General features: G+C 67.6%; 55 protein-coding genes (2 of these 55 cut by a window edge). 35 read left to right on the top strand and 20 right to left on the bottom strand.

Annotated features, from left to right (window positions below):
- On the top strand, positions 1-296 hold the final stretch of the coding sequence (locus tag AB0M14_RS08720; protein WP_364990653.1) for a response regulator transcription factor. Its footprint begins 355 nt before the window's first position; 296 of the gene's 651 nt are visible here — the last part of the coding sequence; the start codon falls outside the window, past its left edge; the stop codon is at positions 294-296.
- 86 nt (positions 297-382) lie between these two features.
- Positions 383-1,216, top strand: coding sequence for an SGNH/GDSL hydrolase family protein (locus AB0M14_RS08715; RefSeq protein ID WP_364990649.1), 834 nt, complete (start codon positions 383-385; stop codon positions 1,214-1,216).
- Between the two features lie 153 nt (positions 1,217-1,369).
- On the opposite strand, the gene AB0M14_RS08710 is transcribed toward AB0M14_RS08715, so the two are convergent.
- Complete coding sequence (locus AB0M14_RS08710) at positions 1,370-1,912, bottom strand: TetR/AcrR family transcriptional regulator (protein WP_364990645.1); 543 nt, start codon at positions 1,910-1,912, stop codon at positions 1,370-1,372.
- A 107-nt stretch (positions 1,913-2,019) separates the two neighbouring features.
- On the opposite strand from AB0M14_RS08710, the gene AB0M14_RS08705 reads away from it, so the two are divergent.
- Positions 2,020-2,940, top strand: coding sequence for an alpha/beta fold hydrolase (locus tag AB0M14_RS08705; protein WP_364990642.1), 921 nt, complete (start codon positions 2,020-2,022; stop codon positions 2,938-2,940).
- Positions 2,941-2,943: 3 nt separating this feature from the next.
- Here AB0M14_RS08705 and AB0M14_RS08700 read toward each other — a convergent pair whose 3' ends face one another.
- The gene (locus AB0M14_RS08700) at positions 2,944-3,372 is read right to left on the bottom strand and encodes a MarR family transcriptional regulator (RefSeq protein ID WP_364990639.1); all 429 of its coding nucleotides are present in this window, start codon (positions 3,370-3,372) and stop codon (positions 2,944-2,946) included.
- A 103-nt stretch (positions 3,373-3,475) separates the two neighbouring features.
- Here AB0M14_RS08700 and AB0M14_RS08695 point away from each other — a divergent pair, with 103 nt between their 5' ends.
- A complete protein-coding gene (locus tag AB0M14_RS08695) occupies positions 3,476-4,093 on the top strand; it encodes a TIGR03086 family metal-binding protein (protein WP_364990637.1) in 618 nt (205 codons plus the stop codon).
- 2 nt (positions 4,094-4,095) lie between these two features.
- Here AB0M14_RS08695 and AB0M14_RS08690 read toward each other — a convergent pair whose 3' ends face one another.
- The 3 genes from AB0M14_RS08690 to AB0M14_RS08680 form a co-directional block, all read right to left on the bottom strand.
- Positions 4,096-4,467, bottom strand: a complete 372-nt coding sequence (locus tag AB0M14_RS08690; protein ID WP_364990634.1) for a nuclear transport factor 2 family protein — start codon at positions 4,465-4,467, stop codon at positions 4,096-4,098.
- A gap of 7 nt (positions 4,468-4,474) precedes the next feature.
- Complete coding sequence (locus AB0M14_RS08685; protein ID WP_364990631.1) at positions 4,475-5,416, bottom strand: hypothetical protein; 942 nt, start codon at positions 5,414-5,416, stop codon at positions 4,475-4,477.
- Positions 5,417-5,523: 107 nt separating this feature from the next.
- Positions 5,524-7,566: a M3 family metallopeptidase gene (locus tag AB0M14_RS08680; protein ID WP_364990628.1), complete on the bottom strand. Its 2,043-nt coding sequence runs from the start codon at positions 7,564-7,566 to the stop codon at positions 5,524-5,526.
- A 116-nt stretch (positions 7,567-7,682) separates the two neighbouring features.
- On the opposite strand from AB0M14_RS08680, the gene AB0M14_RS08675 reads away from it, so the two are divergent.
- Together AB0M14_RS08675 and AB0M14_RS08670 are read left to right on the top strand one after the other, a co-directional pair.
- Complete coding sequence (locus AB0M14_RS08675) at positions 7,683-9,032, top strand: M20/M25/M40 family metallo-hydrolase (RefSeq protein ID WP_364990626.1); 1,350 nt, start codon at positions 7,683-7,685, stop codon at positions 9,030-9,032.
- On the top strand, positions 9,029-10,537 hold the full coding sequence (locus tag AB0M14_RS08670; RefSeq protein WP_364990623.1) for a YfcC family protein: 1,509 nt from the start codon (positions 9,029-9,031) through the stop codon (positions 10,535-10,537). The genes AB0M14_RS08675 and AB0M14_RS08670 overlap by 4 nt, the downstream gene beginning before the upstream one ends.
- Here the strand turns inward: AB0M14_RS08670 and AB0M14_RS08665 are convergent.
- Positions 10,475-12,244: a DUF3556 domain-containing protein gene (locus tag AB0M14_RS08665; protein ID WP_364990620.1), complete on the bottom strand. Its 1,770-nt coding sequence runs from the start codon at positions 12,242-12,244 to the stop codon at positions 10,475-10,477. The genes AB0M14_RS08670 and AB0M14_RS08665 overlap by 63 nt on opposite strands.
- A 323-nt stretch (positions 12,245-12,567) precedes the next feature.
- Here AB0M14_RS08665 and AB0M14_RS08660 point away from each other — a divergent pair, with 323 nt between their 5' ends.
- From AB0M14_RS08660 to AB0M14_RS08625, 8 genes are all read left to right on the top strand, one after another.
- Complete coding sequence (locus tag AB0M14_RS08660; RefSeq protein ID WP_364990618.1) at positions 12,568-13,839, top strand: VWA domain-containing protein; 1,272 nt, start codon at positions 12,568-12,570, stop codon at positions 13,837-13,839.
- 43 nt (positions 13,840-13,882) lie between these two features.
- A complete protein-coding gene (locus tag AB0M14_RS08655) occupies positions 13,883-14,140 on the top strand; it encodes a hypothetical protein (RefSeq protein ID WP_364990615.1) in 258 nt (85 codons plus the stop codon).
- Between the two features lie 93 nt (positions 14,141-14,233).
- Positions 14,234-15,166, top strand: coding sequence for a metal ABC transporter substrate-binding protein (locus tag AB0M14_RS08650; protein WP_364990613.1), 933 nt, complete (start codon positions 14,234-14,236; stop codon positions 15,164-15,166).
- Complete coding sequence (locus tag AB0M14_RS08645; protein ID WP_364990609.1) at positions 15,163-15,918, top strand: metal ABC transporter ATP-binding protein; 756 nt, start codon at positions 15,163-15,165, stop codon at positions 15,916-15,918. Before AB0M14_RS08650 ends, AB0M14_RS08645 begins: the two co-directional genes overlap by 4 nt.
- A 3-nt stretch (positions 15,919-15,921) precedes the next feature.
- On the top strand, positions 15,922-16,797 hold the full coding sequence (locus AB0M14_RS08640; protein ID WP_364990607.1) for a metal ABC transporter permease: 876 nt from the start codon (positions 15,922-15,924) through the stop codon (positions 16,795-16,797).
- Positions 16,798-16,848: 51 nt separating this feature from the next.
- The gene (locus AB0M14_RS08635) at positions 16,849-18,189 is read left to right on the top strand and encodes a hypothetical protein (protein WP_364990604.1); all 1,341 of its coding nucleotides are present in this window, start codon (positions 16,849-16,851) and stop codon (positions 18,187-18,189) included.
- A gap of 43 nt (positions 18,190-18,232) precedes the next feature.
- A complete protein-coding gene (locus AB0M14_RS08630) occupies positions 18,233-18,487 on the top strand; it encodes a hypothetical protein (protein ID WP_364990601.1) in 255 nt (84 codons plus the stop codon).
- 53 nt (positions 18,488-18,540) lie between these two features.
- Complete coding sequence (locus tag AB0M14_RS08625; RefSeq protein ID WP_364990598.1) at positions 18,541-18,939, top strand: NYN domain-containing protein; 399 nt, start codon at positions 18,541-18,543, stop codon at positions 18,937-18,939.
- A 4-nt stretch (positions 18,940-18,943) separates the two neighbouring features.
- On the opposite strand, the gene AB0M14_RS08620 is transcribed toward AB0M14_RS08625, so the two are convergent.
- Positions 18,944-19,540 (bottom strand): phosphoribosylanthranilate isomerase, encoded by a 597-nt coding sequence (locus AB0M14_RS08620; RefSeq protein WP_364990594.1) that lies wholly within the window; start codon positions 19,538-19,540, stop codon positions 18,944-18,946.
- Between the two features lie 168 nt (positions 19,541-19,708).
- Between AB0M14_RS08620 and AB0M14_RS08615 the strand changes: the two genes are divergently transcribed.
- The gene (locus AB0M14_RS08615; RefSeq protein WP_364990592.1) at positions 19,709-20,599 is read left to right on the top strand and encodes an EamA family transporter; all 891 of its coding nucleotides are present in this window, start codon (positions 19,709-19,711) and stop codon (positions 20,597-20,599) included.
- A 7-nt stretch (positions 20,600-20,606) separates the two neighbouring features.
- On the opposite strand, the gene AB0M14_RS08610 is transcribed toward AB0M14_RS08615, so the two are convergent.
- A complete protein-coding gene (locus tag AB0M14_RS08610; protein ID WP_364990589.1) occupies positions 20,607-21,884 on the bottom strand; it encodes a Fic family protein in 1,278 nt (425 codons plus the stop codon).
- A gap of 41 nt (positions 21,885-21,925) precedes the next feature.
- On the opposite strand from AB0M14_RS08610, the gene AB0M14_RS08605 reads away from it, so the two are divergent.
- A complete protein-coding gene (locus AB0M14_RS08605; RefSeq protein WP_364990586.1) occupies positions 21,926-22,453 on the top strand; it encodes an RICIN domain-containing protein in 528 nt (175 codons plus the stop codon).
- Here AB0M14_RS08605 and AB0M14_RS08600 read toward each other — a convergent pair.
- The gene (locus tag AB0M14_RS08600) at positions 22,428-24,428 is read right to left on the bottom strand and encodes an ATP-binding protein (protein ID WP_364990584.1); all 2,001 of its coding nucleotides are present in this window, start codon (positions 24,426-24,428) and stop codon (positions 22,428-22,430) included. The genes AB0M14_RS08605 and AB0M14_RS08600 overlap by 26 nt on opposite strands.
- A gap of 332 nt (positions 24,429-24,760) precedes the next feature.
- Between AB0M14_RS08600 and AB0M14_RS08595 the strand changes: the two genes are divergently transcribed.
- Genes AB0M14_RS08595 through AB0M14_RS08575 form a run of 5 tightly spaced genes read left to right on the top strand, consistent with a single transcriptional unit; the run spans position 24,761 to position 32,853 of the window.
- Positions 24,761-28,459, top strand: a complete 3,699-nt coding sequence (locus AB0M14_RS08595; protein WP_364991420.1) for a nitrate reductase subunit alpha — start codon at positions 24,761-24,763, stop codon at positions 28,457-28,459.
- Positions 28,459-30,060 carry a nitrate reductase subunit beta gene (gene narH / locus AB0M14_RS08590; RefSeq protein WP_364990581.1) on the top strand — a complete coding sequence of 534 codons (1,602 nt, stop codon included), beginning with the start codon at positions 28,459-28,461 and terminating at the stop codon, positions 30,058-30,060. The genes AB0M14_RS08595 and narH overlap by 1 nt, the downstream gene beginning before the upstream one ends.
- On the top strand, positions 30,057-30,689 hold the full coding sequence (narJ, locus tag AB0M14_RS08585) for a nitrate reductase molybdenum cofactor assembly chaperone (protein ID WP_364990578.1): 633 nt from the start codon (positions 30,057-30,059) through the stop codon (positions 30,687-30,689). The genes narH and narJ overlap by 4 nt, the downstream gene beginning before the upstream one ends.
- Positions 30,686-31,417: a respiratory nitrate reductase subunit gamma gene (narI, locus tag AB0M14_RS08580; RefSeq protein ID WP_364990575.1), complete on the top strand. Its 732-nt coding sequence runs from the start codon at positions 30,686-30,688 to the stop codon at positions 31,415-31,417. The genes narJ and narI overlap by 4 nt, the downstream gene beginning before the upstream one ends.
- The gene (locus AB0M14_RS08575) at positions 31,414-32,853 is read left to right on the top strand and encodes a sugar porter family MFS transporter (RefSeq protein WP_364990572.1); all 1,440 of its coding nucleotides are present in this window, start codon (positions 31,414-31,416) and stop codon (positions 32,851-32,853) included. Before narI ends, AB0M14_RS08575 begins: the two co-directional genes overlap by 4 nt.
- A gap of 6 nt (positions 32,854-32,859) precedes the next feature.
- Here AB0M14_RS08575 and AB0M14_RS08570 read toward each other — a convergent pair whose 3' ends face one another.
- Positions 32,860-34,212 carry a sugar porter family MFS transporter gene (locus AB0M14_RS08570; RefSeq protein WP_364990569.1) on the bottom strand — a complete coding sequence of 451 codons (1,353 nt, stop codon included), beginning with the start codon at positions 34,210-34,212 and terminating at the stop codon, positions 32,860-32,862.
- A complete protein-coding gene (locus AB0M14_RS08565) occupies positions 34,209-35,255 on the bottom strand; it encodes a glucose 1-dehydrogenase (RefSeq protein WP_364990566.1) in 1,047 nt (348 codons plus the stop codon). Before AB0M14_RS08565 ends, AB0M14_RS08570 begins: the two co-directional genes overlap by 4 nt.
- Before the next feature lie 174 nt (positions 35,256-35,429).
- Between AB0M14_RS08565 and AB0M14_RS08560 the strand changes: the two genes are divergently transcribed.
- The 3 genes from AB0M14_RS08560 to AB0M14_RS08550 all read left to right on the top strand — a co-directional run bounded on the left by AB0M14_RS08560 (position 35,430) and on the right by AB0M14_RS08550 (position 38,875).
- The gene (locus AB0M14_RS08560; protein ID WP_364990563.1) at positions 35,430-35,975 is read left to right on the top strand and encodes a gluconokinase; all 546 of its coding nucleotides are present in this window, start codon (positions 35,430-35,432) and stop codon (positions 35,973-35,975) included.
- A 216-nt stretch (positions 35,976-36,191) separates the two neighbouring features.
- On the top strand, positions 36,192-37,811 hold the full coding sequence (locus tag AB0M14_RS08555; RefSeq protein WP_364990560.1) for an ATP-binding cassette domain-containing protein: 1,620 nt from the start codon (positions 36,192-36,194) through the stop codon (positions 37,809-37,811).
- Positions 37,812-37,846: 35 nt separating this feature from the next.
- Positions 37,847-38,875, top strand: a complete 1,029-nt coding sequence (locus AB0M14_RS08550) for an LLM class flavin-dependent oxidoreductase (protein WP_364990557.1) — start codon at positions 37,847-37,849, stop codon at positions 38,873-38,875.
- Here AB0M14_RS08550 and AB0M14_RS08545 read toward each other — a convergent pair.
- Positions 38,859-39,521 carry an NAD(P)-binding oxidoreductase gene (locus AB0M14_RS08545; RefSeq protein WP_364990553.1) on the bottom strand — a complete coding sequence of 221 codons (663 nt, stop codon included), beginning with the start codon at positions 39,519-39,521 and terminating at the stop codon, positions 38,859-38,861. The genes AB0M14_RS08550 and AB0M14_RS08545 overlap by 17 nt on opposite strands.
- Before the next feature lie 88 nt (positions 39,522-39,609).
- On the opposite strand from AB0M14_RS08545, the gene AB0M14_RS08540 reads away from it, so the two are divergent.
- On the top strand, positions 39,610-40,050 hold the full coding sequence (locus tag AB0M14_RS08540) for a DUF4189 domain-containing protein (RefSeq protein ID WP_364990549.1): 441 nt from the start codon (positions 39,610-39,612) through the stop codon (positions 40,048-40,050).
- A 4-nt stretch (positions 40,051-40,054) separates the two neighbouring features.
- Positions 40,055-40,525, top strand: coding sequence for a DUF4189 domain-containing protein (locus AB0M14_RS08535; protein WP_364990546.1), 471 nt, complete (start codon positions 40,055-40,057; stop codon positions 40,523-40,525).
- 3 nt (positions 40,526-40,528) lie between these two features.
- Here AB0M14_RS08535 and AB0M14_RS08530 read toward each other — a convergent pair whose 3' ends face one another.
- From AB0M14_RS08530 to AB0M14_RS08510, 5 genes are all read right to left on the bottom strand, one after another.
- Complete coding sequence (locus AB0M14_RS08530) at positions 40,529-41,935, bottom strand: serine/threonine-protein kinase (protein ID WP_364990541.1); 1,407 nt, start codon at positions 41,933-41,935, stop codon at positions 40,529-40,531.
- An 88-nt stretch (positions 41,936-42,023) separates the two neighbouring features.
- The gene (locus AB0M14_RS08525; RefSeq protein ID WP_364990538.1) at positions 42,024-42,335 is read right to left on the bottom strand and encodes a transcriptional regulator; all 312 of its coding nucleotides are present in this window, start codon (positions 42,333-42,335) and stop codon (positions 42,024-42,026) included.
- A complete protein-coding gene (locus AB0M14_RS08520) occupies positions 42,332-42,856 on the bottom strand; it encodes a hypothetical protein (RefSeq protein ID WP_364990535.1) in 525 nt (174 codons plus the stop codon). Before AB0M14_RS08520 ends, AB0M14_RS08525 begins: the two co-directional genes overlap by 4 nt.
- Before the next feature lie 112 nt (positions 42,857-42,968).
- Positions 42,969-43,673: a hypothetical protein gene (locus tag AB0M14_RS08515; RefSeq protein WP_364990532.1), complete on the bottom strand. Its 705-nt coding sequence runs from the start codon at positions 43,671-43,673 to the stop codon at positions 42,969-42,971.
- 141 nt (positions 43,674-43,814) lie between these two features.
- Complete coding sequence (locus AB0M14_RS08510) at positions 43,815-44,273, bottom strand: flavodoxin family protein (RefSeq protein WP_364990531.1); 459 nt, start codon at positions 44,271-44,273, stop codon at positions 43,815-43,817.
- A 124-nt stretch (positions 44,274-44,397) separates the two neighbouring features.
- Between AB0M14_RS08510 and AB0M14_RS08505 the strand changes: the two genes are divergently transcribed.
- Complete coding sequence (locus tag AB0M14_RS08505) at positions 44,398-45,447, top strand: alpha/beta fold hydrolase (RefSeq protein WP_364990528.1); 1,050 nt, start codon at positions 44,398-44,400, stop codon at positions 45,445-45,447.
- Between the two features lie 3 nt (positions 45,448-45,450).
- On the opposite strand, the gene AB0M14_RS08500 is transcribed toward AB0M14_RS08505, so the two are convergent.
- Positions 45,451-45,798 (bottom strand): hypothetical protein, encoded by a 348-nt coding sequence (locus AB0M14_RS08500; RefSeq protein WP_364990525.1) that lies wholly within the window; start codon positions 45,796-45,798, stop codon positions 45,451-45,453.
- A 109-nt stretch (positions 45,799-45,907) separates the two neighbouring features.
- On the opposite strand from AB0M14_RS08500, the gene AB0M14_RS08495 reads away from it, so the two are divergent.
- Genes AB0M14_RS08495 through AB0M14_RS08480 form a run of 4 tightly spaced genes read left to right on the top strand, consistent with a single transcriptional unit; the run spans position 45,908 to position 50,719 of the window.
- Complete coding sequence (locus AB0M14_RS08495; RefSeq protein ID WP_364990522.1) at positions 45,908-47,752, top strand: SCO2524 family protein; 1,845 nt, start codon at positions 45,908-45,910, stop codon at positions 47,750-47,752.
- The gene (locus AB0M14_RS08490; protein ID WP_364990520.1) at positions 47,749-48,702 is read left to right on the top strand and encodes an SCO2523 family variant P-loop protein; all 954 of its coding nucleotides are present in this window, start codon (positions 47,749-47,751) and stop codon (positions 48,700-48,702) included. Before AB0M14_RS08495 ends, AB0M14_RS08490 begins: the two co-directional genes overlap by 4 nt.
- Positions 48,702-49,697 carry an SCO2522 family protein gene (locus tag AB0M14_RS08485; RefSeq protein ID WP_364990517.1) on the top strand — a complete coding sequence of 332 codons (996 nt, stop codon included), beginning with the start codon at positions 48,702-48,704 and terminating at the stop codon, positions 49,695-49,697. Before AB0M14_RS08490 ends, AB0M14_RS08485 begins: the two co-directional genes overlap by 1 nt.
- Positions 49,698-49,699: 2 nt before the next feature.
- The gene (locus tag AB0M14_RS08480; RefSeq protein ID WP_364990514.1) at positions 49,700-50,719 is read left to right on the top strand and encodes an SCO2521 family protein; all 1,020 of its coding nucleotides are present in this window, start codon (positions 49,700-49,702) and stop codon (positions 50,717-50,719) included.
- Between the two features lie 5 nt (positions 50,720-50,724).
- Here the strand turns inward: AB0M14_RS08480 and AB0M14_RS08475 are convergent, their stop codons facing one another.
- Positions 50,725-51,549, bottom strand: coding sequence for a hypothetical protein (locus AB0M14_RS08475; protein ID WP_364990511.1), 825 nt, complete (start codon positions 51,547-51,549; stop codon positions 50,725-50,727).
- A 29-nt stretch (positions 51,550-51,578) separates the two neighbouring features.
- Positions 51,579-52,130, bottom strand: coding sequence for an N-acetyltransferase (locus AB0M14_RS08470; protein ID WP_364990509.1), 552 nt, complete (start codon positions 52,128-52,130; stop codon positions 51,579-51,581).
- Positions 52,131-52,354: 224 nt separating this feature from the next.
- Between AB0M14_RS08470 and AB0M14_RS08465 the strand changes: the two genes are divergently transcribed.
- The 4 genes in view from AB0M14_RS08465 to AB0M14_RS08450 are tightly spaced (at most 48 nt apart) and all read left to right on the top strand, a layout consistent with a single transcriptional unit that may run on beyond the window.
- Positions 52,355-54,199, top strand: coding sequence for an SCO2524 family protein (locus tag AB0M14_RS08465; RefSeq protein ID WP_364990506.1), 1,845 nt, complete (start codon positions 52,355-52,357; stop codon positions 54,197-54,199).
- Positions 54,200-54,203: 4 nt separating this feature from the next.
- Positions 54,204-55,112 carry an SCO2523 family variant P-loop protein gene (locus AB0M14_RS08460; protein WP_364990503.1) on the top strand — a complete coding sequence of 303 codons (909 nt, stop codon included), beginning with the start codon at positions 54,204-54,206 and terminating at the stop codon, positions 55,110-55,112.
- 48 nt (positions 55,113-55,160) lie between these two features.
- Positions 55,161-56,243 (top strand): SCO2522 family protein, encoded by a 1,083-nt coding sequence (locus tag AB0M14_RS08455; RefSeq protein WP_364990500.1) that lies wholly within the window; start codon positions 55,161-55,163, stop codon positions 56,241-56,243.
- 22 nt (positions 56,244-56,265) lie between these two features.
- A protein-coding gene (locus tag AB0M14_RS08450) for an SCO2521 family protein (protein ID WP_364991418.1) crosses the window boundary here: on the top strand, positions 56,266-56,460 show its start. Its footprint extends 879 nt past the window's final position; the window shows 195 of its 1,074 coding nt (coding positions 1-195); it begins with the start codon at positions 56,266-56,268; the stop codon falls past the right edge of the window.

Genomic DNA, 56,460 nt, shown 5'->3' with positions numbered 1-56,460 from the left:
TCGCCGGTGGCGATGCCATGCTCGCACCATCGGTGACTCGACGGCTCCTCGAACAGTTCACCCGCCCAGGCGGATTCACTTCGGCGGCGCGTCCCACGGGTCTGACCGCCCGGGAGACCGAGGTGCTCGTTCTCATCGCGCGCGGCCTCTCCAACGCGGAAATCGCCTCGAATCTGGTCATTTCCGAACAGACGGTGAAGACGCACGTAGGTCGCGTGCTGGAGAAACTGCACTTGCGCGACCGCACGCAGGTGGCGATCTACGCCTACGAAACCCGCTTGATCGAGCCACGGTGAACACGCTTGGTCTTGTTTCCTCCGCTCTCGAATGTGATCCTGGCCACCACGTCCTTTCCGGGACGGCACGAGGATGAGGAGCTTTCGTGAAGTTGCAGCACTGCTTACCGGTATTGGCGATCGCCGCGCTGATGACGACCGCCGCGGGCCCAGCACAGGCGGCCGGGCAACCCTATGTCGCGCTGGGTGATTCATATGCCGCCGGCGTCGGAATCCCGACCGTCATCGATCAGGCCTGCGACCGTTCCGATCGCAACTACGCCCACCTGGTCGCCGCCAAGCAGAGCTACACGCTCACCGACGTCACCTGCGGCGGCGCCACCACCTCCGATGTCGCCGCCATCCAGATGTCCGCGGTCGGCGCGAGCACCGAGATCGTCACGCTCGGAATCTCCGGCAACGACATCGGTTTCGGCGACATCGTGCGCAGCTGCGTAATCCTCACCGGCGGCGCGGGCTGCCGCAACAAATACCCGGACATGCCCGCGCGAATCGCCAAGGCGGGCACCGCCGTCGGCAATCTGCTCGACACCATCCGGGAGCGCGCGCCCAAGGCGAAGATCCTGCTCGTCGGCTACCCGAAGATCATCCCCGACAACGAGGCGAGCTGCACCGGCGTACAGCCGTTCGCCGCCGAGGACCTGGCCTGGGCCCGCGACACCGTGGTCGAAGGACTCAACTCGATGCTCCAGGGTCACGCGGGCGACCGCGTCACCTACGTCGACACCCAGGCCGCCACCACCGGCCACGACATGTGCCAGCCCGCCGCACAGCGCTGGATCAACGGCGCCCAGGTGGAATCCGGCAGCAACGGCCGCACCATTCATCCGAACAGCCTGGGACACGAAGCCATGGCCGCTCAGGTACTGGCGCGACTGGGCAGCGGCCCCGGCCTCCCCACCGGCAGCTTCGGCGGCTGAGCCGCGTTCAGGAAACGGCATGGCGCGATTCCGCGCCGTGCCTGCGCCCTGGCTGCGGGTTTCATCGTCCGCTTCGGCGAGGCCCGGGTCGGCCTGCAGCCACGGGACTGCTCGCGGCATTGGACCGTCCGCGGTCGCGCTTCGACGCAGCACCTAGTCCCGCTGGATCAAGCGAAACACGCTCGTGCGCAAGTCTTCCCGTACTCCCTCTTCGTACAGCTCGGCCAGCGCGATCTCGGCGACCATGGCGACGAGTAGTTGGCCGACCGCGGCCGGGTCGGGCCAGCCGAGGACGCTCAGGTCGGGGTGCACGACCTCGGTGAAGCGCAGGTTCCGCGCGTGTACCTCGTCGAGTAGGTCCGTGTCGGTGCGTGATTGGGCGAGAAAGGCTTTCGTGCCCCGGGTGCGCAAGCAGGCGTCGAGGTAGGTGGTGATGCCGGTCGTGAGTCGTTCGCGCCCCGGCGGCAGTCCGGCGATGGCGGTGCCGATGACGTCGGCGAGTTCGTCGTGGTAGCGGCGGTGTAGCGCGATGACGTAGCTGCGGCGATCTGGAAAGTGGTGGTAGAAGCTGCCTTTCGCCATCCCGGCGGCAGCGACGACGGCGTTGATCGACAGCCCGCGCAGTCCTCGGTCGTCCGCGACGTGCACACCCGCGTCCAGTAGCGCGGTGCGGCCTGGCTCGGCCGGTCTGGCCATATCGAATCCCTCTCCTGCGCATGCTCTTCCGTTGATACTACGCACAGGCTACGCTGTGACCGACCGGTCGGTCATAACGCCGGTGTTATCTGCTGAGGAGATCGACAATGCGTTTTCCCCGACGGTGGGTGCTCCTGTTCGCCACTGCGGCAACCCTGTTGGCAACCCAGGCCACTGTGGCGGCCGAGCCCGCTCCCTCCTACAGCTACCTCTCTGGGGTGCTGGCACAGCTGCGCGGTCCGGATCTGCCGCCACCCGGTGCGAACGACTGGTCCTGCCGGCCGAGCGCCGAGCATCCGAATCCCGTTGTGCTGCTGCACGGTTTGAGTAACCAGACCCTCACCTGGCAGACCCTGTCGCCGGTGCTGAAGCAGGCTGGGTACTGCGTATTCACCACGACCTATGGAACCGGTGCGCTCGGCCCGCTCGGCGCGCTCACCCCGGTGCCCGAAAGCGCCCGCCAGATCGGCGATTTCATCGATCGCGTGCGCGCTGCGACCGGCGTGGCGAAGGTCGACCTGGTGGGGCACTCGATGGGTGGCGCGGTGCCGTTCTACTACCTGAACTATCTGGGCGGCGTGCCCGAGATCGGTAACTACGTCGCACTGGGAGCCCCGCTGCACGGCTCGACCCTGAGCGGCGCCGAGGCGCCGTTCTCCGCACTCCTGTCCGCCCTCGGTGTCCGCGATCAGGTTGTCGCGCAGTGCGGTCCGTGCGATATGGCGCCCGATTCACCGTTTCTGCGGGTGCTCAACGCGGACCCGGCCATCGCCCCGGACATCCGCTTCACCACCATCGTGAGCCGCTACGACGAGATCGCCACGCCGTACACCACGGGCCAGCTCGCGGGGCCGAACGTCCGCAATATCGTCCTGCAAGATCTGTGCGCCACCGACTTCACCGAGCACTACGAGCTGACCGCCGACCCGGTGACAGTGCGCGAGGTGCTCAACGCGCTGGATCCCGCCAACGCGCGGCCGCCGTTCTGCACGCTGGTCCTGCCCTTCGTGGGCCCGCCCGCGGGCTGAACGTCAGCCGTTGATACTCGCGGCCAGCGTTTGCAGCGCGCGCAGGAAGACCTTCCGGTCGGCGGGCGTCAGCAAATCCAGCAGGGTGTCCTCCTGCCGCTGGATCTCGCGCTGCGCCCGGTCCCGGATGGTGCGTCCGGCCGGGGTCAGCAGAACCAGGTTCACCCGGCGGTCCGCGGGATCCGGACGTCGTTCGATCAGCTCGCGATGCTGTAACTCGTCCAGCACGCCGATGATCCGGGTCTTGTCGGCGCCGATCGCCTTCGCGAGCGCGGCCTGGGTGTACACCGGCTCGGCCCCGAGGCCGAGCAGCACCGCATATCCCCACATGGACAGTCCGTGACGCTCCAGGATCGGCATTTCCGCGAGCATGAGCGCACGGCCGAGCGGCGCGAACATCGCGGCCAAGTCGGGTCGGCGGGTTTCCTCCATGACTAGAAAATACTGCCTCGCGAAATAATAGGCGTTTGCATATCGTAGGCATGAGCGTACTGTTGGTGGGGCGGCCGTTCCGGGCCGGAACGAAAGGATCATCGTGTCAACCGATTCGACTGTTCAGACCGATCTGCTCACCCTGCACACGCGGGTCATCCAGGCCAGTATCGACATCGTCGACGAGGTCGCGCCCGCGGATCTGCCCAAGCCCACCCCGTGCGCCGACTGGACCCTGCACGGCCTGCTCACGCACATGATCGCCCAGCACTACGGCTTCGCGGCCGCGGTCCAGGGCAGCGCCGCGGCGGAGCCGTGGAAGTCGCGTCCGCTCGGGCCCGATCCGGCCGAGAGCTACCGCGCCGCCGCCGAACACGCCCGCGCGGCGTTCGCCGAGCCGGGCGCGCTGGAACGGCAGTGCCCGCTGGTGGAGTTCGGCCCCGAGGTCCGGGTCGCCGGAGCCCAGGCGCTCGGCTTCCACTTCGTCGACTACGTGGTCCATTCCTGGGATGTGGCACAGACTCTGGGCTTGACCGTGTATTTCGACGACGAGGTACTCGCCGCCGCCCACCAGGTCGCCGCGGCCGTGCCCGGTGGCGAGCTGCGACTGGCTCCCGGCGCGGCATTCGGGCCGGTGGTGCCCTGGCCGGAGGCGGTCACGCTCGATTCGATCGTCGCCATGCTCGGCCGCTCGCCGTCCTGGCCCGATCCGGCGGCCTGAGCTCAGGGGTGGTCGAGCGGTCCGAGTGGTCCGAAGAAGCCGACGATGCGGCGAATCCGCCCGTCCTCGGCGAACTCGACCAGGTCCAGGCCCTCGGGCAGAGCCGTGCCGTCGGCGAGCACCACATGCCAGGCGAAGCGAGCCACCTCGTGGTGCACATCGATCGCGCTGGTGCGCAGCACGGCGGCGCCGGGACGCCGGGAGAGCACCGCGTCGATGTGGTCGAGCAGACTGTCCAGGCCGACCGCGTGCACGGTCGGATCGGTGTAGGTCGCGCCCTCGGCCCACACCCGGCTCAGTAGCTCCCGGCGCTGCTCCGGATCGGGCTCGCTCCACGCCGCGCAGTAGGTGTTGATCAGCTTCTCGTGGGACATGCCGGGCCTATCCGGGTGTTGCGGTGCGGGCATCCGGATCGAAGCCGCCGGGGATCTCGAAAATGGCGCCGGTGAACGTCGCGGCGAACAAGCGCCCCGCCGCGAAACCGCCGCCGCCGCGCCCATAGCTGACCACGCTGGTCGTCGGCCCGGAGGTGCCGAGCAGGCAGGACTGGCCGGGGCCGTCGAGGCGGATGATCTGGCCGGAAGTGTTGAGCGGCACCACCGGACGATCCAGCGAGTCCAGGGTCAGGCCGTCCGGGGCCGCGCCGGGCAGGTCGATCAGTGACTGCGGAGCGTCCGGGCGGCGGACCGGAATCCGGCTCACCCCGGGGTTGACGAATGTCCGTGAGACGTAGAGGAATTCGTCGTCGGAGCTGAGCACCGCGCCGTTCGCGCTGGGCAGATTCCCCCAATCCGCCTGCACCGCACCGCCCGGGTACACCCGGCCGATGAGACTCGCGAAGTCGTTGGTGGCGTAGACGATTCCGTCCGAGGCGACATCCATGCCGTTGGCGGCGCTGAGCCCGGCCGCGAACGGCGACATCGCGCCGGTGCCGGGATCGAGGCGCGCAATCCCGGCATGGCGCAGGGCGTCACCGGCGAAGACCCGTGGATCCGCGCCGTAGCCGACCAGCAGCGCACCGTCCGGACTCCACGCCAGAGCCCCGCCGCCACCGCTGGGCACCGTCGCGATCGGCACCGCGGGCGCCCCGGGCGCATCGATGCGGAACACGCGCCCGCTGAACAGATCCGTGGTGTAGGCCCGCCCGAGCGGGTCCACGGTCAGCCCCTCGAGGGCGGTCCCGGGGATCGAGGCGACCTGCACCGCGGGCTGACCGCCGCCCGGGCAGACCGGGGCGGCGCTCGCACCGGGCGCCGTCGCCGTGGCGAGAACGGCGAAGGCCGCGGCGGCCAGTGCGGTACCCACCTTGTCGCTGGCGTTCATTGCCTACCTCGCTGTCGGGCGGTCCACCGTGCCCCTCCGACCACGCCGTCAAGATAGCCGACCGATCGCCCCGGATCGGCGGAACTCGCGGAATCAGGCGGGTTCGGTCAGTCCGCCGGAAGCAGTCCGCGCCGCTTCAGCAACGGCCGGATGTCCGGGCCGCGCCCGCGGAAGGACTCGAAGGCCGCCATCGGATCGACCGAACCGCCCCGCGAAAGCAAGGCGCGACGGAAGGTTTCGCCCTTCTCGCGGATCGAGGCGGCGCCGTCCTCGAACCAGTCGACGGTGTCGGCGTCGAGCACCTCGCTCCAGATATAGGAGTAGTACCCGGCGGAGTAGCCGCCGGAGAAGATGTGCGCGAAGTACCCGGTGCGGTAGCGCGGCGGGATCGCCGCGACGGCGACGCCCGCCTTGCGCAGCGCCTCCTCCTCGAAAACCTCGGGCCCGGCCTCGACGGCGGCCGAAATGCGGTGCCAGGCCCAGTCCAGCAGGGCCGCGCCGAGGTATTCGACGGTGCGGAAGCCCTCGCCGAACTGCTCGGCCGCCGCCATCCGCTCGATCAGCTCGACCGGGATCGGTTCGCCGGTCTGCACGTGTTTGGCGTAGTGCGGCAGGATCTCCGGGCGCGCCATCCACATCTCGTTCACCTGGGACGGGAACTCGACGAAGTCGCGCGGCACCTCGGTGCCGGAGAAGCTCGGGTACTGCACGTTCGAGAACAGCCCGTGCAGGGCGTGACCGAACTCGTGGAACAGGGTGCGGACGTTGTCCCAGGTCAGCAGGGCGGGCTGACCGGGGGAAGGCTTGGCGATATTGAGGTTGTTGACCACCACCGCCTTGGCGCCGAAAAGGCCGGACTGACTGACCAACTCGTTCATCCAAGCGCCGCCGCGTTTGGACGGACGTTTGAAGAAGTCGCCCAGGAACAGGCCCAGTTCGCCGCCGTCGGCGTCGAAGACCTCGAAGACCCGGACCTCCGGGTGGTAGCCGACGAGATCGGTCCGTTCCCGCAAGGTGATGCCGTAGACCTGCTCGGCGGCGTAGAACACCCCGTCGCGCAGCACGCGCTCCAGTTCGAGGTAGGGACGCAACGCGTCGGCGTCGAAGGCGAACTGCTGCGAGCGCACCTTGTCCGACCAGTACTGCCAATCCCAGGAGCGGAGGTCGCCGGCCGCGGGGTCGGCGGCGTGCATGGCCGCCGTCAGCTGCGCCTGCTCGCGTTCGGCGTTGGCGACCGCGGGCGGGACCAGGCGGCCGAGCATCTCCTCGACCGCCGTGGTGGTCTTCGCGGTCTGGTCCTCCACGGTGTAGGCCGCGTGGTCGGGGTACCCCAGCAGCTTGGCGCGCTCGGCGCGCAGACTCGTGATCCGCACGGCCAGGGCGGCATTGGGCTGTGCGCCGAAGCCGCGGCCGAGCGAGGCCGCCATCATCCGCCGCCGCACGTCCCGGTCCGCCAGTTCGGCCAGGATGGGCTGGTTGGAGACGTTCTGCAAGCTCAGCGCCCACTTGCCCGGGTGGCCAAGGGGTTCGGCGTTCGCCGCGGCCGCCGCGATGTCCGCCGTCGCCAGCCCGGCCAGGTCCGCTTCCCGATCCAGCAGCAGCGTCGCGGCGTTCATGGCGGCCAGATTGTGCTGCCCGAACTCGGTGCCGGCGGCGGCCAATTCGGCGTTCAGCTCCCGCAGGCGGGCCTGCCCGGCCGCGTCGAGGCGGGCGCCGGCCCGGACGAACCTGGTGTGCTGCTCCTCGAGCAGTCGCAGCTCCTCGGCGTTCAAACCGAGCTCGTGCCGCTGGTCGTGCAGCGCTTCGAGGCGGGCGAACAAGGCGGGGTTCAGCAGGATCGCGTCCCGGTGCGCGGCCAGCCGCGGCGAGATCTGCGCCTCGATCGCGTCGGTGCCCGGCGTGGAATCCGACCCCGCGATATTGAAGAAGACATTGGTCACCCGGGTCAGCATCGTGCCCGAACGTTCCAGCGCCCCCAGGGTATTGGCGAAGGTGGGCGGCTCCGAGCTGGCGGTGAGGGCGTCGATCTCGGCCAGCTGCTCCGACATGCCGCGCTGGAAGGCGGGCAGGTAATGCTCCTCGCGGATGTCCGCGAACGGCGGCAGCTGGTAGGGGAGCGTGCTGGGCTCGAAGAACGGGTTGCTGGTCACCTTTGAACTGTATGCCCGAACCCGGGTGCGGCGGGCGGAGCTGGGAATCGGTCTCCATTGGATAAAGGTGGCCAGCAAATAACTGGAGTCCGGTCGAGGGGTGGTTGCATGTGGGCATGACTCCGAGTGCGGATCTGCCCGGCATGGTCGACGGTTTGCGCCCCGAGCTGACGAACCTGCTCAAACAGCTGGTCTCGATCCCGTCTATCGCCTTCCCCGGCTATCCGCCGGAGCAGGTGCAGCGGGCGCACGACTTCGTTGCGGACGAGTTGCGGAAGTCCGGTGTCGAGGACATGCAGGTGCTGGATCTGCCGGATACCTCGCCTGTGGTCTACGGGCGGATTCCCGCCCCGCCCGGCGCACCGACGGTGCTGCTGTACGGGCACTACGACGTGCAGCCCGCGGGTGACGAAGCACTCTGGCAGACACCGCCGTTCACGCCGACCGAGAAAGACGGCGCGGTCTACGGCCGCGGCGCGGCCGACTGCAAGTCCAACGTGATCGCGCACATCGGCGCACTGCGCGCGCACGGCGGCAAACCGCCGTGCGGCATCACCGTGGTCATCGAAGGACAGGAAGAGTACGGATCGGTCCTCGACGACTATCCGGCGCAGCATCCCGAATTGTTCAAGGCCGACGCGCTCCTGGTCTGCGACGCGGGCAATATTCGCGCGGGCACCCCGACCCTGACCACCGCCCTGCGCGGCGTCGCCGATGTGTTCGTCGAGGTCCGCACGCTGGCGGCTCCGGTGCACTCCGGCCAGTTCGGCGGCGCCGCACCCGATGCCCTGCTGGCGCTGCTGGCCGCGCTGGCCACGCTGCACGACGCCGACGGCAATGTCGCCGTCACAGGCTTGCGGCGGGACAAGTGGTCGGGCGCGGACTTCACCGCGCAGGAGTTCGCCGACATCACCGGCATGGCGCCGGGGATGCCGTTGCTCGGCACCGGCCCGATCGGCGAACGCATCTGGTACGGGCCCGCTATCACCGTCATCGGACTCGACGCGCCGCCGACCGCCACCGCCGCCTCCGCTGTCGTGCCCTACGCGAAAGCCGCGCTGAATGTGCGCGTGCACCCGGACCAGGATCCCGCCGAGGGCAGGCAGGCCGTCATCGATCACCTGGAGTGGGTGCGGCCGTACGGCATCGAGTTGACGGTCACCGGCGGCGAGGTCGGCGCCGGATTCTCCGCCGGGACCAATGGTCCCGCCTACGCCGCCATGCGCGCAGCCATGCGACGCGCGTGGGGCGCCGAGGTCGTCGACTCGGCCATGGGCGGCTCCATCCCGCTCACCAATTCGCTGGCCGCCGCCAACCCGGGCGCCGAGATCCTGCTGCTCGGCGCCGAAGACGCCAAATGCAATCTGCACGGCTTCAACGAGCGCGTGCTGTTGAGCGAACTGTGCAAGGTGGCGCTGGCCGAGGCCGAGTTCTTCCAGCTCTTCGCCGAGGAGATGCGCAAATGAGCGAGCCCCTGACCGCCGCGCCCGAGCACAAGCGGAAGTGGTCCTTCCCGTCGACGTACACGATTCTCGCGGGCGTGATGCTGGCGGTGTGGTTGCTGGCGTTCATCATTCCGCCGGGCGCCTACAACACCGACGGCGAAGGCCGGCCGATCGCGGGCAGCTACCACCGGCTCGAGGAGACGAAGAGTTTCGGGGCGCGACTGCGCGATCTGTTCCTCGCCCCGATCAACGGGCTCTACGGCATTCAGGACGGGAAGACCGGGCAGGTCGGTCCCGATATGGCGGGCGAGCTCTACGGCGCGGCCGCGGTGTTCCTGTTCGTCCTCGCCGTCGGCGCGTTCATCACCGTCGCCTTCGCCACCGGCGCGCTCGACCGCGGCATCGGCAGCCTCGCCTACCGGCTGCGCAACCGGACCTTGCTGTTGATCATCGGGATCATGGTGGTGTTCGCGATCGCCGGCACCGTCGAAGGCTTCGCCGAGGAGACACTCGGCTTCTACGCGCTGCTGGTGCCGCTGACGCTGGCGCTGGGCTACGACCGGATGACCGCGGTCGGCATGATCATCTGCGGTGCGGGCGTCGGCGTGCTGTGTTCGACGGTGAACCCGTTCGCGACCGGCACCGCGTCCTCCGCGGCCGAGATCGCGCTCGGTGACGGCATCGTGCTGCGGCTGGCGATGCTGGTCGTGCTCACCGCGGCCACGGTCGCCTACGTGCTCTGGTACGCCCGGCGGGTCAAGTCGAACCCGGACAAGTCCTGGTCCGGCTGGCTGCCCGGGGACCGCGACGTGAAAGCCGAGGACCACGAACCGGATCCGATGAACGGCCGGCAGCGCATCGTGCTCTGGCTGGTCGCCCTCACCTTCGCCTTCATGATCTTCGCGATCATCCCCTGGGCCGAGGTGCTCGAGGGTCCCGGCGCGAAATCCTACCCGTGGCAGCTGGATTGGTTCTTCCCCGAACTCACCGCGCTGTTCCTGCTCGGCGCGATCGTGATCGGTCTGGTCGGCGGCCTGGGGGAGACCCGGATGAGCGAGTCGGTCGGCAAGGGCTTCAGCGACTTCGTCGGCGCCGGCATCGTCATCGTCCTGGCCCGCGGCGTCACCGTCATCATGAACAACACCCAGATCACCAGCACCGTCCTGCACGCCCTGGAGGGCGTGGTCACCGGCACCTCCTCGGCGGTCTTCGCCGTCGCCGTCTACCTGGTGAACATCCCACTGGCCCTGCTGATCCCGTCGACCTCCGGCCACGCCACCCTCGCCATGCCGATCATGGCCCCGCTCGCCGACTTCGCGAACGTTCCCCGCTCCCTGGTGGTCACGGCCTGGCAGTCCGCCTCCGGCTGGGCCAACCTCGTCACCCCGACCACCGCCGTCGTCACCGGCGGCCTGGCCCTGGCCAAGGTCCGCTACGACCGCTACGTCAAATTCGTCGCCCCCCTACTGGGCATCCTGTTCGTACTCACGTGCGTGTTCCTCGCGGCCGGAGCCTGGATCGGATAGCACTCGGACCGGGACGTCGTCCTCCCAGGGCTGGCGGGTGACCATGTCGGCGACCCGGACCTCGCCGCGTTCGAACTCGCCGGTGGCGGCGTCGACCAGTCGATACTGTTGCGTCCCACGGTGAATGGGCTGGGCGTCGAGGAGGACTACGCGGACTTCGCCCGGTTCGAAGTGGCAACGGCGCTGGATCGCGGCGATGAGTTGTTCGTTGTGCATGTGGCCGTCGCCGAAGTTCCAGCCGACGGCGGTGCTGCAGAGGCGTTCGCCGTCGGTGATGACGTAGTCGGTTTCGCGGCCGTCGGCCATGGCGCGGTGCACGAGGGTGAACAGGGCGCGGCCGTGGGTGTTCATGGCGCGGAAGGCATAACCCATGAACATCGGGATCTCCATGCGGTCCTTGCCGTAGAACCGTTCCAGCTGGGCTTGGGGCATGCTGGCGATCGCGACGAGACCCTGTTCGATCTTCGCGCTGGCCGAGGGCTTGACGCACCACATGGTGGTGTCCCAGTTGCCCGCGTAGTAGCGCATGCCGGGCAGGAAGGAGATCTTGCGGGGGAACATGTTTCCCGCGAGCACGATGCCCGCGATCACCAGGAACAGCAGCGCCACCGGTAGCGGGTGCTGGATGTCGCCCAGACCCAGATCGGCGTGTGCGACAAACAAACTCAGCACACCGAAGATCATGAAGACGTTCCACTCCAGCGGGACGCCCATCGGGATGGCGGTCAGGATCGCCAGGTGGAACAGCACCAGCATGGTGGCCGCGATCGCGGTCGGCCAGCCGCCGGCGCTGAACAGCAGCACCAGGGGCGCGAGCATTTCGACGGCGGTGCCGCCGTGCGCGACCACCCGGGCCCAGCGGCCCGGCCGCAGGTCGTCGGGGAAGTTCTCGAAGAACTTGCGCTTCAACGGTTTCCAGCGCACCACCGGGCTGTTCGACATCATCGTCGACACCACGAACGGGAAGTGCTTATTCAACTTCGAGGTCGCCGCGCCCATCCAGATGACCACGAAAACCAGCTTCGCGGCGACGATTACGTCCACCCCGAACAGGAACGCGACCGTCATCGTGGCGTACACCTCGCCGCGCGCGGCCAGGAAGATCACCTTGTCCCGCAGCCCGAGCACCGCGAGCAGGGCGAGGATCAGCACGACCGGCGCTACCGGCAGTAGTCCCACTGTCGTATCCAGCTCCGGCACCGCACCGGTGCCGTCGAGGAACAGCGTTACCGCCGTGGCGACCAGCAGGGCCGCATAGAGCACTGCGTCCAGCACCGTCCGCGAGTCGCCCTTGGTCAGCGGCACCCGGCCCGGCCATGGTGGCAGCCGAATCGTGCCGGGCCGCAACCAATACAGGATCGAACCCATCGGCGGGAAGAACCGGTTGTTCAACGGCCCGAACCCGCAGCCGAGCCCGATGACCTCGAACAGCAGCGTGTACAGCACCACTTTCTGGAAGACGATCGGCTCCGACCACCAGTCCCCGACCGCGGTGAACCCGTCGATTCCCTTGGTGGACAGCACGATCAGCCAGGCGCCGAGGAGATAGAGCAAGATCTTGATTACATAGAACATGTGCAACGCGACCGGCGTCCCGAATCCCACCTCGGCCCAATGCCGGGCCATCGGCCGAATCCGTTCCCCGCGTGTCCCTTTGCGCCACTCGACCATGTCGACCACCGGTAGCTCGGGCTGAAGAAACCCCATCGCACACCCTCCGACTCCCGAATCCCCGGAGACGCAACCGGACCCGAGGTTCCCGACACGGTGACACCCGAGCCGCAGTCCGTCGATCCACGGTCCCGATCAGCGGGACGACGCGACACCGAGCCGAGCATCCCGCCCAGGTACCAGCGGGTATGCCGGATACCACGACGTGCCCGAAGCGCCGGACGATCGGCACGCCAGCGGGGAGTGCGCACGCCCTGGCGAATGCTCGCTGGGCAGACGGGGTGCCCGGTCGCATTCGTGACGCGGCCTGAGCGGCTCTGGCATACGCTCGGCCGAGCACGATCGAGTCGGAGGTAGCTGTGGGCGGTGTGCTGGCCAAGGGGCAGAACGGGGCGTTGGCGGCGGCGCGGGTTGTAGTCGCGGCGCGCGCGGCGGCAGCCGATCTTTCGGCGCTGCTGGTGACGGCAACAGGGAAGGTTCGCTCCGACGCGGATTTCGTCTTCTTCAACCAGCCGACCGCACCTGGGGTCGAATTGCGCTCCGGGACACTGGCGATCGCCTTCGAAGAGGTGCCTGCCGAGATCGACCAGCTGCGCGCGGTGCTCACGCTGGAGGAGTCCGACGCCACCTTCGGCCAGTTCGCGCCGCCCGTCGTCACCGTCGGTGACGAGTCGGGAAACCTGCTGTACGAGTATCGAATCGAGGGCCTCGGCCGCGAATCGGTGGTGATCGCGCTCGAGCTGTACCGGCGCGGCGCGGCCTGGAAGGTGCGCGCCGTCGGGCAGGGATACGCGGGCGGTTTCGCCGATCTCGTCACCGATCACGGCGTCAGCGTCGATGACGACTCGGTGCCGGTCGAAAGCGAGCCCGCATCGGTCGTGCGCGCGATCCCGGCGCTCGAAATCCGCACGGTCCCAGGCGAAGCCAAACTCTCTATGGAGAAGCGTGAGCGCCTGGACCTGCGCAAACGCGCTGTGGCCGAGGTACTGCACACCCGGAACACCCACGGCGTCCGCGCCCGCGTCGTGCTGGTGATCGACAAGACCGGCAGCATCGCCAAGCAGTACAACACCAAGGTCGTGCACCGGGTGGTCGACCGGATGATCCCGATCGCCACCCAGCTCGACGACGACGGCACCCTGGAGGCCTACCTCTACGCCCTGAAGTTCGCGAAGCTCCCGGACGTCACCGTCGCCGACAGCGAGCAGTGGTCCCAGACCTACCTGCACCTGACCGGCACGCACGAGGGCATCGAATACGACCGCCTCGGCCTGCGCAACGACGAACTGCCGATCATGCGCGCCCTCATCGACACGCTGCATCCGGGTGACGGGCCCACCCTGGTGTTGTTCTTCACCGACGGCGGTTTCAAGAAGAAGTGGGAGATCACCGAGCTGATGCGGGAGGCGGCGCGGCTGCCCGCGTTCTGGCAGTTCGTCGGCTTGGGCCAGGCCAATTACGGCGTGCTGCGCAACCTCGACGAGATGGACGGCCGCGCCGTCGACAACGCGGGCTTCTTCACCGCCGACGACATCGACCAGATGGACGACGCCGAGCTGTACCAGCGATTGCTGGGCGAGTTCGCCGACTGGCTGCGCGCGGCCCGCGCGGCGGGCATCGTCGCCCACTGACTGCCCGGTTGCCCGCCCATGGCGGGTGCGTCACGATGCATCGATGCGATCAATCAAACTCGGTGCCATCGCCCTTGCCGTCACCGCCACCGCGCTGGCAGCCCCTGCCATCGCGCAGGCCGCGGAACCCGAAGAGAACATCACCCTCGACATCAACCTGCTCGGTTGCTCGCTCAGTGCGGGACTTGGCGGCGAGCTGCTGACGGCGTTCGGAACGGGGTCCAGCAGCGGTTCGAGCGGAAAGATCTCGTCCGGATTGGCCACCCGGTTGCGTTTGGCAGGCTGCCTGCCCTGGGCCTGATCCGCGAAAAACGGGGGCAATGACCGTTCAGAGCGGTCTGTTCGGAACAGCCGGACTTGAAAGTTAGGTTATCCGAACTTATCATTCAGGCGTATGAAGGTTTGGTTCTCTCGTTTGCGGCGTGTCAGCTTGCGCGCGCTCGTCTTGACTGTCGCCCTGTGCGCCACGCTGACCGCCTGCGGGAGCGAAACGGCGCGCGACGGGAAACCTGTGGTGCTGACCACGTTCACCGTGCTGGCCGACATCGCTCGCAACGTCGCGGGGGAGCACCTCACGGTGGAGTCCATCACGAAGGTGGGCGCGGAGATCCACGGCTATGAGCCGACGCCCGGCGATATCCGCACCGCGTCGAAAGCCGATCTGATCCTCGACAACGGGCTGAATCTGGAAGCCTGGTTCGCCCAGTTCGTGGGCGATGTGAAGGTCGAGCACGTGGTGGTCAGCGACGGCATCACGCCGATCGCGATCGGGGAGGACGCTTACCAGGGCAAGCCCAACCCGCACGCCTGGATGTCGCCGCTGAACGTGCAGATCTACGTGGACAACATGGTGCGCGCGTTCGAGAAACTCGCGCCCGCGCACGCCGCGGACTTCCGGGCCAATGGCGACGCCTACAAGGCCCAGTTGCAGCAGGTGCACACGGATCTGACCGCCACGTTGTCGAAACTGCCGCCCAACGAGCGCGCGCTGGTCACCTGCGAGGGCGCGTTCTCCTACCTGGCCCGCGACGCCGGTCTGACCGAAAAATACATCTGGGCCGTGAACGCCGAACAGCAGGCGACGCCACAGCAGATCGCCTCGGCCATCGAATTCGTCCGCGGCAACAAGGTGCCCGCGGTGTTCTGTGAGTCCACCGTCTCCGACGCCCCGATGCAGCGGGTCGTCGAGGCCACCGGAACCCGTTTCGGCGGCACGCTGTACGTGGATTCACTGTCGGAAGCGGGCGGTCCGGTGCCCACCTATCTGGACCTGCTGCGCCACGACGCTCGCACGATCAGCGCCGCACTGACAGGAAGCCAGTCATGACCCCTGCCATCGAAGTCGACGCCGTCACCGTGCATTACGGCGAGGTGCTCGCGCTGGAAGATGTTTCGATCACGGTCCGGCACGGCCGGATCTGCGGTCTGGTCGGCATGAACGGGTCCGGCAAGTCCACGCTGTTCAAAACCATTATGGGAATGGCGGATCCGGATCGCGGCACGGTCCGCATCGACGGCGGCTCGCATGCGGCGGCCCGGCGCGCGGGCAAGCTCGGCTACGTTCCGCAGAGCGAGGACGTCGACTGGAGTTTCCCGCTCTCGGTACACGACGTCGTCATGACGGGCCGCTACGGGCACATGGGTTTCACCCGCCGCCCTCGCCGCGCCGACCGCGAAGCCGTCGCCCATGCCCTCGAACGCGTCGAACTGACGGACCTGGCGCACCGGCAGATCGGGCAGCTCTCCGGCGGTCAGCGCAAACGTGCGTTCGTCGCTCGCGGTCTGGCCCAGGGCGCCACGATCCTGTTGCTCGACGAACCGTTCGCCGGCGTCGACAAACGATCGGAGGCCACCATCACGGGCGTGCTGCGCGACCTCGCCGCCGCCGGTGCGGCCGTGCTCATCTCCACCCACGATCTGCATTCGCTGCCGAACCTCGCCGACGACGCGATCCTGCTGATGCGCAGCGTGCTGGCGCACGGCGATCCGCACGAGGTGCTGCAACCGGAGAACCTCGCGCGCGCCTTCGGGATCGACGTGCTGGACCGCGGCGCCGACGACCTCCCGAAGGCCGGATAACCCATGAGCCCTGCCGAATTCCTGATCGAGCCGCTGAGCTACGAGTTCATGACCCGGGCGCTGATCACCTGCGTCATCACCGCCGTGGTGTGCGCGGTGCTGTCCTGCTGGCTGGTGCTGATCGGCTGGTCGCTGATGGGTGACGCGGTGTCGCACGCGGTGCTGCCGGGCGTCGTCCTCGCCTACATCGTGGGTGCGCCGTTCGCGGTCGGCGCGGTCATCTTCGGGTTCCTCGCCGTCGGGCTGATCGGGGTGGTGCGCAGCACCAGCCGGGTCAAAGAGGACGCCGCGATCGGCATCGTTTTCACCACGCTGTTCTCCTTCGGTCTGGTCCTGGTCTCGGTGACACCCAGCCAGACCGACCTGAACCACATCATCTTCGGCAACCTGCTCGGGGTCAGCCGCTCCGAACTGCTGCAAGTGGCGATTCTTGCCGCAATCGTCTTGGCCGCACTGGTGCTCAAGCGCCGCGACTTCACCCTCTACGCCTTCGACCCCACGCACGCCCACGCCCTCGGCCTGCGCCCGCGCACCCTGGGTGCGTTGTTGCTGGCGCTGCTGGCGCTCACGTCCGTGCTCGCGCTGCAGGCGGTCGGCGTCATTCTGGTGGTGGCGATGCTGATCATCCCGGGCGCCACCGCCTACCTGCTCACCGATCGATTCGGCCGCATGCTGCTGATCGCGCCGACGGTCTCGGCCACCTCCTCGGTGGCCGGTCTCTACCTCAGCTATCACCTCGACACCGCCCCCGGGGCGATGGTGGTGCTCGTCCAGGGCGCGGTCTTCACCCTCGTCTACCTCTTCGCGCCGCGCCAAGGCGTTATCGGCAAGCGCATCAACGCTTCTCGCCGCCGGACCGCTCTTTCCGCCAAGGCCTGAACCGGAACGACCGCGCGGCCTTACCCTGAGGAGACGGGCTGGGAGGTAGTCGTGCGCCGCTGGTTGTTCCGGTCGTCGATGCTGTTGTTCACCGCGACGGCGATCGTGGTGGGCGCCGCACTGCCCGCCGGCGCCTGCGGCGAAGGGGATGGGCACGGCCCGCATGATTCGCCGCCGCGGGTCACCGGGACGCCGGGCGCGCAGCGCAACGTCGAAGCGGTCGGTCACGTCCCGGACGCGAAAGGCGCTATCTCACTACAGTTCCTGCAATACGGGGAGCGCGACGTCATGGTCGTCTCCGGTGAGTTCGGGCTGAGGATCTACGATCTCACCGCGAACCCGTTGGCGCCCAGGCTGATCGGGCAGCTCGACCTGCCGGGCATGTGGGAAACCGAGGACACCGAGGTCGATCCGGAACGCAAGCTGGTCTTCCTCGCTCGGGATCCCCGGGCCTTCGGCGGCGAATCCGGCACCGGGAATTCCGGTGTCTATGTGGTGGATCTGAGCGTTCCGGAGCAGCCGGTGACGCTCAGCTACGTCGACGTGCCCGCCGGGCACACCACCACCTGCGTCAACGACTGCCAGTACCTGTGGACGGGCGGACCGGCCAGGGCGGACAGCATGCCCGCCGACTGGGGCGGCCGCCCGATCTGGGTCACCGACGTGCGGAACCCCCGCGCGCCAAGGGTTTTCCCGGAACCGATCGAGCTGGCCCGCAACGACGGCAAGACCGACTACGTGCACGACGTCCAGGTGGACGCGCACGGCGTCGCCTGGGTGTCCGGCCGCGGTGGTGTGCGCGGCTACTGGACCGAGGGCACGCACCAGGATCCGGTGACCGGTGAACGCTATCGGGCTTGGCCGAACGCCCCGATTCCCTTCGCGGGCGGCGGACTCTCGGAGTCGGCCGCCCCCACCCGATTCATCCACAACAGTTTCCGGCCGATCGGCAGCCGCGCGAAGGACGGCGGCGGCGACGGGCACCTGCTCTATGCCACCGAGGAGAGCTTCCGCCCCGGCTGCGCGGACGACGGCGCCTTGGTGATCGCCTCGCTCCAGGGTTCCTACGCCGGAGCGGGCTGGCGCTCGACCGTCTCGCGGCCCTACCGCCTCACCACGGTCGGCACCTGGAAGGTGCACGGTCAGGAGGGCAGCGACCCCCTCTCCGACGACTGCTCCGCCCACTACTTCGACATCCAGGACAAGATCCTGGTGCAATCGTTCTACGCGCAGGGCACCCGATTCCTCGACATCACCAACCCGGCGGCCCCGCGGCAAATCGCCTACTACCGCCCCACCGACGCCGCGGCCTGGGCCCCCTACTGGCACCGCGGCCTGGTCTACATCGCCGACAACACCCGCGGCATCGACATACTCCGCCTCGTAATGTGATCAAGATCGCCCCGAAACCCCTTGTGCGAGATAAAGTCCGGCCATGCTCGACGTTATCTCCGATGGATACTCGCTGGCCCGCAAACTCCCTTGGGATTTCAGCGACCGCAACAAGACCGCCGCCGCCATCGCCTGGGCCATGGGCTTCTTCGGCATCTTCTTCCTCGCCGTCCCCCTGGCCCTCTTCATGCTCACCCGGATCCCCAAATCCGAACAGAACACCCGCGACCTGGCCTGGGGCGCCCTCGTCTTCGGCATCGGCTACCCCCTGGCCTTCGGCCTGTTCTACCTCGACTGAACGCCGCGCGGCGATGTGCCACTCGCCGCCGCCGAATCGAGCACACTGGTGAGGTGGCGAACGAGCGGACGCAATTGATTGTGGTGGATGCGGCGAATGTGGTCGGCGCCAAACCCGATGGCTGGTGGCGGGATCGGGCCGGGGCGGCGCGGCGGCTGCTGTTGAAGATCGCGACGTTGAATGAGCATCCAGGTGATGTCGTCGTGGTGCTGGAGGGTGCCGCGAAGGCGGCGATCACCAGTGACGCACCGGAATTCGATGTGCTGCGGGTGGTGGCGGCCGACGGCTCGGGCGACGACGCGATCGTGCGGGTGGTGACGAAAGCGGTCGAGGCGGACAGCAGGCGGTCGATCATCGTGGTGACGGCGGATCGCGGTCTCCGGGATCGTGTCGAAGCGCTCGGGGCCGCCACCGTCGGGCCGAGGTGGCTGCTGGACCGAATCGAACCCTAGGGCGCTAGTCGATCCGCCGAGCCTCGATCACGAACTCGCGCATGAGCGCGTGGTCCTTCACGCCCCGGCTCGATTCGACGCCACTGGACACATCCACGCCCCACGGCTGCGCGGCCGCGATCGCGGCGCGCACATTCGCGGGCGACAAGCCGCCGGCGAGCAGCCAATTCCCGCTCGGCCGGGCGGTAGTGAGCGCGCCGAGGTCCCAGCGCTCGCCGGACCCGGCGACGGGGGAGTCCAGCAGCAGCCACTCCTCGCCATAGGCGCCGGTCCGCACGTCGGTCCCCGTAGTCAGCGAGGTCGCCCGCAGCAGCCGGAGATCGGACAGTTCCTCGAAGGCGGAGCGCGGATAAGCGCCGTGCAGTTGCAACGCGTCGACGCCCGCCGCGCGCGCCAGCTCGCCCGCCTCGGCGGCCGGAACACCGTGCACCACCCCGACGGACAGCACGTGCGACGGCACACCCGCGAGCAGCCGCCGCACTTCCTCGACCGAAATCTGCCGGGGGCTGGTGGTAAAGACGAACCCCACGGCATCGGCCCCGGCGTCGACCGCCGTAGCCACATCCTTTTCGGTGCGCAGGCCGCACAGCTTCACGAACATGCCGAAGACCCTATGCGAGCGGCGGAGACGCGTTGCTCAGGGCAAGTCGAACCGCGGCCCGGGCTGTGCCGGAAGCCACAGCCCGGGAGCGAGACCGCCACGCTGCCAACGGCATTCGGAAACCGTTCGGTCTACTTTCCGTTACTTAACGTACCTACTTTTCCCGGCGTGACGGTACAGGCACCTCGGGTGCATCCCACGGTTCACTACTCCACGCCGCTTCGAACGCACGGCAACCTTGCCGTACCCGCTCCGCTGCTCACCCTCGGCGCCATGCTCAGCATTCAGCTCGGCGCCGCCATCGCTAAGTATCTCTTCGATCTGGTGGGCGTCAGTACCACCGCGAGTATGCGGCTGGTGCTGGCCGGGCTGATCGCGCTGCTGCTGTGGCGACCGGCCCTCCGCCTTGAAAGGGCGGCGTTGCCAAGCGTTCTCGGGCTCGGTGCGGCGATCGCCGGAATGAACGCCTGCTTCTACGCCGCCATCGATCGGATTCCGCTGGGGATGGCCGTCACCATCGAGTTCCTGGGCCCACTGACCGTCGCGGCCCTCGGCTCGCGCCGGATCCGGGAGGCGCTGTGGGTGCTGCTCGCCGGTGCCGGGGTGCTGTTGCTGATGGAATCCGACGGGCCGGTGTCCTGGACCGGCGTGGCTTTCGCGGTGGGAGCAGGCATCTGCTGGGGCGCCTACATCGCGTGCGGCGCCGTGGTCGGGAAGCGCACCACCGGCCACGACGGGCTGGCGCTCTCGATGGCCTGCGGCGGGCTGCTCGCGCTGCCGGTGCTGCTCACGAATGCCACACCGGCCCTGCTCGATCCGCTCGCGCTCCTGGGGCTGCTCGCCATCGCCATCCTGTCCTCACTGGTACCACACGCCCTCGAAATGACGATCCTGCGCCAGATCACAGCCGCGACCTTCGGCGTGCTGATGAGCCTGATGCCCGCGGTCGCCGCGGCGGCCGGTCTGTTGCTTCTCGGCGAAACGCTGCAACTCGCGCAGTGGGCCGGAATCGCCCTGGTGGTGGTCGCGGCGGCAGGCGCGGCGCGGGGTGAAGGGTGAGCCGCGGCTACCGTGCGTAAGGATCCTCGAGCGCGGAGGGGGTGCTGGCTACTGCCAGCACGTTCTCCGGGTAGTCCGGTCCGGCAACGTAGAAGCGGGCGCGCGTTCGACCTACCGGTTGCAGGACCCGAAGTGCGACGAGGTCTCGCAGGTCGCGTTGTGCCTGTTGTGTGCTCAAGCCTTCGGCCTGTTCGTAGCGGGTGCGACGGACCCTGCTGGACATCGCGACGTCATGCAGGGCGCTGACTACTCGCTCGTCCAGGCGAACCCCGGCGACGAACTCCTCGAGCGCACTCCACACCGTGCCGGATCGAACCCAGCGGGCATGGACGGTTTGGGCCTGCTGGTGATACGCGGTCAGGTTGAATCGAATCCATTCGGCCACATCCTGATCGGGGCGATATGTGCTGCCCCGGCGGCCTAGTACCTGGTAGTACTCCCAGGTGTTGCCCGGCCTGCCGAGCCATGCCTCGGTCGAGGAGAATTCCGGCGCCAGTACGCCTTCCCGCGCGATCACGAGTGTTTGCAGCGATCGCGACATGCGGCCGTTACCGTCGGCCCACGGGTGAATGGACACGAGATGCAGGTGTGCCATCGCCGCCCGTATCAGGGGGTGCGAGCCGTCGTCGGCATTGAGCCAATCGACGAGCTCGCCCGTCAGCGCCGGTACCTGATCCGCGTCGGGTCCGGTGTATGCCGCGATGCTCGGATCGCGTGCGTCGGTCACGTAGACCGGGCCGCGGCGCCATTGTCCGGCTGGGCGTCGTTCGGTGTGCCGGTGCCCTTGAAGCATCCAATGCAGCGCGTTGAGGAGGCCTTTGCTGTACGAGAAGTCCTCCACGTCGTGGAGCGTTTGGATGTAGGTCATCATGCGCTCGTAGGCCAGCGTTTCGGCCTTGTTCTCCTCGGAGACCTCCACGTCACGTTCGCCGGCGATCAGATCTTCCACGTCGACGGTGGATACCCGGAACCCCTCGATCGAATTCGATGCCGCCACGGCGTCCGCGGTCAGGAATTTTCGGAGACCGCCCGCCCACTTGCCAGGTTTGGCCTGGAGTTCGTGGCGCAGTTCGGCGCGCATCCGATCCACGCCGTCGAGGACACGGCTGTCGGCTGCGGTCAGCGCAGGGGTCGGGAACAGCACGATGCCACGATACTTTGACGTAATCATTGCGTCAATCTGTATAGCGCCACTCTCGGGGGTGATTTTCGCACCCCTGCGGCGGCCCGGCGGCCTCCCGAGGGTGCCTTCTGGGTCAGTTGCTTCTGCTTGACCATTGGTCATACAGGCAAAAGCCCCGCAACTACTCCCAGAGAGATCGGCACTTGAGACACTTCATCAGCCGCGCAACAGCAGGACTGTTCATCGGCACCCTGACCGCCGCCGCCCTCGTCGCCGTCCCCGGCACGGCGCATGCCGAGCAGGCGGACGACGTGGTCACCATTCAGCAGGTGTCCAGCGGACGCTATCTCGACGCCTGGGCCGACGGGACGCACGATTACAACGTGGTCACCCGGCCCAAGCAGGGCGACACCAGCCAGCAGTGGCGGATCAACTGGGATGACAGCGGCACCGGGACCGGCACCGTGCAGCAGGTCAGCAGCAACCGCTTCCTGGATGCCCACGAAATCGATTCGCTGGACTATCACCTGGTGACCCGGCCCGCCCAGAACAACAACACCCAGCTCTGGCGCATCAGCTCGATCGGCAACGGGAAATACACGATCCAGCAGGCGTCGAACAATCGCTACGTGGATGCCCATGAGATCGCCGAGAAGGACTACGGCGTCGTCAGCCGCTCGGCCCAGAACAACCCGACTCAGCAATTCATTCTGGTGGTCGTCGGCCACTGATCTCCGCGGCCACGGTCACCGCGGTGGGAACCAGCACGATGGCTTTCACGCCGCCGTAGTCGGATTCGGTGAGCCGGACCGTAACCCCGTGGCGGGCAGCTAGTTTCGCGACCACGAACAGGCCGAGGCGAGCGTCGCCGGAGAGTGCGGCGACGCTGAAGTCGGGGGGATCGGCCAGCACGGCGTTGCGGGCGGCGAGTTCGGCGGGGGACATGCCGAGACCCTGGTCGGTGATCTCCACGGCGACGCCCCGGCCGACCAGGACGCCGTCGATGTCGACGCGAGATTCCGGCGGTGAGTAGGCGGTGGCGTTGTCGGCGAGTTCGGCGAGCAGGTGGATGACGTCGGCGACCGCACCGCCGGACACATAGGTATCGGGCAGCCGGCCGACTTGAATCCTGGTGTAGTCCAAGCTTTCCGCGACCGCACCACGAATCACGTCGATCAGCGGGACCGGGTGGCGCCACTGCCGGCCCGGCTGTTCGCCGCCGAGGATGATGAGGTTCTCGGCGTTGCGGCGGGCGCGGGTGGCGAGGTGGTCGAGCTGGAACAGCAGATCCAGGTAAGCCGGATCCTCTTCCGCGCGTTCGGCGGTGTCCAGCAGTGCGAGCTGCCGGTGCACGACGACCTGCGACCGGTGTGCGATGTTGAGGAACACCGCGTTCACCCCCGCGCGGGTCTGGGATTCGGCGACCGCGGCCGAAACGGCCGCCAGGTGTGCGCGATTGAAGGCGTTGGCGACCTGGCCGACCTCGTCGGTGCCGTAATCCAGCCCCGCCACTTCACCTTTGGTGTCCAGCTCGGTGCCGGTGGAGAGGCGGCGGATGGTGTCGGGCAGCCGCTCGTCGGCGAGTTCGAGGGTGTCGCGCCGGAGTCGCCGCATCCGTGCGACGAAGCGATTCGCCAGCACAAGGGCCGCCAGGAAGGCCAGCACCGCGAGCGAGAAGATCCCCGCCCCACCGAGATAGGAGTTCAGCAGCACCCGCTCGCCGTGCTCGGCGGCGGCGTGATGGCTGTCGGCGCTCTGGTCTTTCCAGAGTTGCATGAGATTCGATCGCACGGTCCCCGCGACCCGCTGCCATTCGACGACGTCCAGCGGCAGCGCCTCGTCCTCGGCGGACTTTCTTGTGCGCGAGCTGGTTTCGTCGTCGTCCGGGTAGGGCCCACGCTTGATGATGGCGTCCTCCATGGCGACCAGCTGCTGCCACTCGGCGCCGGCGGTGATCGCCTTCAACTGCTCGAGTCGCTGCCCCTGCAGCGTCGAACCCACGTAGGCGACTTCGCCTCGCCCGTCGCCGATGTAGCTGCCGAGCTCGGTGAGCAACTGTGGCGAGACCTGCTCGGTCAGCACCGCAACCGACCCCAGACTGCTTGTCCGCGAAACGGATTCGGCGGCCCGCAACGCGTGCACCGCCTTGTACAGTTCGACCGCGACCCGGGCGTCCGGCGCCACCTCGGCCACCAGCAGCGAGGCGCTGGTCACGGTGTGCACGATCTGGCTGAACGCTCCGAACACCTGCTGTGCCGGGATGACGCGGGCATCGATGCCGCCGCGCAGCTGCGGCAGCCGCTTGTACAGCTCGCGATAGCCCTCGATGGGCGCCGTGAGGTCGGGCCGCAGCTCCTGCATCGTGGCGCTGGTGGAGACGAGCGCCGCCAGCGCCGCGTCGGAGTGCTCGCGGGTGGCGGGCAACGCGGCGGCGGCGGTCTCCGCACCGGCCAAGTGCAGCAGCGAAACTCGGCGTTCCTCCTGAAACGCCTCGACCATCAGGATCGCGGGCGTGATCGCGACGGTGGACAGTTCGGCGAACCGATTTGCCTTCTGTCCGTCCCGGATCAGATACACCGAGCCGCTGATCCCCGCGGCGAGCAACGCGATGCTCGGAATCAGCACGATCGCCAGCAGGCGCGCCCGGACACCGGCGATACGCCGTGGCCAGGACAGCGAAATACGGGGGAATCTAGTGCCGCTCACCGAAGACTTGCCTACTTCCGGGCACCGCTGCCCCCTGACCACCGGGTGCAGGAAACGTAACCGCTGACGTATCACCGCGCAAGCATTTGCTTGGTGCGCCAAGGGCCTTGGCGCGCTCCGCAAATGTCCAGTTTCCTTCGATAGCCGCGGGTCTGCTGAGCCTTCGATGCTCACCCGAATCGGTCCGGCGTGGCCCCGAAAACGGGGCATTCTTCTGTGTTGTACTCGACTGGCGAGTCCTATTGCTACTCGATTGCTGTTGATTGATACCGGCTTCCACGACGGCGGCATCGCCCGGTGCGCCGAGGGAAAGGGATGGGTCACACATGGTGATGAGCCGACCGGACACCGGTCCCGGCGAAACGGGAGAACTGCTGCTGCGCTCGGCGCGCTGGTTCCGCCCGGGCACACCGTCGGCGGATCTGCACAGCGAACAGATCGAGGGCGGGCGCGACGGCGATGTGTTCTACCGCGACCGGTGGAGCCACGACAAGATCGTCTACTCCACCCACGGTGTGAACTGCACCGGCTCCTGCCGCTGGAAGGTCTACGTCAAGGACGGCATCATCACCTGGGAGACCCAGGCCACCGACTATCCCTCGGTCGGCCCGGACCGTCCCGAGTACGAACCGCGCGGCTGCCCACGCGGCGCCTCGTTCTCCTGGTACACCTACTCGCCGACCCGGGTCCGCTACCCGTATGTCCGCGGCGTCCTGCTGGAGCTCTATCGCGAAGCCCGTAAACGCCTGGGTGATCCGGTCCTGGCCTGGGCCGACATTCAGGCCGATCCGGAACGCCGGCGGCGCTATCAGCAAGCCCGTGGCAAGGGCGGTCTGGTACGCGCCACCTGGGACGAGGCCATCGAAATCGCCGCCGCCGCACACGTGCACGCGATCAAGAACTACGGGCCGGACCGGGTCGCCGGGTTTTCGCCGATCCCCGCGATGTCGATGGTCTCGCATGCTTCCGGGGCCCGGTTCATGGGCTTGATCGGCGCGCCCATGCTGTCGTTCTACGACTGGTATGCCGACTTGCCGGTCGCCTCTCCGCAAGTGTTCGGCGACCAGACCGACGTGCCCGAGTCCGGCGACTGGTGGGACGCGGCCTACCTGATCATGTGGGGTTCCAACGTCCCGGTGACCCGCACGCCCGACGCGCACTGGATGGCCGAGGCGCGCTACCGCGGCCAGAAGGTCGTGGTCGTCGCCCCCGACTACGCGGACAACGCGAAGTTCGCCGACGAGTGGCTGCATCCGCACCCGGGCACCGACGGCGCACTGGCCATGGCGATGGGCCACGTCGTGCTCAAGGAATGCTTCGTGGACCGCGAGGTCCCGTTCTTCGGCGACTACGTGCGGCAGTTCACCGACCTGCCGTTCCTGGTGACGCTGGTCGAACGGGACGGCGCCTACGTGCCGGACAAGTTCGTGCGCGCCGCCGATCTCGGTGATACCGAGGAGGGCGCGCAGTGGAAGACGGTGCTGCTGGACGAGGCCAGCGGCGCGCCCGTGGTGCCGAACGGCTCGATGGGCTTCCGGTGGACCGAATCCGGCGCGGGCCGGTGGAATCTGGATCTGGTCCGGGTCCGCCCGGTGCTGTCGCTGCACGGGCGCGGCAGCGGTGTCGAGGTGCTGCTGCCCCGGTTCGACACCGAGGGCGGCGCGCACGGGCAGGGCCGGGGCGCGACGATCCGGCGCGGCGTCCCGGCGCAACGGCTCGGCGCGGACGGACCGCTGGTGACCACGGTCTTCGACCTGCTGCTGGCCCAGTACGGCGTGGCCCGCGCGGAATTGCCCGGCCAGTGGCCGAGCGGATACGACGACCCCGAGACGCCCGGCACGCCCGCCTGGGCCGAGCAGATCACCTCGGTGCCGGCGGCCCGCGCCATCAAGATCGCGCGCGAATTCGCCGGTGTCGCAGAGGAATCCAAGGGCCGCTGCATGATTCTCATGGGCGCGGGCACCAATCACTGGTTCCACTCCGAAACGATCTACCGCGCCTTCCTATCGCTGCTGTTGCTGACCGGCTGCCAGGGCCGCAACGGCGGCGGGTGGGCACACTACGTCGGACAGGAGAAGTGCCGCCCGGTGACCGGCTGGGCCACGCTGGCCTCGGCCAATGACTGGTCCCGGCCGCCGCGTCAAATGATCGGCACCGCTTGGTTTTTCGCCAACACCGATCAGTGGCGTTACGACCACTTCACCGCCGACGTGCTGTCCTCGCCGCTGGGTACGGGCCGGTTCGCGGGCATGACCGGCGCGGATGTGCTGGCCCAGTCCGCGCGCATGGGCTGGATGCCCTCCTACCCGACGTTCAACCGCAACCCCCTGGATCTGGCCGATGCGGCGGAAGCGGCGGGCATGCCCCCCGCCGACTACGTCGTCGACGAACTACGCAGCGGGCGACTGCGTTTCGCCAACGAGGATCCCGACGCACCGGAGAACTGGCCGCGGGTGCTCACGCTGTGGCGCTCGAACCTGCTCGGCTCCTCGGCCAAGGGCGCGGAGTACTTCAGTAAGCATCTGCTCGGCACGCACTCCTCGTTGCGCGCCGAGCCCGCGCCGCCGGAGGCGCGGCCCCGGGATGTGGTGTGGCACGAGGAAGCTCCCGAGGGCAAGCTCGATCTGCTGCTGACCCTGGACTTCCGCATGACCTCCTCGACCATGCTCTCCGACGTGGTGCTGCCCGCCGCGACCTGGTACGAGAAGCACGATCTGTCCTCCACCGACATGCACCCCTACGTGCACTCCTTCGCCCCGGCGGTGGATCCGCCGTGGCAGGCGCGCACCGACTTCGACGCCTTCTACGAGCTGGCCTCCCGGTTGAGCGAACTGGCGGTGGGGCACCTCGGTACCCGCCGCGACGTGGTGGCGACCGCGTTGCAGCACGACACCGTCGCCGAGACCGCGCAACCCGGCGGCGTGGCGCTGGATTGGCGGGCGGGCGAATGCGAGCCGATCCCGGGCCAGACCATGCCCGCGCTCGCGGTGGTGGAGCGCGACTACACCGCCATCGCGACGAAGTTCGCCTCGCTGGGTCCGCTGGCCGACAAGCTCGGCCTGCCGGCCAAGGGCATCATGCTGCGGCCGGACGCGGAGATCGATTACCTGCGCGGCATCAACGGCGTGGTGGCCTCGGGCATCGCCGCCGGTCGTCCGGCGCTCGACACCGCCGTCAAGGCCGCCAATACGATCCTGGCGCTGTCCGGAACGACCAACGGGCGCTTGGCGGTTCAAGGCTTCGAGACGCTGGAGGGGCGCACCGGCCAGCACATGGCGCACCTGGCCGCCGAGAAGGAGGGGGTGCTGATCACCTACGCCGACACCCAGGCCGCGCCGGTCCCGGTTATCACGTCGCCGGAATGGTCCGGCAGCGAGTCCGGCGGGCGGCGCTACGCGCCGTTCACGCTGAACACCGAGCATCTCAAGCCGTTCCACACCCTCACCGGGCGGCAGCACTTCTTCCTCGACCACGACTGGATGCACGAGCTGGGGGAGGCGCTGCCGGTCTACCGCCCGCCGCTGGACATGCGGCGGCTCTTCGGCGAACCCGCGCTCGGGCCCGACGGTCAGAACGAGGTGACGGTGCGCTACCTGACGCCGCACAACAAGTGGTCGATCCACTCGGAGTACCAGGACAACCTGTTCATGCTGTCGCTTTCCCGTGGCGGACAGGGGATCTGGATGTCGGTGGAAGACGCCGAGTCCATCGGGGTCGCCGACAACGACTGGATCGAGGCGGTGAACCGCAACGGCGTCGTGGTGGCCCGCGCCATCGTGTCACCGCGCATGCCGCGCGGCACGGTGTACATGCACCACGCGCAGGAACGCACCATCAACGTGCCCAAGTCCGAAACCGACGGCCGCCGTGGCGGTTTCCACAATTCGCTGACCCGGGTGCTGCTCAAACCCAGCCACCTGATCGGCGGCTACGCCCAATTGTCCTGGGCATTCAACTATTTCGGTCCGACCGGCAACCAGCGTGACGAGATCACCGTGATCCGCCGCCGCTCCCAGGAGGTGCAGTACTGATGCGCGTCATGGCTCAGCTCGCGATGGTGATGAATCTCGACAAGTGCATCGGCTGCCATACCTGCTCGGTGACCTGCAAACAGACCTGGACCAACCGCACCGGCATGGAATACGTGTGGTTCAACAATGTGGAAACCCGTCCCGGGCAGGGCTATCCGCGCAGGTACGAGGATCAGGAGCAGTGGAAGGGCGGCTGGACGCTGAACCGGCGCGGCAAGCTGAAACTCAAGCAGGGTTCGCGCGCCTGGAAGCTGGCCAGCATCTTCGCCAATCCGGTGCTGCCCACGCTGCGCGACTACTACGAGCCCTGGACCTACGACTACAGCAACCTCACCGACGCGCCCCTGGGGGACGACTACCCGGTCGCCCCGCCGCGCTCGCTGGTCACCGGTAAACCGATGGCGGTGGAGTGGTCGTCGAACTGGGACGACAACCTCGGCGGTGCGGCCGAGCACGGCCCCGAGGACCCGAACGTGGTGAAGATGCGCGCGGAGGTGGGCGAGAAGATCCGCTTCAGCTTCGAAGAGAGCTTCATGTTCTATCTGCCGCGGATCTGCGAGCACTGCCTCAATCCGGCCTGTGTGGCGGCCTGCCCGTCGGGCGCGATCTACAAGCGCGCCGAGGACGGCATCGTGCTGGTCGATCAGGATCAGTGCCGGGGCTGGCGGCAATGCGTGACGGGCTGCCCCTACAAGAAGATCTACTTCAACCACCAGACCGGCAAAGCCGAGAAGTGCACGTTCTGCTACCCGCGCGTCGAGGTCGGCCTGCCCACGGTGTGCTCGGAGACCTGCGTCGGGCGGCTGCGCTACCTCGGCGTCATGCTCTACGACGCCGACAAGGTGACCGCCGCCGCGGCCACCAAGGACGAGAAGCAGCTCTACCGTGCGCAATTGGAGTGCTTCCTCGATCCCGAGGACCCGGAGGTGCGCCGGGCCGCCGAGCGCGACGGCATCTCCCGGGAATGGCTGGACGCGGCGCGCCGTTCGCCGGTGCACGCGCTGATCAGCAAGTACCGGGTGGCGCTCCCGCTGCATCCGGAGTTCCGCACCATGCCGATGGTCTGGTACATCCCGCCGCTGTCCCCGGTGGTGGACGCGGTGTCCGACAGCGGCTTCGACGGCGAGGACGCCGGCAACCTGTTCGGCGCGATCGACGCCCTGCGCATCCCGCTGCAATATCTGGCCGAGCTGTTCACCGCCGGTGACACCGGTCCGGTGCGCGCCAGCCTGAATCGCCTGGCGGCCATGCGCTCTCATATGGCCGACATCAACCTCGGCCGCACCGTCTCCGAGGACAAGGCCGCCGCCGTCGACATGACCGCCGCCGAGATCGAGCAGATGTTCCACCTGCTCGCGATCGCGAAATACGAAGACCGCTACGTGATTCCGACTGCCGCCATGGCCGAGGCGCACAGTCTGGAGGAGTCGGCGGTGAACAGCGGTTGCAGCCTGGACACCGAGGGCGGACCCGGCATGGCCGAGGACGGCGCCTTCGGCGGCGGGTCCGGACGCAAGTCACTGCCCCTGGTCACCGTCGAGAGTTTCCACGCCATGCGAAAACAGCAGACCGCGGACACCCCCGAGGAGACCTTTCAGTGACCCGGATCGACGACGAGGTCGCGATCATCTACCGGGTGGCCGCGGCCTGTCTGGCCTACCCGGATGCCGAATTCCACGCGGACATACCGCGATTCGATGCCGCGCTGGCGCGGTTACGGCACGCCACTGCTCCGATCCTGCGTGAATTCCTCAGCACCACCGCGGAATTGAGCCCCGACCAACGCACAGCCGCGTACGTGGAGACCTTCGACTTCACCAACCGGCACAGCCTGTATCTGACCTGGTGGAGTGACGGTGACACGCGCAACCGGGGTGCGGCGCTGGTCCGGTTCAAGGACCGCTACCGCGCCCATGGCTTCGATTTCGACGACGGCGAACTGCCCGACTTCCTGCCCGCCGTCCTCGAATTCAGCGCCCTGGCCCGGACCGGCGCCGTGCTGCTCGAGCATCGCCCGGCCTTGGAACTGCTGCGCATCGCACTGGGGGACAAGGGCAACGACTATGCCGCCGTCCTGACCGCCGTGTGCGCGACGCTTCCCGGTTCCTCCCCCAAGGACCGCGCCGCGGCGCGCGCGATGGCGCGCCTCGGACCGCCGCGCGAGACGGTCGGCCTCGAGCCGTACGGCCACCTCGGAATGCTTCCCCTGCTGACTGGAGACCCTCGATGAGCATCTTCCTGTGGGGTGCGCTGCCGTACCTCGTCATCGGCCTGCTCGCCACCGGCCTGGCCTGGCGCTACCGCTACGACAAGTTCGGCTGGACCACCCGCTCCTCGGAACTGTACGAATCGCGGCTGCTGAACATCGCCTCGCCGATGTTCCACTACGGCATCCTGTTCGTGTTCCTCGGGCACATCATGGGCCTGTTCATTCCGGCCTCGTGGACCGACGCCGTGCATTTCGACGAGCACGCCTACCACCTGATGTCGCTGTTCGCGGGCACCGCGGCGGGTGTGCTGGCGATCGTCGGCATCGGCATGCTGGTCTATCGCCGCCGCACCAATGCCGCTGTCTTCCATGCCACCACGCGCAACGACAAGGTCATGTACGTGGTGCTGGTGGGTGCGATCTTTACCGGCCTGTTCGCCAAGCTGACCAACTCCAACATCCACGACGGGTACAACTACCGGGACACGATCGCGCCGTGGGCCCGCAGCATCTTCACGCTGCGCCCCGAGGTCGACCTGATGGCCGGCGCGCCGGTCGCCTTTCAGGTGCACGCGGTGATCGGCATGGCACTGTTCGCCCTGCTGCCCTTCACCCGGCTGGTCCACATCTTCAGTGCGCCGGTGCAATACCTGTTCCGGCCCTACATCGTCTATCGCTCCCGCGATCCCCGCCGGCTCAGCGAGCGCGCGCCGCGGCGCGGCTGGGAACGAATCGACTCCGGGCGGTGACCGGCGGCCCCGAGCTCCGGCGGCCGCATCCGGACGCCAATGCCGAACCCGGAGCCATCGGGCCCAACGTCGTCTTCGTCGCCGCGGCGGCGGCCATGGGCGGCTTCCTCTTCGGCTACGACTCCTCGGTCATCAACGGCGCGGTCACCGGCATCCAGTCCGATTTCGGCGTCTCCTCGGCGACCATGGGATTCATCGTGGCCTCCGCGCTGCCGGGCGCGGCCGCGGGCGCGCTGAGCGCGGGCTGGCTGGCCGACCGCTGGGGCCGGACGCGCGTGATGCAGCTCAGCGCGCTGTTGTTCGCGCTGAGCGGTGTGGGCAGCATGTTCGCCTTCGGGGACACCGATCTGACGGTGTGGCGTTTCGTCGGTGGCATCGCCATCGGCGCGGCCTCGGTGGTGGCCCCGGCCTACATCGCCGAGGTCGCGCCGCCGGCTTACCGCGGGCGGCTGGCCTCGTTCCAGCAGCTGGCGATCGTGCTGGGCATCGCGCTGTCCGCGCTGGTCAACTACCTGATCAATATGGCGGCGGGCGGGTCGAACGACGCTGAGCTGCACGGGCTTTCGGCGTGGCGGTGGATGCTGGGCGCGGAAGTGGTGCCCGCGCTGGTCTACGGGGCCATGGCGTTCCTGATCCCGGAATCGCCGCGCTATCTGATCGCCAACGGGCAGGAGGACAAGGCCCGCAAGGTGCTCGCGGACGTGGAGAACGACGACCCGGCGCACTTGGATCAGCGGGTGCGGGAAATCCGCGACGCGATGGCCGGTGAAGTCCGCTCGGGGCCGAAGGATCTGCTCAGCCACAGCCGGGGCCTGCTGCTGCCCATCGTGTGGATCGGTATCGGCGTGTCCGCGCTCCAGCAGTTCGTGGGCATCAACGTGATCTTCTACTACTCGTCGCTGCTGTGGCAGCAGGTCGGCATCGACACCTCGAATTCGCTGCTGGTTTCGATGATTTCGTCGGTGATCAACATCGTCGGCACCGTAATCGCGATGGCGCTGGTCGACCGGGTCGGCCGAAAACCGTTGCTGCTGATCGGTTCCGCCGGCATGGCGGTGACGCTGGGCTTGTGCGCGTGGATGTTCTCCTACGTCGGTGGCACGCAGGACCATCCGTCCATGCCGAAGGTGCCCGGGACGATCGCGCTGGTCTCGGCCAACCTCTACGTGCTCTTCTACGCGCTGTCCTGGGGCGTGGTGGTGTGGGTGCTGCTCGGCGAGATGTTCCCCAATCGGATTCGCGCCATCGCACTCTCGGTGGCCGCGAGCGCGCAATGGCTGGCCAACTGGCTGATCACCGTCTCGTTCCCGTCGCTGTCGGACTGGAGCCTGAGCGGCGCGTACGGGCTGTACGCACTCGCGGCGATCGTCTCCATTCCGTTCGTGCGTCATCTGGTGCGCGAAACCAAGGGGCGCACCCTGGAATCCATGGGTTGACCGGACTCACTTTGCGCCGGACAGCTCCCGGGTGATTTCGCCGAAGTCCTTGCCTTTGGTCTCGATCACCCTGCGCTGCACGAAGATCAGACCGAGCACGCAGATGACGGCGAACAGCCAGAAGGTCTCGCCCTGTCCCAGCCCCGAGACCAGGCTCAGGAATACCTGGCTGACAACGAAATTCGCGATCCAGTTCGATGTCGCGCCCACCGCCGCGCCGGAACCCCGTTCGGCGGGCGGGAAGATCTCGGCCAGCAGCAGCCAGAACACCGGGCCCATGCCGATCGCGAAGAAGGCGATGAAGGTCAGCAGGCAGAGCAGGGCGATGACGTGCGCGGCCGGGAAGTCCCAGACGAAGGTCGCGCCCAGAATCGCCAGCGCCACCGCCATTCCGGACAGCGAGGTGAGCAGCAGCGGACGACGGCCCCACCGGTCGATGAGCCGGATCGACACCAGTGTCATGATCACGTTCAGCACGCCGATCGCCAGTGAGTAGAGGATGGCGTTGGAGGTGTTCAGGCCGGTGTTCTTCATGATGGTCGGCGCGTAGTAGATGACGGCGTTGATGCCGACGAACTGTTGCAGCACCGCCAGCACCAGCGCGATGATCAACGCCGGGCGCACGCTGCGATCGGTCAGTCCGCGTAGCCCGGCCGAGGGCGGGGCCTCCTGCCGAGCCTTGGTCAGCTGGGCCAGTTGCGTGTCGGCGGTGCCGGGGCCGGAAATCTCGGCGAGCACCTGCCGCGCCCGGTCCGGCCGCTGGTGGCCCTCCAGCCACACCGGGGTTTCCCGCAGGAGCGAAATACCCAGCAGCAGAGCGACACTGGGTACCAGGCCGAGGCCGAACATCCAGCGCCAGGCGCCGTTGTGCGCGAAAGCCAGGTTCACCGCGTAGGCGACCATGATGCCCAGGGTGAGCATCAGCTGATTGAGTGAGACCACCCGCCCGCGCAGCCGCGACGGGGCGATCTCGGAGAGGTAGAGCGGCACGATCACCGAGCTGAGGCCGATGCCCAGACCCTGCACGATGCGCGCGACCAGCAGCACTCCGAAATCCGAGGCGACCACCGCGAGCAGGCCGCCGCCGGTGTAGAGCACCGCCGCCAGCAGCAGCGCCTTGCGCCTGCCGAATCGGTCCCCGATCTGACCGGCGCCGAGCCCGCCGACGGCCGCGCCGAGCAGCAGCACCGAGACCACCGCGCCCTGCTGCACCGTGCCCAGGCGTAGTTCCTCCTTGATGAACAGCTGGGCTCCGGCGACCACCGCGCTGTAGTAGCCGAATAGGAAACTGGCCAGCGTGGCGATCGCTGACCACACCCAAATGCGTTGCGAGGCAGGCGCGGCCGCCGTCACGGTCATAGCTGAACCGCGACCTTGATGTCGTTGTGCCCTGGGGTGAAGGCGTCGGCCGCCTGCGCCAGGGGGATCTGGCGGGTGATCAGGCCGGCCAGCCACTCCTTGTCGGCGGCGGCCAGGGCTTCGGCCGCCTGGTGGTAGTGCCGTTTGTTGGCGTTGACCGACCCGAAGATCAGGTCGTTCTCCAGCACGATGTTGCGGTTCGCCGCACCGGCGTCGAAAGTGACCTGCCGGCCGACCGGGGAAACGCCGGTGAGACAGACGATTCCGGCCGACGCGTTGTGCGTCATGGCGTCCACGGCGACCTGTGCCGAACCGGTCGCCTCCACGACGATGTCGGGTTTGATCTTGTCGGCCACCGTCGGCAGCGGATCGCTGTGATATGTCGCGCCAAGGGCCCGAGCCATCTTCGGCTGGATCCCCTCGTCACCCAGCGCGAGCACGTGCACGTCGAGTCCGCGCTGTTTGCCGAGCATCGCGGCAAGCAGGCCGATCGGCCCGGCCCCGGTGACCAGCACCCGCCGATGCTCGTACCAGGCCCGATTGCTGACGCGCTCGATCTGTTCCCAGGCCTTGGCGACCACCGTGGTCGGTTCCATCAGCACGCCTAGATGCCCGAGTGAGGGGTCCAGCTTCACCGCATAGTCGGACTCGACGGTCCACAGCTCCGAGGCATAGCCGTCTATTTGCTTGATCCCGCGTTCGGTGTACTGGCCGTTGCGGCACATGTCGAACTCGCCGTGCGCGCAGGCTCCGCACGGCACCGGATCGGGGCGGCGCACGATGCCCACCACCAGGTCGCCCGCGGCGAATCCGCTGCCCTCCGGTGCGCTCGATACCTTGCCGAGCGACTCGTGCCCGATCACCAGGCGTTCGTGCCCGGCTGGAGCCCAGCCGTAGTCACCTGCGGCGATCTCGCGGTCGGTGCCGCAGACGCCGAAGGCGATGCCCTGGACGAGCAGTTCGCCGGGTCCCGCGACCGGATCGGTTACGTCGGTGACTTCCAGTGAACCGGCCTGCTCGGGGATGACAGTGAGCGCACGCATGAGACCCCTCGATTCCTCGCGGCGGCCGCGCGACCGACGCCGTTCGGTGCCACGAATCCAGGTTTGCTGTGTGAAAGCTGTCATCCATTCTTTACCCGTAGGCGCGCGGGTTGTCTAGGCTTGTGGTCGTCTTGTATGCGATTTGCTATTCCGTTGCGGATTCTGAGGAGAGTCATGGCAAGCGAAGCTGTCCGGCCATGCGTCGCTGTCGTGATGGGCGTCTCGGGATCGGGGAAGACCACCGTGGCGAACATCCTGGCCGCCGACCTGGGCTGGCCGATGCTCGAGGGCGACGACCTGCACCCGGCCGCCAACATCGCGAAAATGGCGTCGGGGCATCCGCTCACCGACGCCGACCGGTGGCCCTGGCTGGAATCGATCGGGCAGTGGATCTCCGGCCGCGTCGAGACCGGCGGATCGGCCGTCGTCACCTGCTCCGCCCTGAAGCGCTCCTACCGAGACGTCTTGCGGCAAGCCATGATCGGGCATCCCGAGGCGCTGCTGCTGTTCGTGTACCTGCGCGGGACCCCCGAGGAACTGCACCGGCGACTCGTGGCCCGCCGCGACCACTACATGCACGCGTCCATGCTCGAGTCCCAGCTCGCCACGCTCGAAGACCCCACGGGTGAACCCGACGTCCGCACCATCGACGTCGGCCACTCCCCGAAGGAGGTCGCGGCCGCCGCGTTGGCCGCGATCGAAGCCGCCAACGCCGAATAATCGGGTAGCCGGTTATTCGCTTCCCTGCTACCGTCGCTGTCGTGCCACAGCAGCTCTTGTTCCACTGATCGGACTCTCCGAACGGCCCGCCCCTCGGCACTGACGAGGCCCGGGCAGTTCGACGTACTCATGGCCGGATCCGGCCCTCGACGAGTTTCGATGTGCGTTCCCCTGCCTCTTCGCCGGGGCAGGAGTGCGCCTCCGTTCGGAGGAACAATGACTGTCTCTATTTCCCTGCCCGCCCGCTCCCGGGCCCAGCTCACCGCATCCGGTATCCACAGCGTGCGCGGCGGCCGGGCCGTCCTGTCCGGTGTCGACCTGACCGTCTCGCCGCAATCGCGCTGGGGGATCGTCGGAGAGAACGGGCGCGGCAAATCCACCCTGCTGCACATTCTCGCCGGTGCTCTGGTCCCCGATGCGGGGACCGTCCAGCGCATCGGCTCCCTCGGCGTCGCCGAGCAGGAGATGCGCGTCACCGGTGAACGCACCGTCGGCGACGTGATCGATCTCGAACTCGCGGACGCCCGGGCCGCGCTGCGCGCACTCGACGACGGCGCCGCCGCGCTGGCGGCGGAACGTCCGGGGGCCGCGGCCGCCTATGCCGAAGCGCTCGACGCCGCGGAGGTGCTGAACGCCTGGGATGCCGACCGCCGCGTGGACTTGGCGCTGGAACACCTCGGCGCGGTCACCGACCGGTCCCGGCGGCTGACCGAGCTGTCGGTCGGCCAGCGTTACCGCGTGCGGCTGGCCTGCCTGCTCGGCGCCGAGCACGACTTCCTGCTGCTGGACGAGCCCACCAACCATCTCGACCTGGCCGGACTCGAGTTCCTCACCGATCGGCTGCGCGGCTACCCGGGTGGCGTGGTGCTGGTCAGCCACGACCGGGCACTGCTCTCGGCGGTCGCGACGACGATGCTCGACCTCGACCCGAGCCGGGACGGCGAACCGCGGGTCTACGGCGGCGGATTCGCCGGCTATCAGGACGGCCGCCGCGCCGAACGGGAACGCTGGGCGGCGGAATACGAAGAGCAGCAAGGCGAGCACGCGCGCCTGACCCGCGACCTGTCCGCCGCACAGAATCGACTGACGAGCGGCTGGCGGCCGGACAAGGGGCACGGCAAGCACGAGCGCGCCACCCGCGCGCCGGCCCTGGTGCGGTCGGTGCACCGCCGCCGCGACGAACTGGACCGGCACGCCCTCACGATGCCGCCGCCGCCGCAACGTTTCCAGATGCCGGAACTCCCTGCCCAGCCCGGCAAGATCCTGCTGCGGGCCGAAGCGGTGCGGGTGGCGGGACGGTTGGACGAGCCGGTCGACGTGACCCTGGAATCGGGTGCGCGGCTGGTCGTCACCGGTGTGAACGGTGCGGGCAAGTCGACGCTGCTGGCGGCTCTCGCCGGTCGCCTCGAACCCACCGGCGGCACGGTTCAGGCGGCGCGCACCGCGCGGGTGCGGTTGCTCGGTCAGGAATCGCCGCGAGCCGGTAACCGCCGCGCCCGCGAGGTGTTCGACGACCACCTGAATCAGCTTGTCCGGGAAGGATTCAGCGACGGGGCGGTCTCGCTGGCCGCGCTCGGCCTACTCCCGCCGGGGGCCGTCGACAAACCCCTGCGGGACCTGTCCATGGGTCAGCAGCGCCGGCTCGACCTGGCCATCGCCTTGGCGGCCCGCCCGCACGTGCTGCTCCTCGACGAGCCGACGAACCATCTGTCGATAGCCCTCGTCGACGAGCTCACCGAGGCGCTGCACGCCACCGCGGCCGCTGTGGTGATCGCCACCCACGACCGGCAACTGCGCCGCGATGTCGCCGCCTGGCCGCACCTGATGCTGAGCTGACGGAATCAACGCCGCCCGCAAGCGTTGACTTGGGCATGACACTCTCGGGCACCCGCTTCTCCATCCTGGACCGGTCGCGGACACGGCAAGGCCAGCCACATCCGGAGGCGTTGCGGGAGACCGTGGAGTTCGGGCAACTCGCCGAGCGGTGGGGTTACCACCGGTTCTGGGTCTCCGAGCATCACAGCGTGCCGGGCGTGGCCGGGTCCGCCCCCACCGTGCTGGCCGGTGCGGTGGCGGCGGCCACCACGCGCATCCGGGTCGGGACCGGCGGCGTGATGCTGCCCAATCATCAACCGCTGGTGGTGGCCGAGCAGTTCGGTGTGCTGGAGTCGCTGTATCCGGGCCGCATCGATATGGGACTGGGCAGGTCGGTGGGATTCACCGACGGCGTGCGGCGGGCACTCGGGCACGGCAAAGACGACGCCGAGGACTTCGACGGCCAGTTGTCCGAACTGCTCGGGTATTTCGCCGGTGGCCGGCAGGGCGTGCACGCCTGGCCCGCCGAAGGGCTGCGGGTGCCCGCCTTCCTGCTGGCCACCGGTTCCGGCGCGCAGCGCGCGGCCCATTTCGGACTGCCGCTGGTGATCGCCGCGGTGACCGGCGAAGCAGCCATGGTGACGGCGATCGAGCAGTACCGCGCCGGCTTCCGCCCCGGCCCGCTGGGCGAAGCGCCCTATGTCATGGTCTCGGCCTCGGTAGTCATCGCCGATACCCGTGCGCAAGCCCACCGGCTGCTCATGCCGGAAGCCTGGTCGGCCGCGTATTCGCGGACCCGGGGCGAATTCCCGCCCTTGCGCGCTCCGGAGCAGATCGAGCGGGAAGTCATGACCGAGCGGCAGCGCGGAATCTTCGAGGACAGCATGCGCGGTCATATCCACGGCAACGAAGACCAGGTCCTGCCCGAGCTGGAAGGGTTGATCGCGCGGACCGGAGCGGACGAATTCCTGGTACACACCAGCACTTTCGACCGCACGGCGCGGCTGGAATCGCACCGCAGGCTGGCCGTCGCGGTCGGGCTCGGGGATTTGGCTCTGGACGGCAGCGTCACCGGCCGGTCGTAGCGACCAGTTGTGTGATCGCGTCGGCGACCGGGGTGTCACCGCCGGTGAGTTCGACGATGACGCGGCCGAGCTCCGGCCGGTGCAGTGCGGCGGCGAGGAAAGCCGCCACGTCGTCGCGCGGCACACTGCCGTACTCGATGGCGGGTCCGGCGGTAACCCGGCCGGTGCCAGGATCGTCGAGCAAAGTGCCGGGCCGGACGATGAGCCAGTCCAGGCCGGTGCGCGTGAGGTAGACGTCGGCGGTCTTCTTGACTCGCATGTAATGCTCGAACCCGGCGGAGGTTTCGCGATCGCGGCCGGCCTCCGGGAACACCGAGACCAGCGCGAAACGGGACACTCCGGCGCGGGCGGCCGCCTCGGCGGCTTTCTCCAGCCCGGCGCCGTCGATCAGCGTCGTCTGGTCCATTCCGGTGCCGTGCGCCCCGGCCGAGAACACCACGGCGTCGTGGCCGGCGATCTCGGCGGCCAGTTCTTCGACGGAGTCCGCGATGAGGTCGGCGGGCAGGGGAGTGGCGCCGGCCGCGCGGACCACCTCGGCCTGGTTCGGGTTGCGGTACATCCCGGTGACTTCGTCGCCGTGTTCGGTGAGCAAGGCGGTGAGCCTGCGGCCGATACCTCCGGCGGCGCCGATCTGGAAGACCTTCATGACTGCTCACTCTAGGGAACTGGCTGGACAGTCGGCGGGATTGCCGCCATGATCGCCCGGTACTTGCTGTCGATCTCGGGGTGAATTGATGTCGCTGTTGCGAAAATCCGCGCTGGCCATGGTAATTCCGGCGGCCGCCGCACTGCTGGTCACGGGAGCCGGGAGCGCCGCGGCGGCGCCTGATCTCTACGGTGCGATCGCGGTGCGGACCAAGGGCGTCGGCGCGGCCGCCGACTACCGGACACAGAAGGAAGCGGACGCGGCGGCCATCAAGGCCTGCGGGGACCCGCAGCTGTGCACGGTGATGGCGCGGTTCTACAACCAGTGCGGCGCGGTGTCCGAACGCGATATCGCCTGGCCTGCGGGCACCAGTCCGCAGTACTGGGCCGGCACCGGCCCCACGGCCGCCGACGCGCACCGGAACGCGATGTTCATGGCGGGCAACGAGCCGATCTCGATTCCGGGGGTCTGGTGGGTCGCTCGGCCCGCATTCGTGCTGGACACCATCTGCACCCGGAATGCGGGGTGAGGACATGTCTCTGATGCGAAAGTCCGCATTGGCCTTGGTGATTCCGGTTGCGGCGGCGCTCGTGGGCGCGGCGACCGGTTCCGCGCAGGCGGAGCGGTATCTCTACGGCGCGATCGCCATGGGCGTCGGCCGGATCGGCACCTCCTTCGACTTCCCGGACCAGAGCAGCGCGGACGCCGCCGCCGTGGCGGCGTGCGGTCAGTCGCCGGGCTGCTTCGTCATGGTGCGGATTCAGAACGAGTGCGGTTCGGTCGCGCAATTGGATGCGAAAGCGTTCCCGTGGACCGTGCTGCCCGAGATTCCCGGGTGGTCGACCCGGCCCCTCTATCACTACGGCACCGGCCCCACAGCGCGGGAAGCGGAAGCGGCGGCGATGCGGCTGGCGAGTGCGCCCCGCATGCAGTCGTTGACCTTTCAGATCGTGCGGGAGCCCTTCATCCTGGACACGATCTGCACTTCCAACGCCGGTCGCTGAGCGTCACCCCGGATATTGGTGTGCCCGGGTCTGGGGCACCACCGGGGGATCGGCCGGTGGATTCGCCGGTCGCTGGACCGGCGGCACGTATTGCGGGGTGGGCGGCGGCGCGCTGGCGACCGATTCGTGTGTCTCGATCGTGTCGACGGGCGGGGGAGCGGCGGTCGTCGGGGCGCTGGTCGGTGTCGACGTAATTGACTGTGGTGCAACGGTGGTCGAGTTGGTGGTGCTGGCGGGAGAATCTTCGCGCAGCGTGAACGCCGCGCCGACCGCCACGCTGATACCGGCCAGCAGTAGCCCGGACAGCACCGCGAGCCGCCGCTTGCGGATCCGGCCACCGGCATCGGCTGGTGCGGTGCGGTGGCCGATCGGCAGCGGTGGCGTCCGGTCGGGCGGTGCGGTGTTGCGGCTGATCGGTAGCGGTGGCGTCCGGTCGGCTGGTGCGGCGACCGGTAGCGGTGGCGTCCGGTCGGCCGGCGTGCCCGCGCCGCGGACGATGGTCGGCACCAGCGCCTGATCCTGGTGGGGCGGGCTCGAAATCGCTACCGGCCGAGCCTTTTCCAGCTGCACCGGGCCGACGCGCAGCGCCTGGGCCGCGGCCTCGGCGAGTTCGGTGCAGGTGGGATACCGATCCTGCGGCGACTTGGCCATCGCGGTGGCGATTACCGCGTCCAGCGCGGCCGGTAGCTCTGGTCGTCGATCGCGCGGGGAGGGCGGCGGCGCGCTCAGGTGCGCGCCGATCACGGCCGCCTGATCCTTGCGCGGAAACGGCTGCTGACCGGTCAGCAGCTGAAACAGCGTGCAGCCCAGGGAGTAGACGTCGGCCTGCCGGCCTGCGGGCTCGTTGGTGAAACGCTCCGGCGCGGCATAGGCGAAGGTCGCGGCGATGCCGGAGAGCGTGACCGTGTCGTCGAGGGTGCGCGCGATCCCGAAATCGGTGAGCACCGCCCGCTCACCGTGCCGGGGACTGTTCTCGATGAGCAGATTCGCCGGCTTCACATCCCGGTGCAGCACGCCCTGCTCGTGCGCGTAGTCGAGGGCGTGCGCGGCATCGGCCAGCAACCGCACGGCACGCGCGGGCGCCAAGCCGGCCTGGTGTTCGGTCAGCAGGACGGCGGCGTCACCGCCGTCGATATAGCGCATCGCCAGCCACAGCGCGGAATCCTCGGGGGCGCTGCGGTCGTAGACCGCCACGATATTCGGGTGATCGAGCCCCGCGGCGACGGTCGCCTCCCGGTCGAAGGCGGCGCGCGTCTTCTGGTCCGCGGTGAACGCGTTGGCCAGCACCTTCAACGCCACCCGGCGCTGCAACCGCGGATGCTCGGCCAGATACACCGTGCCCATTCCGCCTGTCCCGAGCACCCGCTCGATGGTGAACCCGGCGAAATGCGCCCCCGGCAGCAAACTCACGACCATCCTCCCCGGCGCCAGTCTCCGGCCGCGCACCCGAAATGTGCTGCGACCCTGAGACAATCTAGCCCAACCGGCAGCTACCGGCTCAGGGCTGCTCGGCGGTGGCGATGAGCGCGCGCAGCGCGGTCAGTTCGGCGTCGAAGGCGGTGCGGCCGGCATCGGTGATCGTCAGCCAGGTCTTCGGCCGCCCCCGGCCGCTGCTGCGCCGGGCGGTGACGAGGGCGGCGTCGTCGAGGACTTTGAGGTGGCGGTTCAGATTGCCGTCGGTGAGCCGCAACTGCTCACGCAACACCCCGAACTCCATGGCGACGCCGGAGCGCAGCAGCGCCAGGATGCCGAGCCGGATGCGCTGGTGCACAGTGTCATCCAGTCCGAGGATGGGATGCGGCTCGGTCATGACGCCGGCCCGGACTCGGCGCGCACCAGCTCCGCGCCCGCCGCCACCGCCGCCGTGAGCCCGACGACCAGCGCGATCCAGGCATACCCGTGCGCGGGCTCGGTGACCCCGACGACCACCGCCACCCCGACCGTCGCCAGCGCGACCGCCGCCGTCGCCGCCGACCGCAGTGCCACGGCGAACACCGCCAGCCCCAGCCCGACCGCCAGCCACGGCGCGACCAGCGCCCACTCCCCGCGATACACCCACCCGGCGACCTGGGCGGCGACCACCATCGCGATCCCGGTCAGCAGCACGGAAACGCCACGCACGTCCGGCAATTGCGCGGGCCGCCGAACGAAATACCAGCCGCACACCACCGCCGTGAGCGGTGAGACCACAACCCAGTACCACCCGGCCCCGTCCCGGGACTCCAGCAGCAGTGTCGCCGGAACCGAGGCCAGCACGCTCACCGCCACACACAGCAGCGGAAACCACATGGGCGTGGCCAGCTTCCAGCCCCGCCGAGTCAACGTCGTCATATCGCCGAGAAGCGCTCGTGCATTCTCGGCACCCGAATTACTTTGCGATGCAGAGTTCATGTTCCAACTCTTCGCCGCAAAGTCGAGCCCTTCAAGCGATTTCAACCCGCCTTTACTTGGTTGTATGGCGGCACACCAGCATCTGGTCGCCGCCGGCCTGGAACTCGTAGGAGACATCGGCGATCCGGCCGTCGATGTCGTGGGCCCGCAGTTGCGCGAGCAGTGCGTCGAGATCCGGATAGCGCGTGCTCTCGCCGATCGCCACGAGTGGGAAGACGCGCAGTTCACCGGCTGTGACCCGCATCAACTCGAGGATCGCGCGCAGGTGGAAGTCATAGTCCAGGTCGACGGCATAACTGAACAGCAGGTGCGAGCTCAAGGTGAGTTCGAAGTCGTTGTCGGCGAAGGGGAGTGCGGGCAGGCGGCCGGCCACGTAGCTTTCCGGAGCCCGGCGGGCGTGTGCGGCGAATCGCTCGGCCGCCTGCCGACGCTGTCGGTTGTGTTCGTCGGGATCGGCGAAGAAAGTCCAGCGGTACTGGTCCCGATGGTCCCGGACGTACTGATTGCCGCGCTCCGCTTCGGCTACGGCCTGGGCGGCGACCCCGCCTACGCCGTCTTCGAAGAACGCGACATCGCAGCCCGTGACATCACCGCCGCGATGGCTGACCTCCGCGGCGAATCCCGCTGCCCCGCTGGGGCAGTCGAGGATCCGGCGCTCGAGGTCGGCCTCGCTGAGGTTGAACATCGCTCGATACTCGTCGAGTGAACGGGAGCTGATCAGGATGCGACCGAAGCTCTGCTCGTCAGTGTGGGTCATTGCTCGTTCCTTATTCCAGGGCTACCTCAACCCGGCGGGAACGAGACGTCGAAAGACGAAAGACCTTGGCCGCTGCTGGGGCGGCCACGACACCCAGATGTCAGCCGCTGAAGAGCGGCCACCAGAGCTGCGCGAAGGTCATCACCGGCCTATTAGAGCACAGGTGGAAAGCGGCAGGGCCCGAGCCCATTCGCGGGCCATGTCCTTGGCTCGGATCTCGGTCGAGGCATCGTGGCGGGCGTGCTCGCCGACCTGGAGGGCACCGCGTTCGACCAGCTTCGCGGCCGCGGTCTCGCCGCCGCGATTGAACGTGTCGCCGTAGACGCTGTCGCCGAGGCCGAAGACGGCGAAGCGTAGTCCCGTGAGATCGGGTCGCTCGGCGTCCAGCAGATCGAAGAAGAACTCGGCTCCGGTCGGCAGGTCGCCGTCGCCGTAGGTCGAGCAGATCACGATGTGGAAATCGGCCACGTCGAGGTCGCCGGGGCGCAGGTCGGTCATATCGTGGACCGACACGTCGTGTGCCGACAGTTCGTCGGCGACACAGTCCGCGACCACCTCGGAGGTGCCCATTTCCGATCCGAACAGAATGCTGACGCGCACATAGGCTCCTTTCGCTACTCAGGCAAGGCTAGCCTAACTCGAGCGCCGTGAAGCTATGTGTTACGGTTTGTAACGTATATTGGGGGCGGTCCGGCCGTCCATCGCCGAGAGGAATCGACCTCCGATGACGTGGCTCACCACAAGTCTGCCGCCCGCGCTGCGCAACAGCTGGGCGCTGACCTTCGGTAGCGGCATCGAAATGCCCACGCGCACAACGTCGACCGTACTCTACGACCTCCCGCACCGGCAGTTGCGCCGCTTCGACCGCGCCACCCCCGCCACCGGCAACCCGGTGCTGCTGGTGCCCCCGCTGGCCGTCGACGCCTCCTGCTACGACCTGCGACCTGGCCAGAGCCTCGTGCAATTCCTCCTCGACACCGGCCGCCAGCCCTATGTCATCGACTACGGCCGCATCACCGCCGAGGACCGTGACCTCGGGCTCGAGGAGTGGATCGACGACATCGTCCCCACCGCCATCGCCCACCTCAGCGCACTGCACGACGGCGCGGACGTCGACGTCATCGGCTGGTCCCTCGGCGGCATCATCAGCCTGCTCACCGCCGCCGATCACGCCGACCTGCCCCTCGGCTCCGTCACCACCCTCGGCTCACCGATGGACTTCGGCAAGAACATCCTGCTCAAGCCCGTCCGGATGTTCGCCAAGATGACCGGTGGCCGCGAAATCACCTATGCGACACACCTTTTCGGCGGCATCCCCGGCTTCTTCGTGCAGGCCGGCTTCCGCGGCATGTCCCTGTCCCGGGAACTGACCCGACCCCTGTTCATCGCCCGCAACGTCCGCGACACCGAAGCCCTGGCCCGCATGGAAGCCATCGACCGCTTCATCGACGCCATGCCCGGCTACCCCGGCCGCCTCTACCGCCAGACCTACCGCCAGCTCATCGTCGCCAACCAACTCGCCCGCGGCCAAGTCCACCTGACCTCCGACCGCAGCATCGACCTCACCAAACTCAGCTGCCGCGTCCTGCTCCTCGGCAGCAACGGCGACACCCTCGCCCCCGCCGCCACCATCGCCCCCGGCGTCGAAATCCTCACCGGCGCAGCCGAAGTCGAATTCGCCAGCGTCCCCGGCCTGAACCACCTGGCCCTGATCGCCGGCCCACAGGCCCGCACCACCACCTGGCCGATCATCGACGAGTTCCTGGCGCGCTAGCCACTACCCCCAGGTCGCCTGATTCGGCACGGTCGAACTGAAGATGACGAAGAAGAACTGCCCGGGGGCAAGCTCGTTCATGTCATGCCAGCTGCCGCCCGGGTCGCGCTGGTAGAACCGGCGGATCCCGGTTCCGTCGTCATAACAGGCGATATTCGAGGTGCCGAAGGGGCTCCAGAACACCGCGGTGTTCGGGCGGGGCGCTTCGAAGGGTGTGCGGAACTGGTGTCCGCAGGGCGTGAGTACCGGGTGGTAGATCGAGGGCTGGGCGGCAGCGGCCGGGGCGAGCCCGGTGATCCCCGCCGCCAGCACCGCGGCCGTGACGAGTGTTCGGCGGATCGTGAAAGGCATTCGGATTCTGCTCCTCACTTTGTCGGATCGAAACATATTCTGGCGCAACCGATGACAAGGTCTTGGTCGAACGCTCACACTGGGGATGCAGTTGTACGGAGGGGCATCGATGAGAATTCGACCGCGGCAACAACTTTTGGATCTTTGGCGGGCACACCTGCACACGTCCTATCGCGACGATACTTGGGTCTGGGGCGGACGCGACGGGCGCAACGCCATCAGCGACGCCGAACAGCTGATGTGCCTGTTGTATCCGGCGACCGAGCTGGCGAGCTTCGCGCTGGATCCGGACAGTGTGGCGACCTCCGACGATGTCGCCGCGGTCATGTCCGTGCTCGGCGACGACATCCGGATCGGTGGCGCCCTGGTGGGCATGATCGAAGAGTTCTTCGACCGATACACCGATCCCGATGGTGAGCCGATGTTCGGTGGCGGCAGCTATTTTCGCGATGTCGGGCACGGCGAGGCGTCTACCGAGCAGCGGGATCTCGACGTGGTGGACGCCTACTCGATGTCGCTGAGTCTCTGTATCGCCGCGCTGCGCTTCCTGCGCGGATTGCAGCGTTACCTGCACCACGAAGTGCGCCGGGAGGCCCGGCGACTACTCGAGCGAATCGAACTGCTGATGCCGGTCCAGGGCGGCCCGGTGCGCGCCCGGCTGACCGCGGCGATGACCGGCTTGATCCGTAGCTTCGTGATTCACACGCCGCCGTTCGCTTCCCCGGAGGGCGAAGAGATCCTGGCGCTGGTCAACCAGACCGGGGCGGCCGTCAAAGACGTCATCGTCGACTTCTCCGCCGCGCTCGAGCAGATCCGCGTCCAGGCCTCCAACGACGTCCGAAGCGGCCACGCGACCGACATCGACCTGCGCGACAACAATCTCGCCTTCGAGTGTGGCTGGAGCTGGAGCATCGACACCAGAGCCGGTGAGGTCACCGAGGTCAAAGGCCGGATCGCCACCCAGCCCGGCTACGCCGTCACCGAGCCGTACCTGTACTTCACCCTCGTCGCCCTCGACGGCATCAAGGATCTGTACTCCCAGCGCACCCAGGAGCCGGACCTGCTCGAGCCCCATCAGCTACAGCTCGCCGAGGCGCTCAAACGCCGCGCGGAACTGACCCAGCGCTACTGGTCCACCATCTCCCGCTTCGGAACCGGGCGCTGGCCACTGGAGGACCTGCCTTGGCGGACCTCCGACGGCAAACAATCCGACTACTACAGCCTGGCCGTCACGGCGTTCTTGATCCAAGACCTGCTGGATCGGGAGTCCACCACCGACCTCGCCCGCACCGTCGCGGTACTCACCCAGCTGGCCCAGCGTGCGCGAATCCTCAACCGGGAGGTCCCCGACGACCCGGCCGCCGCCATGCACCATCCCGGAATCACGTTGACCCTCAAGGGCTCCGACGCCGTCAACTCCGGTCCGCTGATCGGTTACTACGTCGGCGACTTCACCACATTGATGCTCAAGCGCAGCCTGCAGGCCGCCCGACTGGCTCTTGATATCACGCTCCGAGAGCAGCTCTATGACCTTGCCGCAGCGGCCATGGACCACATGCTCAGCCGGGTCATCAGTGAGGGCACCGCGGTCGGTCTGTGGGACAGCCTCGCCCCGGGCGATCCCGCGCCATCGTGGTTTCTGACCGAACGCATGATGGAATGCCTGGTCGTGGCGCACACGACGTTCAGCCGACCGCCGCTGGCCACACCGCCGATGGTGGAGCGGGCTGTCTATCGGATCAGCGAGGCCGAGCATCTGCTGAACCAGGAGATGCTCAAAATCAGCGACGCCGGCTCGTCACCGCGGCGCCGGCAGTTGGCGGCGATCGAGCAGTCCCTCGACCGAGCCCGGGCCATCATGACCAAACGGCCGCTCACCGCCGAAAGCCTCGCCGGTGACGCGTTGTTGCGCCTGGATGCGCTCGCCTACGCCCGGGAGGACGCCACCCGATGAGAATTCCGGGCAGTGACTCGATGCTGGTCTTCTCCACCTCCGACAAGGGCGGCACCGGCCGGTCGGTCACCAGCTGCAACATCGCCTACCGGTTGTGCCTGCGCGGGCACGACGTCGCCTATGTCGATTTCGATTTCGGTTCGCCGACCGCCGGCGCGCTGTTCGAGATCGGCCGGGTGGAGCGCGGCACCACCGAGGGCCTCGGCATGCACTCGTATCTGTCCGATGTCGTCGGTGAGCCTGCCCGGTTGAACGTCGACCGCGCCACCGACCGGCTGGACCTGCGGCGCAACCCGCCCGGCGCCGGAAAGCTGGTGCTGTTTCCCGGCGATGAGGGCGGCGCGGAGTTCGGCTGCGATGACGCGATGGTCGAACGGGCGGCGATGCTGCTGTCCTCGCTGCTAGGTGAATTCAGCGTGGTGATGGTCGATCTCAGTGCCGGGCGATCGGTCGCCCTGGAGATCGCGCTGCGCGCCACCGTTACCGACATGTTGCGCCAGATCCGGCATCGATGGCTGGTCTTCCATCGCTGGACCCACCAGCATGTGCTGGCCGCGGGCGGCCTGGTGCACGGGGACCACGGGCTGATCAAAACCGGGGAATTCTGGGGTCACGACGGTCCCCGGCTCCTCGCGTCGACGCGCTGTGTGCGCACTGCCGTGCCCGAATCCGAACACAAGGACGAGGACAGCGCGGACCACGATGATCGTGCTCCCCTGGACGTCTGGCTGGACGAGCAGGCCATCATGTTGCGCCAGCTGGCGACGAAACATCGTGTCGGCGCCGCCAGAGTGCTCGGCCAGACTCCGATCGAGCCGATGCTGCAGTGGCGCGAGCAGCTGATCCTCGATGTCGATGTCGATGCCCAGCTCGCCAACGAGGCCACGGTCGAGGCGTATACGAATCTCGCGCGGCGGCTGACCAACAAGGCAACCTGGGACATCGAGTAATGCGCTTGCCAACTTATCGAGAAGCGTCGGAAGAAGCTCCCATCGCGTCGTTACCCATGGCGCACCTGTCGATCGAGATCGGCCACTTCTCGCTCGAGGAGGTGCGCGACGATACCGAGCGGGTCCGGGCCGAGTTCCGCGGTGTGGTCCCGCTGGTCCGGGCTTTCACCGAGCGTGCTCGCGTCGAGTTCGGTCCCGAGGCTCGGGTCAGCACTTGCTACCTCCTCGACGACTACTTCCAGTCCGGTTTCGAACCGGACAAGGTGATCGGCCGACTGCTGGAGGCCGCCGCCGATGCCGGGTTGACCATCGACTATCTAGCCCGGGAATCCAGTTGCCATGAGGCGCCGGTCTTCGCGGGTGGCGTCCCCGTGGGGGACCCGATCCCGGTCGCCGAGATGGTGGCCAGCCGCCTGGTCGCCCAGCCGGAGGACGAGGAGACCGCCAACGGGCGGCGGCCGCCGACCACCGAATCCGGCTGGTTGTGCAACGGGCGCCGGGAACGCACCGGAAAGTCCCGGGCGGCAATGCATCCGGAGCCGTACCGGCCGCCGCAGGAATACGGCCGGCGCGAGCACTCGATCTTCCTGGATGTGGAACTGTGGCACGACCGGGGCCCGGCCCGGCGCTGGTCGTGCCCGTTTCTCGCGGCGGTCTGGCAGTTGCTGCGGCTGGGCATGCTCCGGTATCACGGCGCGCCGGTGGTGGAGCCGCAGCCGCGATCGGCCGATCAGGAGTGGCCGGAACGTTGGAAGGACCTGCCCCCGGTGATTCGGTTGAATCCCTCCGCGGAGCCGTTCACGGCGTATCGGACGCTGTCCATGCTGCCCAAGCGTTATCTGCCGATCGAGCACGCGGTGCGCGTCATCCTCGACCATCTCGCACTCGATGACGACGTCGCCGCCCACGTGGCCGAGCACGGTTACGCGGAGCAGGTCATCGTGGCGGCCAAAGTCGTGGAACGCGTGGGGCATCTGCTGCTCGACGGGACCTGATCGTGACCAGCAGAGATGTCGAACGACGTGTGCAGACACCGGATGCCCCGGCGCGGCGGGCCGGGCCGTTGCCGCTGATGGTGCTCGGCGAGATCCGCACCTGCTTGCTGCCGCATTCGGTGACGCTGGACGGCCAGGCCACCGAGGAACTGCTGGCACTGGTGCCCGGCGCCACGGTGCGCCGCCGGGAACGCCCGTGCGCCCTGGCCTTTTCGCCGCGCAAGGCGGTCGGCGTCGACTGCCATCTGGGTTGGGGTTCGACGGCTGAGGCTCGGGTGGTGGGTACGGTCGCCTCGTCGGTCATTCTGGTGGGCGGCCGGGTGGCGCAGATGTCCGCGCACACCGTCGTGGTGCGGGCGCAGCAGAAGCAGCGGCGGCCCTGGTCGCATTACATCAGCCGAGTCGGAGTGACCGAGGTGATCGGCGCGCTCCCCGATCGAGCGATCGCCGACGAGGAACTGATCGCCGGCTACCTCTCGGTGCCGAGCCCCACGACCCTCGACCTCGGTTCGATCTGTGCCCGCCAGCTCGAAGACATACGCAGATCGCCGCTACTGGACCAGAATCCGCCCCTGCTCGCGCCCATCACGCGGTTGCGCTGGTCGGCGCAGATCGGCGGGACCTCGGGGCCGGCGGTCTCGTTCCGCCTCGACGACGATCTGAACCGGACTGCGCACGTCATCGTGCGGAGGGCCGAGGAAATCCCCGACGCGGTGCGGTTCTGCCAGGATGTCGCGGTACACGACTGGTTGCTGACGGTGATCGACGCCAAAGTTCGCGCGGCGGAGGGGTTCGTCGACGGGCGACAGGTCGATCTGCTCGCCCCCGTGCTCGAACACCTGACGCACCTGTGGATGCCAGGCGCACACGTCGCCGATCTCATGCGGTCTCCGTGGCGGGATCTGCAATCCAAGGCCAACTTCTCCAAACAGTGGACGACCCGGGTCGAGCAGGTACACAACCGGATCGAGGTGGCTACCTACTACGCCACCCGAGGCGACCACTTGACCGGCGAGTACTGAGGCCGCTACTGCCGGAACCACCGCCGCACCAGCAACGCGAAGAACACCGACATCGAGACCGCGCCGAGCCAGGTTTCGGCCGCGAACAGGATTCGCGCCGGTGCCGCCATGCCCTCAGTGTTGGCCGGACCGAGCGGACCCAGGAAAGTGGTCGTCCCGAGATACACCACCTCCGTCCACGATTTGCTGCCCGCCCAGACCAGGGCGAGCACCGTGCATACCAGGATCTGCACGGCCACCCAGCCCAGCAGCCAGAACGGCCGGTAACCGTAGCCGCACAACAGATCCGACGTCGCACTCAGCGCTCTACGCCAGCCGCGCGGGGTAGCTTGCCGCCGCGCTCGGGCCAAGGCCAGCCCACAGCGATCCTCGGCTTGGACGTCCTCGGTGAGATGGTGCAGCGCGACAGTCCGGCGCCAGGCCAGCACCGCGTGTGCGAGCAGCCCGTAACGGGTCAGCTCGCCGGCCAAAGTCTGATACTTCGCGGCGAGCAGCGTGTTCTGGGTTTGGCTCAAACGCAGGGGCCCGCGGAATTCGACCTCGGCGGCCATCAACCCGGCCAGCAGCGGCGCCCGCCACGCTTCCTCACCCGGCTTTACCTTCGCGGCCTTGTCATACAGAGTGCCGAACATCAACTGGTTGCCGCGCCTGCCCAAAGCGAGCAGGATCGGCCGATCGATCAGCACCTCGACATGGGCTGCCAGCTCCCGTAACGCGTCGGTTTCCCCGTGCTCCGGATCGTCGAGTTTCTCGGTGTACCGGAGCGCGCGATCCCCGATGTCATCGATGAACGAATTCAGCCGCCATGATTGCGCATCAGCCCCCGGCATGCAGTTACTCCCCTGTGGCGCACTGGTATTCAGGGTCCAGCGTAACCGTTTTCGTGGCCGTCCACGGGCAGCTCCGCAGCCCGGTCGCGCAGCGTGAAGATCAGCACGTCGCGAGGTTCGTTGTCGCCGAAATATCGTTCGTCGTGTTCGTGGAACTGGAACCCGAAGTTCTTGAACAGGTGATAGGCGTGCTCGTTCTTCGGATCGACGGTCAGTCGTACCTCGTCGACGTCCGGCTTCTCCTGGCACAGTTCGACACTGCGGCGCAGCAACCTTTCCCCGTGCCCGCGGCCACGCCGATCCGGCGAGACAGCCAAGCTGATCAGCCACGCCCGCTTGCCCTCGCCGATGGTCAAGGCGTACCCGACCACCTTCTCCTCACCGTTCTCATCGGTTTCGACAGCGACGACGCTGCGTTCGCTGTGTGCCTCCAGCAGCTGCTTGAGCACGAAGAACGGGTATCGGCTATCACGGAAAGCCTGTCCATCGATCATCGCGATGTCAGGCAGATCCTTCGGTGTCGGCTCCCGATAGACCCCTGACATCCCCGCCGATTGAACGTCCCCCGCGGTGGTGGTCATCTGCTCCCTTGCGTCCGGTACACAAGTCTTCTGAGGTCCAGCCTACGGCGTGACACCTAAACCGGTCGCAGTGTACTCAGCTTTTTCTCAGCGGCATCCGCCAGGTAACGCCGCGCGTGTCGGACGCCGTCCTCTTGCGTGGTACCTTCGGCACATCAGCGCTGTCGGGGTCGTTTCGGCCGGTGTTCCGTGCGACCTCCGACAAGGTACGGAGGAACCGCAGCGTGAGAATCCAGCCAAGACAACAGATTCTGGACATCTGGCGCGCCATGATGGCCACGTGCTGGGATGGTCGTCAGTGGAGTTGGGACGGGATCGTCGACCGCAACTCGATCAGCGACACCGAACAGCTGTTGTGCCTGCTCTATCCAGCAACCGAGATCGACAACTTCGCGCTGGACAATCCCGGCCGGATAGAGGGCGACGTCAGGGTGGCGCTGGAGCCACTCGGTTACGACGAACCGATTCCGAGCGCAATCGTGTCGTTGCTGGAGAATTACCTCCGCAATAACACTCGCGACGACGGGCAGCCCGACTTCTCGGCTGGCTCGTACCTCGAATCCGCTGATCCAGAACGAGAACCGACCAAGGTGCAGCGCACCATCGAGGTCGTCGACGCCTATTCGATGTCACTGACACTGTGCTCAGCCGGACTGCGATTCCTCCGGGCCTACGACGCCGCAGCGAAATCGACGAGCACCAAACGACGGATCGAGACCCTCGCCGCAGGGCTCAGCGCTCGGCTTACCGCAGCGATGGCCGGATTGATTCGTAGCTTCACCGTCACGGCGGTCGCGCCGAAATCCCCTGAGGGACAGGCGATGATCGGCATGCTGAACCAGACCGGGCGGCCGGAGAGGATGGTGGTCGCAGACTTCACGCGCACCATGGACCGGGTACGTGCCCGTCTGCGTAGCGGCGTGGACATCGGGCTCGACGATGCCACCAGGGACGCTTTGGACGATGAACACATGCTCTTCGAATGCGGTTGGAGCTGGGGAATCATCCGTGGTGCGGCGCCTGTCGCATTCATCGAAGACGCAATCGCCCAGGAGCCCGGGATCGCGAATCCGCGGCCTTCTCTGTACTTCACGATGACTGCGCTCGACGGTATCAACGACCTGCTTTCCCCACGCGCCGGCGAGCTTGCGCTGCTCGACGAAAAACAACACCTGCTTGCTCAGGCACTTCGAACCCGCTGGGAGCTGGCTCAACGCTACTGGTCGACGATCGCACGTTTCGGATCGGGTTCCTGGCCATTGGAAGACATTCCGTGGCGCACCGCCGACGGCGAGCAGTCCGATTACTTCAGTCTCCTCGTCTCGGCTGTCCTCGTTCAGGATCTGGTCGCGCGCACAGCTTCCGACGACGACTTGACCAGAGCTGTGACCATCTTCGATGAGTTGGCCGCCCGTGGCCGGATTATCCGTAGGCCACTACGTGGTGATCCCGCCGTTGCCCTGCATACTCCTGGTGTCCGCCTGCCGCTGAAAGGCTCCGAGGCGATCGACCACGGCCCAGAATTGGAGTGGGTGGCATCCGATTTCTCGGCGGTACTGCTGAAGCGCGTACTCCAGGTGGCAGGTTTGTCGAACAACGTCGCCACTCGCGACAAGCTGATGGAACTGGCCAAGTTCACCATGGATCATGTGGTTGCGCGCAGCATCTGTTCCGGTGCGGCCAAGGGGCTTTGGGATGATCTCGCCGGAGTTTTCGGTCCGGCCGAAGCGGAGCGTGAAACCAGACCCTCGTGGTACATGACGGCACGGATCGTCGAGTGCCTGGTTGCCGCTGAACGGACATACCGCAGCTCGCTTCCGAACTGGCCTGAGCTGCAATCGCTGGCACTGACACTGCTGAACACCGCAGAGCACCGATACAACCAGGAGATGCTCAACGAGAGCGCCGACACTATGGCGTACCCACTCGAACACGTGGAGGAGCGTATCGACCAGGCCCGGAAACAGATTCGCGACGATGCCGCAGCCACGGTCGTTCACGCCCTGGAGGCGCTACGGGAGCTGGAAAAATTCGCCACCGCCCGCCGCGACGCCGCGAGGAGTGTCTGAGCACATGATCGTGTTCGCGACCTCCGACAAGGGAGGCACCGGCCGCACGGTGACCAGCTGCAATATCGCATATCGGCTTTCGCTGAAAGGACTGCGCGTCGCGTACCTCGACTTCGATTTCGGGTCACCGACGGCCGGCGCCATACTCGAAATCGGCGAAGTAGAGCGGGGTATCGCCAACAATCAGGGATTGCATTCCTATCTGCTGGGTGAGGCCACGAGCGCAGCGCGGCTCGATGTCCGGGCCGCGACCGATCGTCCAGAGATGCGGAAGAGTCGCGCGCAGGTCGGAGACTTCGTGTTGTTTCCTGGAGACCGGGGCGGCGCGGAGCTGAAAGTAGCTGATGCTGATGTGGTGAATCGGTGTGTCCAGTTGCTTTTGGAGGTCGAGCACAAATTCGACGTCTGCATAGTCGATCTGAGCGCCGGACGATCGATGGCGATGGAGTTGGTGTTGCGGGCTACCGCGCAGCCACAGTTACTTGCCTGCACGGTGCGTTGGCTGGTCTTCTATCGCTGGACCCGGCAGCACATCCTCGCCGCTCACGGGCTGGTCCACGGCCAGTACGGGTGGCTGACGAGTGGCATGGAGGTCGGGCACGACGAAGACAGATTGCTCGACAACATCCGATATGTGCGCACGTCGGTTCCGGATCCGACCTCCAGCAACGGCGGCAGCGGCGCGCAGACCGTGTGGCTGCTCGAGCAGGAGCGCCAGTTGAAACGACTGTCTTCCACGAAGATCGGCGCGGAGGTTCTGGGTGAAACGCCGGTGGAGCCGATGTTGCAGTGGCGAGAGCAGGTGGTCCTCGATATCGATGTTCGGAACGAGGTTGCCAGCGACTCCATCGTCGAAGCTTTCGCTCGGCTCGCCAATCAGCTGATTGATCGCAGGGCCTGGGCGAGGATCTGACCCGGAGGATTCGCGGAACATGTTCCATGGAAAGGGGTTGCGAACCGCGTGGAAAACATTGCTGGCTACGTCGAGCCGACTGAGCGCCCGCGTATCGCCGAAGTGCCACTGTCGCACGTATCGATCGAGGTGGGGCACTTCTTCATGGCTGATCTGGCCGGTGGCGCCGATCGGATTCGAGCCCAATTCCGCCAGGTTTCGAGAATCGTCGAAGCACAAATCGCGATCGCCAAGGCCGAATACGGTCCAGCTGCCCGCGTTAGTACCTGCTTCCTGGCTGATGACTACTTCCGGCTCAGGGGTCGAGGACTCCAAGAGCGAACCCGCCCGAGTGTGATCATTCCCGAGTTGCTCGCCGCGGCGGACGAATTCGGGCTCACTATTGCCTATCTCGCACGTGAGGCCGGCTGCTGGGAAGTGCCTGCTACCGAATCGCGCCCGGTACGAATCCAACTGGCTGAGATGGTGCGCAAGCGGATCGTGCACGAACCACTGCCCGGTATGAATGGTCGCCGTCCGCCGGCTGTGGAGTCCGGATGGTTGTGTAATGGAAGACGCGAATCCGATCACCTGTCGGGGCAGGCAATGCACAGTCTGGATTATCGGCCACCGGAGGAACTCGGTCGTCGTGAACATTCCATCTTCCTCGATGTGGAGATGTGGAGTAAACGGCCACCGAAGAGCGGAACCACGCCGACCGGCGACGAGATCAAGTGGTCGTGTCCCTATCTGGCCGCGATCTGGCAGCTGCTTCGGCTGGGAATGCTGCGCTATCAAGGCGAGCCGGTCGTCGCGCCGTTCTGTTGGCAGCCAGACTTGGTGCGGCCGATCCACTCGGGCGGAGCCACGCCCATGGTTCAGAATTGGCCGGCCGAGTGGGAGGACTGGTGGGATATGCCCGCTGTGGTCCAGCTCAACCCGAAAGCCAAACCATTCGCGGCTTATCACTCGTTCTCGGTGCTGCCGCAGCGGCACTTGCGTATCGAGGATGCGGTGCGGTTGATCGTCGAGCATGTCAGGCTCGACGACGCCGTTGTCGATCGGATCGTCGAGCGTGGCCGGAGCGAGGGGGTGGACATCCCGCGTGTGGTGACCGATCGGATGACCCACTTCATAGTGAGCGGATTCTGAGGTGCCACGGCCGTGGGTTCCGATGGTCCGCCCGATCTCTGTCGACCGGTCGAGCCCGACGGCGCGAGAGCAGCGTCGTGCCAGACAAGTTCGGTTGCTCGCCCGCAGTGCAGGCCGGCAGCCACGCACCCCGCCCCCCGAGGGATCGCTCATCGAGTTCGGCGAGGTTGTCACCTGCATTCTGCCGAACTCCGCGGCAATGCATCGTGATTCGCTC

Source organism: Nocardia sp. NPDC051832 (assembly GCF_040681285.1).
Lineage (GTDB): Bacteria > Actinomycetota > Actinomycetes > Mycobacteriales > Mycobacteriaceae > Nocardia.
This window is presented reverse-complemented; position numbering and strand designations above follow the sequence as displayed.

Excerpts from the sequence above, each read along its gene's own strand:
- AB0M14_RS08650 (WP_364990613.1), top strand. The coding sequence starts at position 14,234 with ATGAAGGTTTGGTTCTCTCGTTTGCGGCGTGTCAGCTTGCGCGCGCTC.
- AB0M14_RS08525 (WP_364990538.1), bottom strand. The coding sequence starts at position 42,335 with ATGACCGAGCCGCATCCCATCCTCGGACTGGATGACACTGTGCACCAG.
- AB0M14_RS08495 (WP_364990522.1), top strand. The coding sequence starts at position 45,908 with ATGAGAATTCGACCGCGGCAACAACTTTTGGATCTTTGGCGGGCACAC.
- AB0M14_RS08705 (WP_364990642.1), top strand. The coding sequence starts at position 2,020 with ATGCGTTTTCCCCGACGGTGGGTGCTCCTGTTCGCCACTGCGGCAACC.
- AB0M14_RS08620 (WP_364990594.1), bottom strand. The coding sequence starts at position 19,540 with ATGTTCGTGAAGCTGTGCGGCCTGCGCACCGAAAAGGATGTGGCTACG.
- AB0M14_RS08545 (WP_364990553.1), bottom strand. The coding sequence starts at position 39,521 with ATGAAGGTCTTCCAGATCGGCGCCGCCGGAGGTATCGGCCGCAGGCTC.
- AB0M14_RS08550 (WP_364990557.1), top strand. The coding sequence starts at position 37,847 with ATGACACTCTCGGGCACCCGCTTCTCCATCCTGGACCGGTCGCGGACA.
- AB0M14_RS08665 (WP_364990620.1), bottom strand. The coding sequence starts at position 12,244 with ATGGGGTTTCTTCAGCCCGAGCTACCGGTGGTCGACATGGTCGAGTGG.
- AB0M14_RS08645 (WP_364990609.1), top strand. The coding sequence starts at position 15,163 with ATGACCCCTGCCATCGAAGTCGACGCCGTCACCGTGCATTACGGCGAG.
- AB0M14_RS08565 (WP_364990566.1), bottom strand. The coding sequence starts at position 35,255 with ATGCGTGCGCTCACTGTCATCCCCGAGCAGGCCGGTTCACTGGAAGTC.
- AB0M14_RS08670 (WP_364990623.1), top strand. The coding sequence starts at position 9,029 with ATGAGCGAGCCCCTGACCGCCGCGCCCGAGCACAAGCGGAAGTGGTCC.
- AB0M14_RS08610 (WP_364990589.1), bottom strand. The coding sequence starts at position 21,884 with ATGACCAATGGTCAAGCAGAAGCAACTGACCCAGAAGGCACCCTCGGG.
- AB0M14_RS08485 (WP_364990517.1), top strand. The coding sequence starts at position 48,702 with ATGCGCTTGCCAACTTATCGAGAAGCGTCGGAAGAAGCTCCCATCGCG.
- AB0M14_RS08535 (WP_364990546.1), top strand. The coding sequence starts at position 40,055 with ATGTCTCTGATGCGAAAGTCCGCATTGGCCTTGGTGATTCCGGTTGCG.
- AB0M14_RS08630 (WP_364990601.1), top strand. The coding sequence starts at position 18,233 with ATGCTCGACGTTATCTCCGATGGATACTCGCTGGCCCGCAAACTCCCT.
- AB0M14_RS08505 (WP_364990528.1), top strand. The coding sequence starts at position 44,398 with ATGACGTGGCTCACCACAAGTCTGCCGCCCGCGCTGCGCAACAGCTGG.
- AB0M14_RS08595 (WP_364991420.1), top strand. The coding sequence starts at position 24,761 with ATGAGCCGACCGGACACCGGTCCCGGCGAAACGGGAGAACTGCTGCTG.
- AB0M14_RS08655 (WP_364990615.1), top strand. The coding sequence starts at position 13,883 with ATGCGATCAATCAAACTCGGTGCCATCGCCCTTGCCGTCACCGCCACC.
- AB0M14_RS08690 (WP_364990634.1), bottom strand. The coding sequence starts at position 4,467 with ATGTCCCACGAGAAGCTGATCAACACCTACTGCGCGGCGTGGAGCGAG.
- AB0M14_RS08475 (WP_364990511.1), bottom strand. The coding sequence starts at position 51,549 with ATGCCGGGGGCTGATGCGCAATCATGGCGGCTGAATTCGTTCATCGAT.
- AB0M14_RS08570 (WP_364990569.1), bottom strand. The coding sequence starts at position 34,212 with ATGACCGTGACGGCGGCCGCGCCTGCCTCGCAACGCATTTGGGTGTGG.
- AB0M14_RS08675 (WP_364990626.1), top strand. The coding sequence starts at position 7,683 with ATGACTCCGAGTGCGGATCTGCCCGGCATGGTCGACGGTTTGCGCCCC.
- AB0M14_RS08640 (WP_364990607.1), top strand. The coding sequence starts at position 15,922 with ATGAGCCCTGCCGAATTCCTGATCGAGCCGCTGAGCTACGAGTTCATG.
- AB0M14_RS08470 (WP_364990509.1), bottom strand. The coding sequence starts at position 52,130 with ATGACCACCACCGCGGGGGACGTTCAATCGGCGGGGATGTCAGGGGTC.
- AB0M14_RS08555 (WP_364990560.1), top strand. The coding sequence starts at position 36,192 with ATGACTGTCTCTATTTCCCTGCCCGCCCGCTCCCGGGCCCAGCTCACC.
- AB0M14_RS08685 (WP_364990631.1), bottom strand. The coding sequence starts at position 5,416 with ATGAACGCCAGCGACAAGGTGGGTACCGCACTGGCCGCCGCGGCCTTC.
- narH (WP_364990581.1), top strand. The coding sequence starts at position 28,459 with ATGCGCGTCATGGCTCAGCTCGCGATGGTGATGAATCTCGACAAGTGC.
- AB0M14_RS08710 (WP_364990645.1), bottom strand. The coding sequence starts at position 1,912 with ATGGCCAGACCGGCCGAGCCAGGCCGCACCGCGCTACTGGACGCGGGT.
- AB0M14_RS08515 (WP_364990532.1), bottom strand. The coding sequence starts at position 43,673 with ATGACCCACACTGACGAGCAGAGCTTCGGTCGCATCCTGATCAGCTCC.
- AB0M14_RS08490 (WP_364990520.1), top strand. The coding sequence starts at position 47,749 with ATGAGAATTCCGGGCAGTGACTCGATGCTGGTCTTCTCCACCTCCGAC.
- AB0M14_RS08520 (WP_364990535.1), bottom strand. The coding sequence starts at position 42,856 with ATGACGACGTTGACTCGGCGGGGCTGGAAGCTGGCCACGCCCATGTGG.
- AB0M14_RS08560 (WP_364990563.1), top strand. The coding sequence starts at position 35,430 with ATGGCAAGCGAAGCTGTCCGGCCATGCGTCGCTGTCGTGATGGGCGTC.
- AB0M14_RS08500 (WP_364990525.1), bottom strand. The coding sequence starts at position 45,798 with ATGCCTTTCACGATCCGCCGAACACTCGTCACGGCCGCGGTGCTGGCG.
- AB0M14_RS08460 (WP_364990503.1), top strand. The coding sequence starts at position 54,204 with ATGATCGTGTTCGCGACCTCCGACAAGGGAGGCACCGGCCGCACGGTG.
- AB0M14_RS08700 (WP_364990639.1), bottom strand. The coding sequence starts at position 3,372 with ATGGAGGAAACCCGCCGACCCGACTTGGCCGCGATGTTCGCGCCGCTC.
- AB0M14_RS08540 (WP_364990549.1), top strand. The coding sequence starts at position 39,610 with ATGTCGCTGTTGCGAAAATCCGCGCTGGCCATGGTAATTCCGGCGGCC.
- narI (WP_364990575.1), top strand. The coding sequence starts at position 30,686 with ATGAGCATCTTCCTGTGGGGTGCGCTGCCGTACCTCGTCATCGGCCTG.